Raw genomic sequence first — 46,504 nt, 5'->3', positions numbered from 1 at the left:
ACGCCTATACCGCACAGCAAACTTACGGTGCATCGGGTTGGTTCACTTACGTGGATCCCGTCACAGGATCATCCTCCAGCTACCGTACACTGGCCGCTACCAAAAATGCTAATCCAGACCTGAAATGGGAGCGTACAGGCATGTTCAACGTCGGTATTGACTTCGGATTCTTCAACAACCGACTGACCGGTACCATCGAATACTACGACAAGCGCACAAAAGATCTGATCTTTGATTATACAGTTTCTACCAACCGTTATCCTTACGGCACAATGACTGCGAACGTAGGTGAGATTAGCAACAAAGGTATCGAACTGACTATCAACGCCACCCCTGTAGTAACAAGAAACTTTACCTGGAGCACTACTTTGAACATTTCACACAACAAAAATAACGTGGAATCGCTGTCTAATGATACTTACTCAGTAAATTACAAAGACTATGGCAACCCGGATTTGGGAGGTTATGCCACCACTAACGTGCAACGCCTGATGCCTGGTAGTCCTGTAGGACAGTTCTACCTTTGGGAATGGGCAGGATACAACGAGGCAGGCGGTTCCGTCTTCAACGACTATGACGAAGACGGCAATCTGGTAGGCACCACCGATTCTCCTAACGACGGCGACCGTCGCAAGGCTGGTTCCGCACAACCCAAAGTAACCTTCGGGTGGAACAATACTCTCAACTACAAGAATTGGTCACTGACCGCCTTCTTTCAGGGCATTGCAGGAAACAAGATTTTCAATGCCACACGTGCTTTCTACAATAACGTAACTCTGCTCAATACAGGTAAGAATATCTTAAGCGAAGTGGCTACCATGCAAAAGGCTACCGATACACGTGCACAAGCTCCTTCCGACCGTTATATCGAGAATGGATCTTATCTGCGTCTAGCCTCTTTATCATTGGGCTACGATTTCGGTAAACTGGGCGACTGGGTAAACAGTCTGAAAATTTATGCTACCTGCAACAATGTGTTTACATTGACCGGCTACAAGGGTGTCGATCCTGAAATCAATCTTGGCGGTTTACAGCCGGGTATCGACTGGCGTAATACCACTTACCCCCGTACCCGCACCTTTATGTTTGGTGTAAATATTAACTTCTAATCTCTTAAAAGAAGACATAAATATGAAAACAAGATACATTATTTCCAGTGCCCTGATGGCACTTGCAACCGTCGGTTGCACTGACCTGGACGTGGACATCAAATCGGTCTATACGGAATATCCCACTGATTCGGAAATTGCTATAGAAGCTAGAATCAGTAATGCTTATTTCGCCTTCCGCGATGCCATTGGCCGTCGCTACGATGAAGGTATCTCATGCAACTCTGATGAATATACAGCAGTCAGCTTTGGTGGTGACTACTTAAATGACCGCGACATGGCAAACTTCTCACTTCACAGTGTAGATCAGGATGCCTGCAAAAACCAATTAAACGTTTATAGCGAAATTCAAGGTGGTATAACTAAATGTAACCAAATTCTCATGGATTTGGGAGACGAAAATGTATCGGTTTCCGCCCCTGTACGTGCAGCGCGTGCTTTCTATACTTTTTTGCTGATGGACAATTGGGGTGACACCCCCATCATTGACTATCGATTACTGGGAGCAGATGGAATAGTAGACCGTTCTCCACGTGCCGATGTAGCCCGTTGGATTGAGACCGAACTGCTGGAAGTGCGCGATGACTGCCCTACGGAAGTATCTTCCGAAACCTACGGCACACCCACCCGTTGGATGGTAGACGCTCTTCTTGCCAAGCTATACATCAATTGGAATGTCTATACGCAAGATGTCACCAGTGCCAGTTGGTCATCTACCGCTACCAATGAAAAGCTGAATGATTGTGTTGCAGCGTGTGATGATGTAATTAAATCCGGTTTGTTTGATTTGAGCGACGATTACAAAAAGAAGTTCATGTATGACAACGGCCCACATATCAAAGATTTCATCTATGCAATGCCATTCGATGCTATTACCCAGACAGGCATGACGTACGCCCGTTTCCGCACTTGGCGTCAAGGACAGAAAGATAACGGCTTTTACTCTGTTCCATTGGCTTCTTCCGTAGGTGGCAACATGGCACTAACTCCAGAATATGCAGAATTATTCTGTCTGCCGGGCGACCGCCGCAACGATGTGATTGCCGGTGATGCGAATGCAGAGACATTTGATGTTTATCAGTACGACGCCACAACTGGTGAAAAGACGAATGTACGCAACACTTATCAGGGCACTCCTGTCGTTTTCACCAAAAAGATTACACTGGCTACACAAGATGGAGACCTCAATACAGGTAAAAATCTAACCGGATGGGTTCAAGGGTATAAATCCATCAAATTCTTCCCCAACGTAGAAGAAGTGAATGCCCATAGCCGCAACCAGAGTAACGACATACCTATCTTCCGCTATGCAGATATTTTATTGATGAAGTGCGAAGCCATCGTTCGTGGTGCATCCGCCACCAACGGAGACACCCCTCAAAGCTTATTTAATCAGATTCGTTCGTATGTAAATGCTCCCACGATATCTTCCACCCCATCATTGCAGGATATCCTCGATGAACGTGGACGTGAATTCCTGGATGAACACTGGCGTCGCAACGACCTGATTCGTTTCGGTGACTTCGAACGCGAATGGGGCTTCAAGTATTTGAACCCGAATGCCAATGCTTTGACCAACCGCTTGTTACCGTTAAGTCGTGACATTTTGAATGTCAACACCAATTGGAAACAAAATAACGGATATTAAGTAATTGTTTTCTTTTAGAGTTTCTAAAACCTAAAGCCCCGCATTGCAACTGATACACCCAAATTAGTCAGTTGCAGTGCCTGGCTTTTTCATTCAAACAAAAACTTCTACCAATGAAAACCAAACTAATCACACTATCCTTCCTATTGTTATTCTCAACAAATACTTTTGCACAAGATACCGGACTTACCAATTACGTCGATCCGCGTATCGGTTCCGAGGGACTGGGCCGTGTCTTCATCGGTCCTTCCTGCCCCTACGGAATGGTGAAACCCTCACCGGACTGTACCCCACGTCCCAACAGCGGCTGGTTGCCCATGCCCGAACAGGTGGACGGCTTCTCCCAAGTACACGTTAGCGGAACAGGTGGCGGCCCCAAATACGGAAACATCCTTGTAATGCCTTTCTGCAACGGAATGGACCGCATCAATCACATCGACCATCGCAAGGACGAAACAATAAAATTAGGATATTACTCCACCCAATTCCAGTCTTCCGGCATACAAACAGAAATTACCACCGCCCCCAAAGCATCGTTCTATCGGTTCACCTACCCCAAAGACTCCCTGAAATCACTGGCCATCGATGCCGGATTCTTCTTAGGTGAAAGCCCCGTACCCGATGCCCGCGAAGCTCAGCAATTCGTAGGTTCCGAAATACAAATCGTCTCCGACCATGAAGTCATCGGCTACACCCGTATTCGCGGCGGATGGAACAATGGCCGTGCCTATACAGTCTACTTTTACGCAGAAACCGACAAGCCTTTCGTAAATACAGCTACCTGGAAAAGCGATAAGATCACAGATGAGAAGTTCCAATACGACTCACATCAAAAGACCGGAGCCCTGTTGCGCTTCAACTCTTCTGAAGACGTTATACAACTGAAAGTAGGTATCTCCTTCCTCAGCTCACTGAAAGCACGTCAGAATGCCCATACTGACATTCCTCACTGGTCATTCGAAACTGTACACAAACAGTTACTGGCCCAATGGGAAGATTTACTCCAAAGAATTGAAATCTCTCCCCGCACCCCCGAAGCACAGAAACGTATGTTCTACACCGGCCTCTATCATACCATGATTATGCCTGTAGACCGCAGTGGAGAGAATCCTCTCTGGGCAGATGACGAACCTTATTACGATGACTTCTACGCCATCTGGGACACTTACCGCACTTCTACTCCACTCATCACCCTGATAGACCCGAAACGTGAAACAGACATCGTCCGTTCACTTATCAACATCTACAAACGAGACGGCTACATGCCCGACGCCCGTAGCGGTAACAGCAATGGTCGTACCCAAGGCGGTTCGAATGCTGAAATCGTAATAGCCGATGCTTTCGTAAAAGGTCTGGAAGGAATAGACTATGAACTCGGTCTGCAAGCCATGCTGAAAGATGCAACCGTCTGCCCCGGCGACCGCCATGAAGCGGAAGGGCGTGGCGGACTGATCCCCTATCTGGAACTCGGCTATATCCCCTACGGCATCCCCCGCGCCGGAAACCGCACCGTAGAATATTCTTATTGTGACTATGCCATCGCCCTGGTTGCCAAAGGTCTGGGAAAAGAGGCTCTTTACCAACACTACCTAAAACAATCCGGAAATTGGAAGAATCTCTGGCGTGACGATTATGAACATGCCGGTGCCAAAGGCTTTATCCTGCCCCGTGATGAAAAGGGCAATTGGCTGGATGAAATCACTTTCGGAAAATCCAAGATACAAAAACCGACTTTTACCTATACCCCCGTCACCTTTGAAGGCCCTTGGTACACTCCCTGGTGGGACATGTTCTTCTATGAAGCTTCTTCGTGGGAGTATTCTCTGAGTATTCCGCACGATGTTCCCGGACTGATTGAGAAATGCGGCGGTGCAGAGAAGTTTGAAACACGTCTGGATATTTTCTTCGACAAGGGCTTCTTCAATGTAAACAATGAACCGTCTTTCCTCTCCCCCTGTCTTTATCATTGGTTGGGAAAGCCCTACCGGAGCAGCGACCGTATCCGTGAAATCATCTCCAAGAACTACAACGATGGTCCTGTCGGACTACCGGGAAATGACGACTCGGGTGCCATGTCGTCCTGGCTTGCTTTCCACATGATGGGATTATATCCCAATGCCGGACAAGATTATTATCTTATCAACACTCCTTTATTGGAAGAAACAATCTTCCGGTTGGATAACGGAAGGACTTTCCGGATTTCCACCCAGGGGCTTTCGGACAAGAACAGATACATACAATCCGTCACACTGAACGGAGCGGCTTACCCTTACTCAGCTATACGGCATAAAGACATCATTGCCGGTGGTGAACTAATCCTGAAGATGGGAAAGAAACCAAGTGAATGGGGGCAGCAATTATTGTTGAACGAAGAAAACAAGAAATGATGAAGAAACATATAATTCTATCCGCCTTATTGTGCCTGGGCTTCACCGGAAGCCTGTTGGCACAGAGCATTGTACCCGATACACTGCTATTTGTATTCAAACTGCACGGACAGACACGGAAGTACGAAATGTCTTTCCGCGAAAAGCAGGATTCAATCTGTCTGTATTGGGGAATAGAACGCAACCTGAAATGGCAATCGGGAAGTTATACCATGGGACCTAAGTCCATAGAGCAGGCCGTACAGCTCAGTTTCCTGCAACCGGAAGACGGTAAGCACGTACAGCTCTCTCCGGAGGAAACGGTTTACTTCCTTTCCCGCTCCGCCTATAAACAGCTGAAGGAACAGAATACACTTGTATACAATCAGACAACATACTCCGTTCTGGATAGTAATGAGAGAGCTTTGGGTTATCCACTCATGCATGTGAAAGATACTGTGGAAGGATGCGAAATGTGGATACTGGATAATCCAAAACTTTCGTTAGTATGGAGAATGCGCAACAACCCGTTAGGGATTAACTGGGAAATAAGTACTCCTAAATTACCTTCCCTATAAAAGACTTTATTTATCACATAATCCCCTCATATAGAAGGTGGCATCTTTCGTTACAAAAGATGCCACCTTCTATCAACAAGCTTTCAGAATTCGTCATCCACTCCATCCAGTCAGCTACGTGAAAGGTTCTGTATATAAATATCCAGACTATCTGTAGCAGATAAAGCCAATTTAATCTTAATACGTTGTTTAGCCTTCAACACAGATCGGGGAGTTATATTAAAAAGGATCGAAATTGTTTTATTGCCCAATCGGGCACGAACTAAATAGCACAATTTCAACTCCCGAATATTCAATTGATAAGAAACCAAGTCTTCTGACAAACACCTGCACTCCATTCTCTATATGAAACACCTGTTCTTCCTCTCCTCTAGTCAGACAATGCAGATGAAACAACGCCCCTTTCGGCATATTATTATGTGTAAGCAATCGCTAATCCCCCTTTCTATTTTGTCTTGTCATCTTTTATCTTTGCCCCATAATAAATCCATAACTTATGAAACAAAAGAACTTAACTTTAGATACCTTTAAAAAGATCTATGCGGAATGGCAAGCCAGCGATACCACGATCCGTGAGTTCTGCCGCACCATCTGTTTTGACGAGGACAAGTTTTACTTCTGGAAAAAGAAGCTGCTTGACAGCCGGAATGCCTCTTCTGCCGGTTTCATACCGGTGAGCATGAGCCAGCGCAACGGTAAGATATCCATCTCCTCCCCGTCTGCAGCCCGGACATCTCCTCAGGATTGTAGCCCTCTTTGTGAAATCGTTTATCAGAACGGTGTTGTCATACGTATAAACCGTGAGATGACACTTGACATGCTCCGTTCCCTAATCCTTTTATGCCAGTAGCCTATGTTCAGTCTAAATGATTCCAACAGATTCTATCTGTACCCGTATCCTACCGATATGAGAAAAAGCTTCTATTCGTTGAGTGGTATCGTCACCAGCCAGATGGGAATGCATGTTCAAGATGGCAGCGCCTACATTTTTATAAACAAGGGGCTTACCGGCATGAAAATACTGCATGCCGAGTTTGGCGGGCTGGTCATATACCATATGAAACTTGAGCGTGGCATGCTCGCGCTGCCTCATATTGCCGCTGACGACCCTTCCCCTTCCCGGGAAATCAACTGGTCGGACCTGATCATGATGGTGCGGGGCCTTTCTTCCGGGGATGTAAGGAAACGTTCCAGATGGGAACCGGAAAAAACGCTCCTGAATCCGTATAAATAGCGCCTTTCTCTTGCCCGTTCCCTCTGTTTTTTGTATCTTTATATCCGAAATAAAGAACAGAAAACATGCCGGAAAGCTCCATCGAACCATCCCTTGTCAGCCGGTTGTTGCTTGACCGTGACGCCGAGTACAGACGTGCCAACGCTGCCGAACAGCTTGTGGAGGAGTTGTCGGATGCCCGGGTGCTCAAGGAGAAATACGAGCGCTTGATCTCCGAGAAGAAGAGGGACATCGAAGAGAAAAGACGTATCATCGAGGAAAAGAACGAATATATCCTCCGGCTGGAACAGAAGCTGCTTTACCTGGAGCGCAAAATGTGGGGGGCGATGTCTGAAAAGCGCCGCGTCCCCGATGACCCCAACCAGCTCCGTCTGGATTTTGAAAAGACCGATATGTCCGAAGAGGAGGCAAATACAGTCAGAAAGGCTCTTGAGGAGATAGACAGATACAGGAGCACCCGTACAGCCAAGGCGCGTGAGAAAAGAATCCCCGTGCGCCGGAAGCTGCCGGCAGAACTGCGCCATGTGGAGGAACATGTATATCCGGAAGGCTATATCGGTCATGAGGATGAATGGATACTCTTCAGCGACACGGAGACTTCCGAGCATCTGGAGCTGCAACCGGCCGAACTGTACGTCCGTGTCACCATCCGTCATAAAGGTATAAGAAAAGCGGACAAACTGATACGTACCGCACCCGTACAGGACGAGCCCATAGCCAAAAGCTATGCGAGCGCCTCCCTGCTGACAGACCTGATGGTGGGGAAATATGTCGACCACCTTCCTTTCTACCGCCAGATCCAGATGTTCAAACGTCTGGGCTTCAGCATACCTGCCGCCACAATAGAGGGATGGTTCCATGATGTCGCCGACCTGATGAGACCCGCCTACTTCCGGCTCAAGGAACTGGTACTGGCTTCCGATTATGTACAGTCCGACGAGACGACGGTCCCTATAATCAACAGTGAGAAACACCGGACGGTCAAAGGATATCTCTGGCTGGTCAGGGATGTGATGAACGGCCTGGTGTTCTTCTTTTACAATGAAGGGACACGGAGTGCGAAGGTGGTCCTGCAGCTCTTCAAGGACTTCCACGGGGCCATACAGACTGACGGTTATCCCGGCTACGGTATCCTGGAGAAACTTGAGGGAATCATAACCATATGCTGCTGGGCACATTGTAGGCGGTACTTTGACAGGGCGTTGTACAATGACAAGGCGAGGGCTGAGTACGCCCTGGCCCAGATAGGCATAGTATATGATGTGGAGGACATGGCCGACAGCCAGGAGATGGACCATGAACAGAGATGCGGATTGAGAAAACGTCTTGCGTATCCCGTTATCAGGGCTTTTGAAAAGTGGTGTATCACTGAATATCCGAAAGTGCTTCCCAAAAGTCCCATAGGCAAGGCCATCAACTACTTCCTGACCTACTCACGACAGCTGGCCCGGTATACAATCGACGGGCGGTACAAACCGGACAGTAACCTCATTGAGAATAGTGTAAGACCCGTAGCTTTGGGAAGAAAGAACTATCTCTTCTGCGGCAATCATGATGCGGCAGAGGATGCGGCGGTCATATACTCACTGATGGGATGCTGCAAAGTTGCCGGAGTGGACTTCAAAAAGTGGACGCTCCACTTCCTCAACCACATACATGAATATGACAATGACTACACAAAAGATCTAGCCGAATTGCTGCCTCATAATCTGAAAGAGCTGAAACTTCTTTAAAAGTGTAGGGAGAAATACCGGGATATCATTAAAAATCCGCAAGAATCAACCGGAAAACCGGAACTTTTTGCAGGAACGGCAAAGAAATCATCGTTTTTTTGCCGGATAACCACAGAAACTTCACACGGGATTAGCCAAATGCTTACGTTATTTCAACAGTGCTTTATAAAAGTTTAGAAATTATATGCCAATCCGATACCCAGTATCTCTTTAAATTGCACTTTAGGGCCTTTCTTAACACCCTCATTATCAAACGTTTTCACATCATTATCATATTTCAACGCTGTACTTATGGTAGCTGACAGTACCTTGTTAATCTTCATACTAATGAGCATATCCCAATTAATATCGATATTCCCGAAATCTTTGCTATAGGGTGTAAAAAAATCAGCAGTGGTAATCAGATTCACATTCTCCATCAAAGGCAACTCTGCACGGGCCTTGACAAATGCACCCGCCTCAATCTTGAAATGATCTCCCGGATCAACACCAAATGCTCCCAGATCAGAAAGATAGTCATCACAGACAAAAGTCATTTTTGTGGAAACAGGTGAGAGGAGCAGAGAATAATTGCTCTTCGGACGCCACTCCATACCCAAAGCTATATTGGAATAAGCCGGAGCAAAGAAGTTAGAAATCTGATGTTCCTTGTCCGGATAGTTATACCCTTTGGCAAATTGGGTATTCAAATCTCCCATAAGCGTATAGAACCATACATTATCAGTAGAATAGCCCAACTGGGTTGAAATTCCGATTTTGTCTGAACTTTTCCTAACTCCTTGTGATTTTGTCTTGGACAATCCATAATCCAATACTACATTAGAGACCCACAACCAATTTCCTTTCTTATGGGTCAATGAAGCGTTCAAATAAGCATTTCCGGCAATAGAATTCTCACCTCCCGCCGACCAGTTGGACATGGCCGTCTGCGACATGTTGAGTCCTGTCACACCTTTCAATACCCAAGCACCTTCCTGATACCCTTTATCATCCGCCTGGGCATAAGCTATCGTTGTCAAAATAGTAAACACTACTATAGCATATATACGTTTCATATTTTCGTTCGTTTTAAAAGTTTCACATAAAAAGACGTCTTGCCCTTTTAACAACAATTACTGCTCTTATGTTCAAAAGGAAATAAAAAACTGTTGCGAAATGTGATACAGAAATCCCCCTATTTCACCTCGTCATATCTATCGGGCAAGGTAAAATAAAGGGATTCTTCTCAAGGATATTTCAATCTATAAATATTCTGATCAATATCCCGGATTCTGTTTCAGATTAGGATTCTGATCCAATACAGACTGGGAAATAGGCAACTTATAATAATTCCTATTGAAAAGATTGCCCAACTTCGCACGACCTTCATCACGGTCCGGAAGGGAATTCATCACCTCTTCCACCTTACCCCAACGCACAAGGTCATACCAACGCTGTCCTTCCAGCGCCAACTCAAGCCGACGCTCCTTCATCAATGCTTCAAAAGCCGCTTCTCTGCTGGAAGTTACAGATGAAGGCAAATCTGCCAGTCCTGCACGGTGCCTTATCTGGTTAATGATATCAACCGCATCACCTACACTACCATTCCCCAAGAGTAAAGCCTCCGCCTTCAATAACAAGACATCAGCATAACGGTATTTTATAACTGTGGAATAAGAAGAGCGAATCTTGTACATAAACGGATAATGCTCTCTCGGATAGTGATTATCCCAGTTCGTCTGATAATACACCACAGTTTCGTTCAGGCGTTCCTTGTCTCCTGCTTCCTCAAAGGCTGCCAGCAAGTCTCTGGATGGGGTAATCCACTTGGCATAAGTGAACTGTTTGTCCCAGTCATCCAGAAAACGTCCTAAAATATTAGGCAGCCATGTACCACTTCCGGGAAAATACTGTGCTTCCAAAATGGACTCCACCGTATTTCTATATTTAGCCTCTATTGCCGGATTAGCCGGACCTGGAGGCAATGTTTCATCCTGCATCTTCACACCGAACAGATCGTTAAACTTATCCGCCAGACGGAAACCGTCCGCCGCCACTTCATCGCAATACTTAATGACCTTCGTATAATCCCTCAAAGGTTCCTCAGCATAAACCTTCGCCAACAGAGTACGTGCCACTGACTTACTGAAACGTGTCTTGTCTTCCGGGTTATTATCCGGTGCAGCAGAAATAGCCTCCAACAAATCTTTCTCAATTTGCCGGTAAACTTCCTCTTCCGTATTCTGTGCAGGAAAATATGCCGGATATACCTCCTCTATAGTTTCTGAAGTAATGTCACCCGCTTCTGTAATAACGATAGGTATCCTACCCCAATTACGTACCATATCAAAATAAATCATGGCTCTGAAAATCTTGGCCTGGGCTTTATAGGATTCCCGTTCCTGTACAGTCAAGGAAGCATCGGTCACGGCATCAATATTACAAATCAACTTATTAGCACGTGCAATATCCTCCATAAAACGATTCCACCCACGCTGTAAAGGAGCAATTGTACTTGGAATGGTATTACTTTCAAAATACTGCGGAGCACCCGAGCGTGTGCCTGCATAAGCATTATCAGAATGCGTATCTCCAATCAGGAACATATCCTGATACCAATGTTCCTGCCTGTCACGCATCTGATCATAAAGAGTCTGCAAATGGGCTTCCACGGCAGCCTTATCCTTAAAGACAACACCCTTATCTTCTTCCTTCTGTACCCCCTCCGTCACATCCGAGTACATATCTACCGGATCATAATCCAGTGAGCATGAAGCTGTGGTAAATATCAAACCGCCTGCCAATAATCTGAGAATAGATATATGTTTCATAATACGTTTTATTTAAAATTCAATATTAACACCAAAAACAAACGATTTGCTGTGAGGATAAGAGCCCCAATCAATGCCTTGAACACCACCGTCATTCCCCCATTCATTAACCTCCGGATCCATACCTTTATAACCGGTAATAGTCAACAAATTATTTGCCGTAAAATAAGGTTGTAAGCGGGTTACTCCCCAGCGTTTCAACAGTTTCCCAGTAAAATTATAAGAAAAAGTCAAGTTCTTCAGGCGCAAATAACTGCCATCCTCCACAAAATAGGAAGAGTTCTTGATAGCAAACCCTGCCTTCGGTACATCTGTAATCTGTCCCGGCTCTTTCCATCTTTTCAATACTCGTGTGGCCTGGTTTTTACCATCAAACATAGCTTCCGTTTCGATACGTGAAGCATTATATACGTCATTTCCTTGTGATCCCTGAATAAAAAAGCTCAGATTGAAATTCTTCCAGGAGAGAGTATTCGTCATACCGTATGTAAAATCCGGGTTAGGATCACCTATATAAGTACGGTCCAAAGCAGAAATAATACCGTCATCATTCACATCCCTGTACATCAGTTCACCGGTTTGCGGATCAACGCCATCACTGATATATCCATAAAAACCACCCAACGGACGCCCTGGTTCGTTACGTACAACGTATTCTTTCAAGATATCACTGCTGAGTTGTGCTCCTGAATAAATCTTCTGTAGTTCCAGCTTCTCTAACCGATTTCTGTTAAAGGATATATTGAAGTCTGTATTCCATGTAAAAGCACCTCTGAAGTTCTGTGTACTAATGGAAAATTCAAAGCCCTTGTTAGTCATCTCGCCTTCATTGCGTACTATGTTGTTGGCAGCGGCAGCACCCGCAGGCAATGAAACGTACATCAGCATATCAGTAGTCCGCTTATAATAATAGTCCATCGTAAGATTGACACGATTATTGAACATCGTAAGATCCAGACCGATATCCGTTTGCGAAGTTGTTTCCCAAGTCAGATCCGAAGTACGCAGATTGGCTTGCGTAATGGTAGGAACAGCATTTTCATTACCCTCCTTGAACCACTCCTGACGGGTAACATTGTACTTTTGTAGAAAAGCATAATCACCTACACCGGACTGATTGCCGGTCTGTCCCCAACTGACACGGATTTTCATATCGTCCAGCCAGTCCAGTCCACTCATAAACTTTTCAGAAGATATACGCCACGCAGCCGATATGGAAGGAAACGTCCCCCAACGATGGTCCGGATGCAACTTGGACGAACCATCTCTGCGCACATTGGCAGTCACCATATATTTACCGTCATAATTATAGGACAAACGTCCGAAGTAAGACATGATACCCCATTCAGATGCTCCCGTACCGGTATTGTTCCAAGCTATCTTGTTGGCTACATTCAGAGTGATAATATCCGAGTTACGGAAATGAGAACCATTGATCCAGCTATTCTTATAATTGGAAGCAGTCCATGAAGTACCTGCCATTCCCTCCACATTATGCTTGTCAAATACTTTCTGGTAGGTCAATACATTATCGAAAACAATTACCGTATTCATATTCCGGTTGTCTGATGCATTTCCCCATTCATCAATACCTTCAATATGTACAGGTGGAGTAAAAGTCGTCTTCAAGTAATTTCTGCGGTCTAATGTAAAAGAACTCTTTAGTGAAAGTTCCGGCAAAAAAGTAATGGTAGCATTTCCAGAAGCAATCAGACGTGTCTCCTGTGCCTTGTTGTTCTTTCCATTTTCCATAGCCTCCACCGGATTGACAAGGTTCATGCCATAGAAATCACGGTTATAATAATTGTTTTCCTCATTCCATACCGGTACGCTCGTAGGAAGATTGATGACAGCCAGTACCACACCACCACGATTAGCCCCCATACCGGTAGTAATACCATTCTTGGAATTATCAGAGTAAGAGATGTTTGCTCCTACTTTCAACCAGTCACGTACTTTGTTTTCCAAGTTTGCACGGAAATTGTATCTGCGGAAAAAAGCAGCCTTTAAAACTCCCTGCTCATCCAGATAACCGGCAGACAGGTAATATTTAAATTTTTCGTTTCCATTGGACACTGATACCTGGTAATTCTGGGTCAACCCTGTCTGGTAGACCTCATCATGCCAATCGGTAATATCAGCAGTACCCGGATTAAGAATGGCTCCTATCTCTTCCTGCAATTCTTTATATTGGACTGCATTTAAGGATTCAATCTTATTGGCTACTGAATTGATGCCTATCTGGGCATTCAACGCTACCTTTGCCTTACCTGTCTCTCCTGCCTTGGTGGTAATCATAATCACGCCGTTTGCTGCACGGGAACCGTAGATAGCTGCTGAAGAAGCGTCTTTCAAAATCTGCATGCTGGCAATGTCATTAGGTGAGAGAAAATTAATATTATCCACAGCTACTCCATCCACAACATACAGCGGATCATTACTTCCATTGAAAGAAGTAGTACCACGCACACGGATAGACATATCAGCCCCCGGCGTACCACTGGGCTGCATCACATAAACACCAGCCGCCTTTCCCTGCAAAGCCTGTGCAGCCGACACGATAGGCCGCTCATCAAGATCTTTCGTAGAAACACTTGAAATAGCAGTCGTCACATCCTTACGTTTCTGCGTTCCGTAGCCGATAACAACAACCTCCTCCAACAACTCTCCATCCTCTTTCATACGAATAGTCAAGTCACTTTGCTGTCCCACTTTTACCTCCTCCGTCTGATAACCCATATAACTGAATACCAATACAGCATCAGCGGAAGATACATTTACCTGGAACTTGCCGTCCATATCGGTAATACCTCCAGTAGCCGTCCCCTTCACTTGCACGGAAACACCAATCATGTTTTCATCCGTTGCGTTATCAAGTACTCGCCCCGTAACTATTCTTTGCTGCCCATAAGCATCAAGGGCAAACAGCTGTGCCAACATCATCAGCAACAACATCCATAAATTTACTTTTTTCATGTGTATTAATTTAAGTTCAACAGTTATTGTACGTTTATAAATCCGTCTGTTTCCGTACTTTTATCTTTTAAACCTCCAGCCTTAGCCTGCTCCTTGGCCTCTTGGCGCTGCTTGCGCAAATACTTGGAAGCATCATTACCAGTCATAACCAGGCCGGGAGGAATCTCTCCGAAATTTCTGGTGTACTCCTGCAATTTTTGCAACATTTCTTTGGCTTTACCGGGATATTTACGATACAAGTTGTAACGTTCACCTATATCTTCACGAAGATTGAAAAGTAATGTATCATGCTCCGCAGTCGAAGCTCTCCAGAAATTTCCTTTAATACCAGGGGCAGGAAGAGAGATTTTCCAGTCGCCGGAACGGTAATCGGTTATATCACGATTGTTACGGAAATAGGCATAGTCTTCACTGGCACGTTTACCGGTTCCATTCAGTACAGCAGTCAAATCATAGCCATCCAAACGTACATCGGGCAGAATACCTCCGCTAAGAGCAGTCACAGTAGGAAACCAGTCAAGCAGACTCACCACATCCGTATTTACCACCGGCTTAATCTGCCCTTTCCAATAAGCGATGCAAGGCACACGTACTCCACCTTCAAAGGCAGTGGTCTTACCTTCACGCAAAGGCAAAGCCCTGCCTCCCAATGGCCCTTCCTGTAACCACGGACCGTTATCACTGGTAAACACTACCAGCGTATTGTCATCTAATCCCAACTCCCGAAGTGTTTCCATTATCCTCCCTACACTCCAATCCACTTCCAATACAGCATCACCATAGATACCTGCACCGGATTTACCGGCAAACTCGTCGGAAACGTAGATAGGAACATGCATCATGCTATGTGCCAAGAAGAGAAAAAAAGGCTGATCCGCTTTTCTACGGATATAATCGACTGCTTCCTCCGTATATTTCTTGGTTACATTGTTGATATCAATATGAAACTCCTCCACCTCATTCCCCCGCAGATACACTTGGGCACTCATGTCATTACTGTACGGTATGCCAAAGTATTCGTCGAAACCTTGCTGTAAAGGCAGATATTTTTCACGGCTTCCCAAATGCCACTTCCCAATACAGGCAGTTGCATACCCCTGCACTTTGAGAACTTCTGCCATAGTCACTTCCTCCGGTGCCATACCCGTATAGCTGTCTGGATAGAACACTCCTTGAATACCCATACGTGCCGGATAGCGTCCCGTCAGAAAACCTGCACGGGAAGGACTTGAAATCGGTGACGCGGCATAACAGTCCGTAAACTTGATACCCTCTGCTGCCAATGCATCTATATTCGGAGTAGTCCACCTGGTTTCACCATAGCAGCTGACATCCGAATAGCCCATATCGTCCATATAGATAAAGACGAAGTTAGGTTTTTCACTCTTGGTAGGAGTGGCCTCTGTACAAGAAACTCCGACAGTTCCCAACAAACCTCCCCAAACCAGATTCAGATAGTTTTTCATGTCTCTCATAATGATTATTTTTGGATGAAGCAAAAGTAGAAGGAAAAGGGAACCGTATTCCGGCAATGAGATTAAAATGAGGTAAAATGAAATTTCTATACCACGCAAACGAATGATCAACAGATAATTGCCCATTCTTCACATATAGAAAGAATGAGATTAGAAAGAAAGAAAAAGAAGACAAAAAGGCTGTCTATTCCATAGAAAGCATACCGATTTTCATAATCAACGATTCAAAAGAGTCTTTGGAAACAATTGCCTTATTCTTGACTTTAGAGCGTATATTATAAATCGTGTTTATGGAATAACGGAGCATCCGGGCAATGGTTGCACTATCATTGAACCCCAGTCTTATCAAGGCAAAAACCCGCAATTCGGAGGTCAACATTTTCCGTTCTTTCTGCTTGTCAGTCAGAACCACCCGGTTCTCTTCAGCCATAAGTTTATTATATTCTTCGATGAAATGGGGAAATATGGAAAGAAATGCCTCATCAAAGTTAGCATAAAACTCTTCCAACTCTTCATCATCCGTACCGGCATACAGGGTCATACGCAAAGCATCCTCTACCTTACCTTTTCTCAAGGCCTTGTTTACTTCCAGCCTAAACTTTTGGTTCTTCCCTATGTACTCGGAACTTAATCTGATAAAGTGCGCCACATAATTTTCCTTGATATAGTTATTCTCCACTAACTCGTTATTGACTTCATTCAGATGAGTATTTGCATCCGCCAATTTATGGCTTAATACATTCAGACTATCATTAGACTCCTGCAACTTACGATGCATACGAGAGAGCTTGTTCTTCTGTACCACCACGACAATCAATATGCCCACACAGAAAAACAGCAGCAGAAAGATAACCACTACCTTGGTACGCAAGCTCATTATATAACTCTGGTTTTTCTTTTCATAAGCCTGAGTCACTACAGGCAAAGTCTTGGCTATCTGCAAACTGCGCAAATTGGCATTGTAGAAATACACATCCTCCATACATATCTGTATATAGCTTGCCGCCCTTGACACCTCATCCCAGTCGTACAAGGTACGGGCTATGCGGTGCAGTGAAGCATGATCCTTGATACAATGTTTCATATCTTCTATAGCAGAATTCATCATTGCCTCAAAGAATCCTGTCATATCTCCCATCATATTTTTCACATCACCGATATTATACCAGACAGCGGCATATTCCCGGTCACCGGGCGTCAGCATTGCCAGGCGGTTCTCAGAGAGCTTCAGAGCTTCAGTAAACTTCTTTTCATCCATATATTTCTGAATATGAACATCATAATAGATAGTAGAGCCGCTATCTACCACTGCAAACAAAGAATCCTGATATACTTTTGCCAAAGGAGCAAATACCCGCTCAGCAAGTACCTTGTCTTTAGAGATATACGCCTTCTGACGATAGATGAGATTATAAGCCCGATAGTAAAGATCAAGCAATTCATCGTTAACATCTGCCCTCTTAATAGAATCCATCAATACCAGAGCTTCCAGATACATTCCCGATTTGGCAAGATAGACTGCCAATGACATTTCTGATTCCAATGTCTTCTCATGGTCTTTCAACTGTCTGGAAAGCCGAATGTTTTCGTAAATATAATATATCAGCGAATCACAAATATAGCCCCGGTACAACTGTTGTATCTCTTTATTCAGTTCATATCTTTTGGGAGAAGATGCGGGAAGACTGCCCAATTTCTTCTTAGCGGCTTTGATCTCCTGCTCCTTTTCCGCCTGGAACCGGGGGCGGAGTGCAATAAGACTATCGAGGGTCATCAATGGCTTTCGATAAAAAGAAATGGGAGACTGTTGCCCGGTACATCCTGCCAAGCACATAACAAACAAAACTAAAGAAAACAAACTGCACAAACAGATGGAAGTATAGAAAGTATGCCTCATATCGTAGTATTATTTAAAGATCATATAATAATTCCGCCGCCCAACAACAAGCCGTCCTCCGCATAAAAAGCCGCCGCCTGCCCTGCAGCAATGGATTCCAAAGGCTCTGTCAACTGGACATGCAACAAATCGCCGGCAGCAAGCGTCACTCTGCAATGGTTTGCCTGCTTGCGGTAACGTATTTTCACGATGACCTCCTTTGCCTGCAACACACGACTCTCCTCCACTAAGTTCCATCCTTTCAACCACATCTCCTGTTTATATAAGGATGCTAAAGGAGCAAGCACCACCTCATTTCTCTCTACTGAGATCTCCTTGACAAATACAGCCCTGTTCATCTGGATACCCAGCCCTCTACGCTGCCCTATCGTATAAAAAGGATACCCTTCATGCCACCCTAAAAAACAACCGTTTTCATCGATGAATTTCCCCTTATTGGGCAGTTTTTGGGCACCTGCCTCACGTCGCAGAAAAGAACGATAGTCCCGCGGACAGAAGCATACGCCGATACTGTCTTTCTTTGTTGCCACCCCATGAAATCCACGAGCCGCTGCAAAGGCACGTGCTTCCACCTTTGTAATGTCCCCCATAGGTAGCAGCATACGCTGTATGATATCCTGCTTCAAGCCCCACAGGAAAAAAGTCTGGTCCTTATCCCTGTCTGCCGCAGGAGCCATATAATACTTTCCGCCTTGTAGAATTTTGCGCACATAGTGTCCGGTAGAAATCCAATAAATACCCTTTTCATCGGCAATTTTAGCCAAAAGTGTCCATTTCAGCTCGTTGTTGCAAAGAGTACAAGGCACAGGGGTATGTCCTGCCAGGTATTCATCTATAAAGTAACGGATAATACGCGAACGAAACATCTCACGGGCATCATAGGTAATATGTTCTATTCCCAGCCTCGAAGCCAAGGCACGGGCATCATCCAGATATTCCGTCGCTCCATCCTTCTCGTAGAAACGGAATGTCACACCGGTGACTTCATAACCTGCATCCTGCAATCTCATGGCAGCAACGGAACTGTCCGTACCACCGCTCATCCCCAATAATACACGTTCTTTTGACTTCATGCTACAAAAATAATGTTTCATCCTGAGAAAACTCTATCTTTGTCCCTTTCAAAAATAATATATTTCAAAGCAATGAGACAAGACTATCGCCTGCTCGTCCTCGATTTGGACGGAACCTTGACCAACTCGAAGAAAGAAATTTCACCGCGCAATCTCCGTACCTTGTTGCACCTGCAACAAAGCGGTGTACGATTGGTATTGGCCTCAGGCCGCCCCACCTACGGCATCGCTCCTTTGGCGGAACAGTTAAAGATGAAAGATTACATTACAGTGGAGTGCACGCGGCGACAAGATGCAGGAAGCCATAGGCTCGATGGACAATGCCGTTTCCTCGATAGAGAAGGCCCGGCAGTCCCTCGGCGCCGCCGCCCGGTAAAAAGGCCGGGGCGCCTTCATGGCCGCGACATACCGGTATCAGCAGAAAGGAGGTGAGTATGAAAACGTAGAATAGCAGGAAGAAAATGTTTTTTATGCCGTAAATATCATATATTTGCGTGTGGCAACGCCCGTATATGTTATTCGGGCAAAATACCGGGTATTGAATTACATGGGAGCACGCCCGGTGTTTGGGTGTCATATAAAACCTCGTATATTTATGAAAAAAGAGTCTTTAATCGAACAATGTTACAAGCGGATGAAAGAGAGGCATGGAACGGATGCCCTGGTATTCTTCCATGTAGACGAATCCTACGAGGCGTATTACGACGATGCCCGGACACTTACCCGGACAACCGGCGTGCCGTCATTCAATATCACCGCCGCGCGGATTCCTGCCGTCAGGATTCCCGAGGCGGACATGGAAGCATGTCGTAACCGGCTGCTGGATGCTGGCTACACGGTCTGCGTGTCCGATGTCCGGGGAGCATCCGGCCGCCACATGATGAGAATGGATGAGTAAATTCTGGAGAAAAGCCGATGAACTCGTGTTCGTCGCGGCGGCGATAGGCCCCTGGGCATTTATCGTCGCCGTTGTCATTATCGTGGGTCTGGTAAAGGGCTGCATACCCGACAGTATCGAAACGATGGACAACAGCATAAACAAATCAAGGGAGATAATCGGGCACGTGCAGGTCAGGGACAGCACGGGTAACGGGTTCAGGGTGGTTTACGTGACCCGCGACCCGGTGACGGAGGAACGATACCGGGAGATCCGTTCGCGGCGGCATATCCGCGAGGGGTTCGAACGGTTACCTATAAAATATATACACCTGATTATGTAATGGCTATTCCTGGCAACAACAATCAATTTCTTGGGTGGTATGACAAGAGTGGTAAACTCATATCTACTCGTAATTATCTTGATGATAGGGAAGTTGATGATTATCGTCAACAACATATATATGCTTCATTTAGTGGAGAAGCAAATCCTGATGGTGCTCCTTCACAAGTAACCATCAGATTATCTTCCAGTACCGGTGGTGCTACGGGAGGAAAAGGGAAAATAGGATTCAGCTCCGGAAGTTTGTCGTACACATCGCAAACGAAGACTGTAAAATATGGTGAAGAGGTAACTATCTATGCTGAAGGAGATGAAATCGTAGGTGATTATAGTGTAACCCATTATTATTGTATAGGGTTCTATCTAGATTCTGGAGCGGCCATCAAAACTTTCTCTGATACAAATCGCCTGCATAGTTATACTTTTACAGCAACGAAAGATATGGATATATCGGCGGACTGGAAAAAGTATGATTATTAAATAAGTATATTTCCCTATACGTAATTCATAAGAAACAAGGCTGTTCCATAAATGAGTTCAGCCTTGTTCCCTTTTGAAATTAATTATTAATTTGCAGTGACCAAAACCTCTGTTGTTGTACTGCTAACCGTACTTGGATATGAGGAACCTGACAGTCCAGACGGATATGAGTCTGAAACATTTATAAATGTCATAGGGAGTTTACTACTTGAAATCAAGATACTGGCTTCATGTTTTTGCCCTGGAGCAATACCTCCTCCATGATTAACCTTATATACAGAACCATCAGCACAAGAATAGGCATGATTTATTGATTGTATCGATACCGAGCTATTGTTTTGTATAGTGAATTTTATCGTAACTTTAGTGTCAATTACAGTGAATTTAGCTGTTAAAGTTCTGTTAGAATAGCAAGATGTAGTTGAGCAGTCGCTTACTATTATGTTACATCCATTATTCTCCAACTTAGTAATGACTAAAAAATAACTTGGTACAGATTATACTGGTTTTATTAGGTAACACTTAAAAAACAACTTGGGACGGATGAACTCGGGACTATAAAGTTATTCAAGAGTTTCGCAAGCAGCCTGAAAGGTTACATGCAAAACTTGAGTAAAGTTACTTTCTTACTTTGTCAGGACATACTTTTATTTTCATTTTTATCTTTCAGTTCTTCAGCCTATTCCCGAATCGCCTCATTTATAAGCTTTACGGCTGAAACCTCCGCTGAATGAGCTGAACCATCCCGGAATCACTCAGTGATGCGACCGATATGTCAATATGTCAAATTGATAATTCTAACGTGCGAGAATGCTTTCTTTCAGCACTGTCGGAGGGGAAGAAGTGAAAAGCGCAAGGAGAACGTTTAGTAAAAACGTACAGTGATTGCTGTCTGCAAGAAAAAGAATCACTATGATCTTTTTATCTACCGATCCGCTTTAAATAGTCTTTATGATTAACAGTATTACTGCAAAATGAAACTTGCCGGATGGTTGGGGCTCGTGTTCAGATAGAACAGAATAAACCGGTTTTGGAGAAGGCTACACCCTTTCATCCGGATGGTGTCACCCTTTTTGCAGGATAGCTACACCCTTTTGGGCAAAAGGTGTAGCCATTTTGCAAATTACATAGTTAGTTGTGCGCAATTACATTATTAGTTATACCTTATTACATGGTTAGTTATGCTCAATTACATGGTTAGTTCGAGGCAAACAGATGGTCTGTTTCAAGGAAAATGAGGATTCATTGAGCCAGAAGAGCCTGTTTGCATCAAACACATGTTAGCGGAATGCACATAATAATATCTTTATGCTTGCAGAATGAAAATATTAGCATCATTATTATTATTCTATTAAGTCCGTTCGTTACACACTTACGAAACTCTTAAGTCGTTCATCAACAATAGGCGTGACCCACCTATATATCGGACCTGTTGGGTCTATAGATCGGACGTGTCGCATCTATAGATCCAACGTGCCGCATCTATAGATCCAATGGCACCCATATATAGATACTAGAAGAACCGGCTGAAAGACTGAAACTAAAAATCCTGTAATTATAGTTTGCCAGTATATGCATTTGACGGAATTCAGCCATTTGATGTTGACACAAATCTAAAAACTTATGACAAACAAAGACCCATTGATGAATCTCTATCATCAAAACAAATTTCCCATTCAACCGGATCAGAATCCGGGTTGAATGGGAAATATATTCTTTAGATTTCGTTTCCTATTCTATCACAAGAAGAGTAGCAGAATTACTGATTACTCCCACCAATTGATATTGCCGTTTTCCACTGCTGCCTGGAAATTCGGATACTTGATTTCAATGTTCTGCCGTTCATCAGTCCACTCACAGGTAGTCGGACAGCACAGTTTCCCTGGAGCTTTCCCCACTTCTGCCGGCAATATCACATCATTCACGCGAACGGGTATATCTTTTATATCGTTATATCTGTTCTTTAGTCGGAATATTACCGGAGCTTTTGCCTGCTTGTCATAAGTATTCACCATTGTGGATTGAGAAACGCCAAACAGTTCGTGTACTTCATTGTCTTCAATATACAAAGGCATTGTACCACCGGCTGCCTGTAAGGTCACCACAGTTGCACCATTCACGGTTACGGCATCAAATACAACATCATTGAAATCGAAATCTCCACCAGATATTGTAAGATCTTCCGCCATGATTCTTTGGGCTTTTATATATTTAGCCGGAACAATTCGTACGATCCAATCGCTATAATCTCCATCCGGTGGAGTGTTTTGATTCATATAGCACTCAAAATCAAGTCCAACATAATAATCTCCTTCATAGAATATTATTATATGTTCATCATATCTGGTGCCTCCTTCGCCCTTATAGCTGAATGAACTTGTACCGCTGTCATACATAAACATGATACTTCCGGCTGATTTATTGAAATTGTAAACCTCATCCGGAGTCCCATTCTTCTCCTTATGTACAGCCAATTGATTCATATTGTCCTTATTTCCATAGTAGACATGCTGAACAAAGAAATCCGACCAATTCACACTCTCTATAACAGTGGCCTTTGAAGGATCTTTGAAAAGCTCTACAATTTTGTTTATTTTCTCAGAAGTAAGATCATCACTTGAGGGAACTTCCACGAAGTCCTTCCATTGATTGCTATTAGGATTGGAACTACGTGTTGTTGTCCCTCCAAATCCCCAATTCTGATTAGAAGCAATTGCTCCATACTTTCCTACAAAAGCTGCTTCATACTGAGCAAGCTTTACATCTCCTGCTTTGTCCGGATCGTATAGACTATCGGAACTACAAGAATACAAGGCGCCTACAATGACACTTAAAAGTCCCAACTTAAGAATTCTATTCATACGCTTCCTGTTTTTTATGTTAAACGATTCTTTTATTGCCTGTTACTTTAAAGTAAAAGCATATTCTCTGATACAAAGATATATATATTTTGCACAAGTTGTATTTATTTTAGGATAAAAAATACAACTTTTAGTCAAAACAGGAGTTGATTGCTCTATAAACGCCGAGATTGGGTGGTAATCCTTTATATATTCTTACTTTACGGCTATTCTTTTCCTATTATCTCCGCCAGGAAAGTTTCAACCTCTTTCCATGAATAATAAGGAACCATTTTGCTCTTCAACGGCAGTGTCACTTCACACTCGTTCAACAGGAATTTCACCAGTATATCATTCTTCTTATCGCGATAGAAAATCAGTTGAAGATTAGCTCCCATAGGAGAAACCCGGTAATCTTGCCAGGCAAGATGAAACTTCTCCATATCCACCTCCTGATTACTACATCCTTCTATCTGCATCAAAGCAAGCAGACGAATGAGATGAGTATCATGTCCGAAACGGAGATCGGCCGCAGGGGTTCCTTTCTCTATGGCGGCATCCGCACTTTCCAGGATATTACGCAGCAAAGGTACGGCACAACGAGGCATCAGGCCGCCATTGAGCGGAGCAGCAGCATTGCAAACATACATGCGGGCATTCACTGTCTTCCAGACTCCTACTAATTCCTCATATTCAAAGATATCATAGAAAGACAAATCCAACTCAACATTCTGCATATCAGCGGCAATCCAATAAAGGCTGCGCATCATGGCGTCTTGATCCGTTATCGCTTCAGGCTTCACAAACAGGGAGGCCATCAGACGTTCGGGACGGACGTTCTTTTTTTCAAACTCTCTGAAGCTACGCCTCCACGGAGCCTTCTCAGAAGCAAATTTCTCACCTTCGGGGGATGTATAGGCGATATAATCCATATACCGATGGTAAGCTCTACGGTTTACTTGCAGGCCAGGATTCAGTTCTTTCAGGCGTTCGGTGAAATAACTCATACTCACGGCACAACGCAGGGAAGTGGATGAGCGGGCGTCAATGAAAGCGTCCCCCCGAAATACTTGCGGAAAGTTATGATACATCCGTTCGGCTATCTCACGGTGCTGGCGCTCGCCAAGTGGGGTGATACTTCCACTACATCCGCGGGCATCTTCCCAAACCTTATGCAGACGTTCGCGGACATCCACGCCAAGGGGGGTCAGTTCGGAACATTGATAAAGGGAATCAAAGACGCAGATAACTTCCGTATAACGCTCATCCGCCGTCATCCAGCGGGAACCGTGACGACCGTAGTGACTGATGTAGAAAGGCTCATAACCAGCAGGGGCAGGAGTATAGGTGGATGAAGGAACAGGATAAGCATAATAAATACTTCCTGTCTGCTCCGGAGTTAATGCAGACTGGGAACGAGCTGTGAAAGTACACAGCAAATACAAGATAAAAATTATGCTTTGTCTCATCTTCGTGACGAATTTAAGTTATTAATATGAATCAGTAGCTTGTAGCTTATCACTTTTATTTCTTTATTTTCAGATTACGAACATCCCTCTGCCCAATGCCTTCTGTTGCCTGATCGGGACGGATATCTCCCCAAGTAACGGTGCAATCATCTATCAGAATATCAGATGCCGTATCGATATAAAAACCATACGTCTTATCATGGATAAACCCTTCGCCCACACACGGACGTTTATCATAGATACCACCCTCATAAGCCGTACGCTTTTGCAATAGCAGGTCTACGTCTTCAAAGTAGATATGATTCACTTTGTCTTGTGTATCCCCACCTACAAAGATGCCGTTCTCGCTGGTGCATTTGATATTTGTGAAGTAAATACGGCTCACCTCTCCGCAACGTCCTTCGGTAGCTCCCTTCGGGAAACGCCAGCCGGCATCTTTATGATTGCCTACGGCACGCGGATAGGAAGTCACGTAAATAGGTTCCGCCTTTCCCCACCAGACATCGGAGAAGAACATGCAATCCACAATCATATTAGAGAAAATCACATTGGTAACCGTTCCTTCATCCCGGTTCTGAATACCGATGCCACGGTTACTGTTCTTGATGATACAGTTATTGAACAGTACATTATTAATCTTATCCATATTTTCCGAACCGATCTTGATGGCACAGGAACGGGAAACCATAGTACAGTTGGTTACAACTATGTCTTCGCACGAACCGTATTCTTCAAACTCACGACGATTCTTCAGACAGATGCAGTCATCACCCGATTCGATATGGCAATTGGCTATACGTACATTCTTGGAATGGTCTACATCGATGCCGTCACCGTTGCGTATCTTCAAGTTATTCAGGATAGAGATGCCATCGATGGAGACATCGTTGCAACCGATGAGATGAACCGTCCAATAGGCACTGTTGCGGATTGTCACATCACGGATCACTGTTTTCTCTATATTGATAAGCGTCAGTACATGCGGACGGGGATCAAAGTCGGTCACCGGTTTCAGTTCATAAGAGTCTTCCAGTTCCTTACCCATAAAGGAGACACCGTTTCCATCTATGGCTCCTGTTCCGGTGATAGATACCTCTTTCAGATCTTGACCATGAATCCACATCATGCCTTCACCACGATTATCACGGAAAGCGCTCAGTGTATAGGCAGCCTCATCAGGATTGGCAAGCAGACAGGAATTAGGTTCCAGATGCAATTCCACAAATGAAGCCAGATGGAAAGGGCTGCACATGAAAGTACGCCCTGCCGGAACCAGTACCATTCCGCCACCCGACTTGGAACACTGATCGATAGCAGCTTGTATGGCCGCGGCATCATCGGTGACACCATCACCTTTGGCTCCGTAGTCCATAATGTTATAAATAGTCCCTCCGGTCTTCGGAGTGCCGCATGCCCCTAACAGCAAGATGCTGCACAGGACAAACAAAAATGCTTTTGCTCTCATATAAGTTATCTTTCTTAAAATTAGTAAGCTACGGGCTACAAGCTGCAAGTTACGAGCTACAAGCTACGAGTGCTGCGCTATATAGTCCTATAAGCTATCAACTATTATTTTACACTAACATACCGGAAGGCACTTGTAGCTCGTAGCATGTAGCTCATCACTCAATCACCGTCGGCGGACAGTCTTCCGCTGCCGTTCCCCACTCCTTATTCGGTTTATCCCCCATCACAAACTCCATCACACCACCGTTCACTATATCTTGATGGGTAATGTAGTTTCGCGTATAAGGTTTTCCGTTCAGCGTTGCCGACTGAATATAGATATTCCTCTGCGATGCGTTACGGGCTTTCACTGTGAACTTCTTTCCACTCTCAAGATTCAGCGTGAAGCTGGGGAATGAGGGGCTGGCAAGTATATAATACGGAGTACCGGGACACACCGGATAGAATCCCATAGCGGCAAACATGTACCAGGCCGACATCTGTCCGGCATCGTCATTGCCGGAAAGTCCACCCGGTTCATTCAGATATTCCGTTTCCATAACGTGGCGGACAGCACTCTGAGTCTTCCAGGGTTCACCTGCATAATTGAACATATAAGCAACCTGATGACAAGGCTCGTTTCCATGCCAGTAACGTTGTTCACTGAACATGGAATCCAACTTGGCTACATACTTATCTTTCCCTCCCATACTTGCCATCAGCCCGTATGGATCTTGCGGCACGTACCAGGTATAGTGACAGGGAGCACCTTCAGTAATAAAACGGGCAAAATTAAAAGCATTGGCATCATTCAGAAAAGTACCATCGGCATGGCGCCCCTGGGCATATCCCGTACGGGGATCTATCACATTGCGATAATTGGCAGCACGCCGTATCAATGCCTGGTAATCATCCGTCTTACCCAAAGCTTTTGCCATCTGTGCAAGGGCAAAGTCATCATAAGCATATTCCAAGGTACGTGATACCTGTTCCTTTGTATGAAAAGCATCAGGTACACCGTCTTCAAGAGGAATATATCCGTACTCCAGATAAGAGGTCAGAGCTCGACGCCCCATACCATTTTTATATTCATCAAGGTTAGAAGGAGTTTCAAAGGCATTCTTACGCATTCCTTCATAAGCCTTGTCCACATCGAAATTACGAATCCCCTTACAGTATGCATCGCTGATGGCGGAGATACAATGATCGCCTATCATAGCGGCAGTATAGCTATTCCAACAAGGAAAGATGGGCAACCAACCACCTTGTTCATATTTATGCACCAAAGATTGCATCATATCTCCCCCCTTTGTCGGAAAAAGCAGATTGATCATCGGATGCAGGGCACGGTAGGTATCCCACATACTATAATCCTCATAATACGTTTCTCCTTCAGGAAGTTGGCATATCGGAGTGCCATTCGCAAAAGAGGGATAACGGCCATCTATATCATTGAATGTATGCGGCAGAAAAGAAGCACGATAGAAAGCACCGTAAAACATTTCCTTGTCTGCAAGTCGTTCGGTCTCTACATCAATAGCAGAGAGATGTTTCTCCCACATCTGTCTTAGCTCTGTGCAAGTCTGTCCAAAGTCCCAATGAGGGATTTCAGCTTTCAGGTTCTTCAAAGCACCATCCCGGTCGGTAAAAGAGGAGGCAGCTTTCACCAATACCTCTTCACCTTCGGTCACATCAAACTCCACATAGGCACCTATCTGCGCCGCATCTCCTATCTGAATGACGCCGGGAGACAAAGAATCTCCCCTGAACACACCGTAATCCGTCAGCTTCTTTTGGAACTGAATGATAAAATATCCGCTATACCCTGCCGATTTTCCCCAACCCTGATAAATGCGGTGAACAGGATTATATCCGTAAATCTGATTGTTAAGGGTGTCGATGCAGATATATCCCTGACCTTCATCACTGTTAGGGTTTACCACCAGATAACCTTTTCCCGCTTTGCTGTATGTGAAACGGAAAATTGCGGAACGCGAACGCCCCGTCATTTCGGCATAGATATTCTCATCCGGCAGGGAAACCGTATAATAAGCCGGTGTTGCCGTTTCTTTCTCATGGGAGAAACGGGTGGAACGTGCTTCCGGCTGGCAACGCAATTTACCGAAGAGCGGCATCAACGTCATAGAACCGTAGTCCTGCGTACATCCGCCCACAATCCAGTGGGAGTTACGAAAGCCTTGCAACAGAGTATCTGCGTAATAATAGGGTGCTATGCATTTCTCCTCCGTGTCCCGCGTCTGCGCAGTCCAGAAGTTCATTCCGTTGGGTTCGAGTACCGCCGGGAGGGTTTGCCCGTATTCTTCCGTATCCCTGCCAAACAACCCCGCTGTATGGGTCGCACTGGGGGCGGTACCTACACGAGTATCGATATAAGATAATCGCGACTCGTCAACAGTCCCACAACGACTGGTACACGAAGTAGTACCCGGCAGCAACACAGTTGCCAGTAACAGAGAATAGCATGTATAGATTGTTCGTCTCATCATTATTATATTTTTATATAGATTTTCTTTTTATACAATGGATAGCCGCACGCTCCCATCAGCAATGTAAAGGCAAGGGCGTAAACGGCAGATGCCAGATAAGGATCGGTTATCAGAAAATGTACCCCTTCGTAAATCACCGGCTTACTTCCGGTGGCACCAATGACAATAGCCGCTACCTCGCTGAGTACGTAGAGAAACAAAGGGTTAACACCGAATATTTCAAAGAAACGACACCAGTTCTTCTTTTCCTTCATATCAATGAAATAAATCAGCACAGACTGAAGCATGGCTGCCAATCCACATGTTACTAACACAAATGTAGGCGACCAGATACGCTTATTCAACGGTAGGGCTTCTGTCAGCACAAAACCGCATGCCATCAGAATAAAACCTGCAACAAACAATTTCAGTGTTTTCTGTTCCAAAGCTTCCTTAGCCAGAATGATTTTCCCACAACAGAAGCCGATCAATGTATGAGCGATAGCAGAAAGGGTACTAGTAAGTCCTTCCGGATCTATCGGGCTTTTATGATAAAGGTGGTCTGCACCTAATATATTCCGGTCTATGATAGCCAGAAGGTTTGTATCATCCGGTGCATATCCGTTGCCTATACAAAGCAATACGGCATATCCAGCGATAAGGCAACCAATGATCCAGCCAATATATTTATGATTGACATACAAGGCTACAAAGGAAACTACACAATAGCACAAGGCTATACGCGGCAGCACTCCCGTAAGCCGAAGATGGGCAAAAGGAAAGAAATCTCCATCACAAATAAAGTGAAACCAGTGAATAGCCCAGCCAATGCATAAAATGACAAGAGTACGTTTCAGTATCTTACGGACCACTGAACCAGATGCTTGAAAATGGAACTTGCCCAAAGCAATATAAGTGGAAATTCCCATGATGAACAAAAAGAACGGAAAGACCAGATCACAAAGAGTCAGCCCATTCCATGCAGAATGTTGCAAAGAATCATAAGATAACTTCCCACCGGAATTATTGACGAGGATCATACCGACGACAGTAATTCCGCGCAGCACATCAAGAGACAAAAGTCGCTTCTTCTGTGGGGAAGTGGAAATTGGGGGGTGAGAGTTTTCCATATACTTTCTAAATATCAATATGCACAGTTGGTTGTATCTCAGTTATACTATCTCATTGCCTTCTCAAACACTTCTTTCGCCACATCCACACAGCTTCCTTCAGGAACCGAACTATACGGATTCTTTGCCAGTGTCCAGGGTTCTTCCATCGCATAATAATCCAGCTTAACTTCGGGTTTACCATCCAGTTGATCCTGAAGAGTTTGCCAATAGGCTGCCCAACGTTTATAATAGAAATCGCGCAGAATACCGTTCCATTCTTTATGTGCATAGTCACGCAGACCACCGTCATCAGCGCAAACACGATTGCCCCAAGTGGTTATCTGCACGCGGGCATTCCATTCGTACAGGTCTTTTTCTTCGGGAGTAGTCCCCAAATTGCGTGCCTGCTCTATCCAACGGCCTACACGGAATTCACTACGTGTACCCAGCAATTTATCCTGCAACAGCAATATATCCAGGAATTTCCGGGAGTCACGGGCAAAACTGCGTTTATCAAAGCTTTTGAAGTCAGCAATGGTCCGGTTATAAACAATACGTCCTTTATCGGAAAGAGACTGTCGTACGATGTCTACCAGGTCATATTCAAAGTTATTATTACCACGATATTTATCGGCTACTTCCACCATCAGCCGTGCTGCTTCTTCCGTAACGGTAGGATCATAATAGTTCTTCATCTTCGACCAGCTCGATGCCTGGAAGTTATTCAGCGAAGGACGTCCGCAGAAAATAGACTCATGAGGGCCTTGTTGGTTATTTCCGAAAGGACAGTTATAAATGGTATTGGCAAGCAAAGTCCATGCCTTTTCTATCTTCTCGTCTCTTACACCATAACGGGCAAAGAGATAATCTTTCAGCCATTCTTCTTTCGTGAATTTCTCCGGTCGCCAGGGAAGTTCGCACATCAGTTCAAACATCATGGGGTTATTCTCTGCACCTTCCATGGTCAGACCTATTCCTTTCAGGTGAACAGCTAACGGATTATTCTTAGTCAGGTAGAAATTATCGAGTAACTGGTCCATACGACCGTGAAGTCCCACATTGCCACCGAAATTGAGCAACATACAGAACAGCCAATTGTGCTGTTCATACCCCTTGTCACGCTTCCAGATGGAAGGGATTCCCCACATAGGACGACATTCACTGAACAGGTCCAGTATCAGCAGATCTCCATTCTGCATATTCTTTATCATCTCGGGACGAGGATTCTCTGTCCAGCCCTGCACTACCCAGGTGGCTTTCGGATTCACTTTTTTCATAGCCGCCATAATAGCTTTCCCGGCCGCATCGAAATCTACTGAAGCGGCATTCTCAGCTTCATGAAAAGGGTCCATAGAATAATAATCGACCTTGCCGAAAAGCTTCTCCTGTTCCTGATAATATAAATCGGCAATCTCGGCAAAGCGGACATCGGTAGGTTGCAGGAAAGCAGGACGGGTAAAGCCGTTCCATAAATCAGACTTGGTCAGGTTCAGTCCCAACTTCTCATCAGCATCGTGGGGAACCATACCTGAATATCCCGGAAATACAGGTTTAATGCCATATTCGCGCATACGCTTCAAAATTTTCTTCTGCAAAGCTTCCTGCTGTACATACCAGGAATCCGGATTAGGTCCGCCCCATCCTTCCAGATTATTCATTGCCCACCAAGCAAGAAAAGCAGGGCCGGCAATGAATCGGTTAATTTCATCTTTAGAATATCCCAGTTTTTGAAGCATATTGAACCAGATACATTCCTGGCCTACGGCTGCCAAAGGGAGATTGATACCATGTAGAGCCATCCAGTCTATTTCTTTCTCCCAGCGTTCCCAATCCCAAAAGGCCATGGTGTAGGAATAGGTACAATAGTTGAAATCGTAACGGAGTGAGAGGGATGTTTCGTGACGCTCTTTTCGGGGGACAGGAGGAAGTACCTGCGGCAATTTCGCCTGCATACCATTCCATGACAGTTGGATACCGGCATAATATTTCAGATACCAGTTGATACCTGTCGCTATATTCACATAGTTATTACCCCGGACTACGACTTTAGTTCCTTTCTGGTCCAGTTCGAAAAAATCATCCGCACCTTTCTTGAATTCGATAACAAATTTCTTCGATGCTCCCTTATCAATTCTTTCGAGCAAACCGTTTATAGGGTTGGCTGATAACTGAACGGATAAGCCTACTATTAACAAAATGAGTAAACAGAGTTTGGTTTTCATGGTATTCATTCTTCTGGGTGATGTGCAAAAGTAAGCGTTTATTTTTTTATGTAAGGAGAAAATAGAAAAGTTTGGGACGAATATAGTAAAGAATGACACACCTTCTTACCCCTTCTTCCCCAACTTCGAGCTCGGCAAATATCCGAAGAACTCTTTGAAACACTTCGTAAAATATTTAGGATCGTTGAATCCTACAGCATAGGCTATTTCGGAAACATTCACATCTCCCGATCCTTCCTGTATCATCCGTTGCGCCACGTTCAGACGGTAGTTCTTCATAAACTGTCCGATGGGCTGTCCCGTCAGGTCCTGCATTTTCTTGTTGACCAATGTCTTGCTGTAGCCCATGTCGCGTACAAAGCGTTCCAGGTTATATTCCGCATCGGCATAGTGTTCCTTCATCAGGTTGACCGCATTCGTAATGAATGTCTTGTCTCGCGATTCTTCCTTTACATGCAGCTCTTCCACATTACTGCTGGATGAGAACATCTTCTTATATTTCCTTCGCAGACTCAGTATATTACGGATACGAAGCCGGAGCACTTCTTCATCAAAAGGTTTGCAAAGATACTCGTCCACACCTATTTCAAAGCTTCTTTTCTCTTGTACGTCCGAGCGAAGCGCCGTAAGCATTAGGAAAGGAATGTGCGAAGTCGCCAGATTCTCCTTGATACGGCGGGACAACTCCATACCATCCATCACAGGCATCATCAAATCACTGACTATTAAGTCGACGGTATGTTTCTGAACGATTTCAAGGGCCTCCTGCCCGTCACCTGCCTCAAACAAACGATAATCCCCCACAAGCAGTGTGCGGATATACGAACGCATATCTTTATTATCTTCCACAATCAGGATAGTCTCTTTCTTCTGGGTATCCTCCGGTTGCAAAGTATCCGGTAGATATACACTATCAGGCTGTACCCACTCCCCATTCGTCTCTACCCGTTCTCCGGGAATCAGCGGCATCAACATACGGAATGAAGCCCCCTGCCTGTGATTATTGCGGGCAAAGATTTCTCCGCCATGCAAATATACAATCCGCTTGCACAGGAAAAGACCGATGCCTGTGCCGCTCTGCCCGTAAACCGGATATTTGGTACTCTTCTTAGACTGGTAAAAGCGGTCGAAAATCTTTTCCAGATCTTCTACCACAAGGCCATGTCCCGTATCGCATACATTCATATAGAATAGTTTCTCCCCGTTCTTTCCTTTAACAGATGCCACAAATATGTCAATACGACCGCTATCCGGTGTAAACTTAATAGCATTCGAAACCAGATTCACCAACACCTTGCGCATATATCCTGTATCGATCATCAGAAAGGGATTCTCCAAACGGAAATAAGTACATATGTCGATATGCCTTTCCTTGGCAAAGACTCTGAAAGGTATCAGCAACTCAGACAAAAACTCGATAAAATTCGAGGAATGCTTATCCAGCACCACCTTGTCTATGTCCAGTTTCCGGAAGTCCATCAGTTCATTGACCAAGGAAAGCAAATACCGTGAATTTCGCTCGGCTATCTGCAACTGTGCCTTTACAGCCTCATCCTGCGTCTCCTTTAAAGCATGTTCAATGGGGCCATGAATCAGTGTAACCGGAGTACGGAATTCATGAGTGATGTTCGTAAAGAAAGCAATCTTCTCTTCCGTAATCTCTTTTACGTGTTGAGCCATGGTTTCCAACTGTTTGTTCTGGACAGCCAGTTCCTGCGTGCGCAGTTCCACTTCTTTTTCCAATCGCGCTTTCTGTTCACGATAACTCCGCATCTTCCGCTTATAGAATAAATAAATAGCAAGGCAAATAACTACGACAAGAAGCAGATAGAATCCAATGGATTTATAAAAATAAGGAGTGATCCCCACTTCTATGTCAATTATTTCATCCGACCAACGCCCCAACTCATCCGTCGCACGCACTTGCAGGGTGTAGTTCCCCGGCGGGACAGCTGCATATCTTGCCATACAATCACCCGGTTGAGTTTCATTCCACTCTTCCTCGTATCCCTCCAGACGATAGGCAAAACGAATACGGCTGCTGTTTCCATAATTCTGTGTGGTAAATCCTACGGAGAAACGATTCTCCCTTTCATGTAGGAAAATACCGGAGGCAAGGGTGATATCCTTTTGCAGATAATCACCACTGGAAGGATAGATAATATTTCCTCCAATCGCCAGTGAAGAGAGTTTCACATGCGAATCCGCAGACGGCGAAGTTTCATTATCAGAATGAATAATGACCAGTCCGTCTATAGTAGCCATATAGATAAAGTCGTGCTTTGACGAATAATGGATGCCATTCCAGTAGAACTGAGTAGCAGGCAGGCCATCAGCCTGCGTGTAGTTACTGAATGTCATCGACTGGATATTCAGACGGGACACTCCATCATTCGTAGTCAACCACAAGTTTCCCTTCCCGTCTTCAGCCATACCGATAATTGTATTATTAGGCAACCCGTGACGTGTGGTATAGTTTTTAAAGACAAAATGATTATTCTTGTCACTCGTCAACTGATACAGTCCGCTTCCATTGCCACCCAGCCAGATAGTACCATTCTTGTCTTCCAAAATGCTATTAATCTTTTCCAGTTGTGTTGACTGTGGATTATCCAGTTTATACCGAAGATATTTATAATCAAAGCGCTTGTTCGACTTAGCAAAAGAAGCAAGGTCTACAATGAAGACACCTTGCGTGGTTCCTACCCACAAACGTTTATTTCTATCAATCAACAGGGCGTGAACCGCTTCGAACTCATTATCCGACTGATCGAATAACACACGGATGAAAGTATCTTTCCGCTTATCGTAGAAATGCACTCCACGTGTAGAGCCGAACCATATTCCGTGATTGATCACATCTTCACAGGCACTATTAATAAAGTCACCTTCCAATTCGGGAATATTCTCACGGGTATAGCGCTTAAAGGTACGGTTATTGGGAATATTCAGGTTCAGTTCGTTAATGCCCACACCCCAGGTATATGCCCACAAACGATTATCGGAGTCAATCAGCAGTCCGGTAATAGTGTTATTACTGATGGAAGTAATATCGTTAGGAGAAAAAAGATGATGGGCACAAGTCTTTTCTTCCTGATTCCATTTCATCAGTCCACGTTCTACTAATCCAATCCAAAGATTGCCGTCTTTATCTTCACCTACAGCATTAACAGGTGTAGGAGTATCTGTTTCTGTGACAGAAATGTCGCATGTCCATAATTCTGTTTGCAAACGCTTCGGGGAAAGCAGGTTAATGCCTCCGGTTTCAGTACCCAGCCAGATGGTCTCTCCATCGGTGAACAGGCAGTTGATGGCATTACAGTTAATGGTTACTCCACCCCGGTCACTGGTCTGACGGATGAATGAAAAAGTATCCGTATCTTTGTTATACACATTCAGTCCATTCAGGGTAGATACGATCAGGTGTCCCCGTTCCGTCTGTTTGATATCCGTTATATAGGCTTGGCTCAACATTCCGGGACGATGAGTGGAATAGCGATACCTCTTCAGACTTCGTTCGGCATGATTATATCTGAATAGACCACGGTTAGAGCCAATCCACAAAGCATCCCCATCCGCCTGCATACAGGAAATCCGCCAATCTTCACTGAAAGAAACCAAACTATCGGACAAGATATCTGCCTTTAAGAGATGATCCGGTCGCTTCTCAACACGATATACCTGGTTGTCAATACCTGCACAAACTGTCCAGCCTATATCAAGAATGGCATGTACGGGAGATTCGCATTCGCTCTTCAGACGATACCAGGTCTTTATATCTCCCTGATCGTCCAAATCAATACACCACAGTTCTTTATTGCCGGAAATCCATAAATCTCCCTGTCTGTCTTTATAAATGGTACTAACGTTTTCATTCAATAACTTTTGCAGCGGACTATCCGGTGGAACAGGGAGTTTTACCAAAGCATAAGTATCCAGGTCGAGGATATCTATCCCACCTTCGGATGCAATCCACAATCGCCGGAAGTTATCTTCACAAATCTTATGGACAAAGTCATTCTTTAAGCGTATCGGTTCCGTTTGTGTACCATAATTCAGGAACTGATAACCATCATATCTGCCTATACCATAATGTGTGGCAACCCAGACGTACCCTCCGGAATCTTTAAAGATATCACTTACAAAGCTATAAGGCAGCCCTGCATTTTCAGTGATAAACTTAAAGTTGTACTGGCTGAAAAAACGATCCGCACTTTTCGGAAAAAGCGCCAAAACATGTATCAGACAGATGAGAAAAAGGAAAATACGTTGTTTCATTTCTTTTCGATTCGGATACGCGCGTCTACTGCAATCACATATTTTTCCGTTGCCAGTAGTGGGTTGATATCCATTTCCTTGATCTCCGTTGCAAAACGCAACAAAGTAGAAAGGCGTACGATAATCTCGGCGAATTTATCTTCATTCACCCCCTTTTGTCCGCGTGTTCCCTTGATAATTTTGTAAGCACGAAGGGAATGAATCATGGAGTAAGCCTCTTCATACGAAAGCGGTGCCAGACCGGAAGAAACGTCCTTAAGCACTTCCACAAAGATACCACCCAAACCACACAGCACTACATGCCCGAATTTCTCTTCATACTTGGCGCCTACGAAAAGTTCCGTACCCGTCAGCATCGGTTGTATCAGGATACCTGTCACTTCGGGAATCTGCATCATACGTTCAAATTCAAACGCCAGATGCTCTTCTCCCTTGATGTTAAGCACCACACCGCCTACGTCGGATTTATGAACAGGTCCCACCACCTTTGCCACTACAGGGAAACCTGTGCGACGAACAAAAGCCAGCACCTCGTCTTTATTGGCCGACACAAATTCCTCAACTATGGGAATGCCGGCAGCATGCAGCAATGCCTGTACATAATGGGGCTGAATATATCCATCTTCGGGGATAGAGTCTATAATACGACGAATACGCGGCACATCCACACCAAAGAGTTCGATCTCATTGGCGGCAGGCCGGGAAGCATTCATAATGCGAGACAATGCGGTACCCAATGTCACTTCGTCAGCAAAATTCACATGGCCTTTAGCAAGGAAAGCGGCAACTTCCGCTCCGGCAGTATTGATGGAGGGAAGAATGGGAAAGATCGGTTTACTGCATGTCTGCATCTTCTCGTGCAACACGTCATACATCTCGAACATGGTAACCAGTCCCGGTGTCCCGAAGATAGCCAGAACAGCATCAATATTATCGAATTTCTCTTCACAATATTCCAGGCAAAGACGCAAATGGTCGGGAGTTCCCGTAGCCAGGATATCAATCGGATTTCCTACAGCTACACCGGGGAAGAGTTTACTTTTCAATTCGTCCACAACCGGGCCTTCCAGCTTGGGCACATTCAGTCCGCCTTTACTCAGCGCATCAGTCAGCATAACGCCCGGACCTCCGGCATGGGTAATGATGGCAAAATTCTTTCCTTTTAGTTCCGGCAGGGTGAAAATACAACCTACTGTCGTCAGTTCCTCGCGCGAATAGCAACGTACAATACCTGCCTTACGGAACAAAGCTTCCACTGCCGAGTCCGAACTGGCAATGGCACCTGTATGCGAAGATGCCGCACGACTACCACTTTCACTGCTACCTGCCTTGATAGCAGCAATCTTACAGCCTTTCTTTATCAGAGAGGATGCATGGAACAACAGACGGTCCGGGTCACCGATACTTTCAATATAGAGCAGTTTTATTTTAGAATCTTTATCTGCCTGGAAATTCTCGTCCATATATTGCAGCACATCTTCCACACCTATCTGCTTGGCATTCCCCACAGACCAGACAGAATTGAACTGCAAACCTTTTGTTACGGCACTTTCCAAAATGAAAACGGCAGTCGCACCGGAGCTGGATATCAAATCGACTCCTTGAGGATGCAATTGCGGAATGGGTTGACTGAACACACTATGATGCCAGGTATTCATCAGTCCGATGCAGTTCGGCCCTATCAGGGAAGCACCGTACTTATTTACCGTTTCCAAAATACGGTCTTCCAGCAGAGCGCCCTCATGTGTCTCTTCACCGAATCCGGCGGAGAGAATGATAAACGCCCGTACCTGCTTCTCAGCTGCAAGCACTTCCACGGCATCAGGACACATCTGTGCGGGAATAGCGAGTATCGCAAGTTCCGTATCGGGAATGTCCTTCACATCAGCATAAGCTGTTACACCTTGTACTTCTGTCTCTTTCGGATTCACGGCACGAAGTTCACCGGTATAACCACCATTAATAAGGTTACGCAGGATAGCGCCTCCCGGCTTGTGCACATTATTGGATGCTCCCACCACTACAATACTGGCAGGACGAAGCAATTGGTTTGTTATCATAGTCTGTTCACTTTAAGTTCAGGATACAATGTGACAAATATACGTCTTTTATGCAATCCTGCAATCGGAAAAGAAAAGAAAAATAGAAGTGTAATCGGGAAAGGGGGGGCAAGTAAGCAGTCTTTTTGAATGGCAGAACAAGAGATATTGCAACAATTCAAAATAATTGTCAGTATTCCGTATAAAGATTTCATATATTTGAAGCCTCATTCTAAAAATGGAGACATAACGAAACAGAATTATGGACATCAGAGACAGAATACAACAACTATTAACCGCCATCAACCAAGGGGTTTATGAAAAGGATACGGAATTAGGCTTATCATTATTGGCTGCACTGGCAGGCGAAAGTGTTCTTTTGCTGGGGCCTCCGGGGGTTGCCAAATCCATGGTGGCACGCCGACTGAAGGCTGCCTTCAAGGGAGCAAAGGCTTTCGAATATCTGATGTCACGTTTTTCTACTCCCGACGAGATATTCGGCCCTATCAGTATCAACCGGCTCAAGGAATTCGATAAATACGAACGTGCCATTGAAGGATATCTCCCTACGGCAAGTGTAGTATTCCTGGATGAGATATGGAAAGCAGGGCCTGCCATACAGAATTCATTACTCACCGCCATCAATGAGAAAATTTACCGGAACGGAGACAGAGAAATCAAACTACCGCTTAAACTTCTGATTGCCGCCAGTAACGAGTTGCCCGCGCACGGCGAAGGACTCGAAGCATTGTGGGACCGATTTCTGTTACGCATCATCTGCACCTGTGTGAAAGATGAAGCAACCTTCTACAACATGCTGCTCGATGATAATGATAAAGAAATAAGCATACCCGCAGATCTGCAAATCAGTGAAGAAGAATATGCAGACTGGCGCAAAAAGATAAACCAAGTTTCACTATCTACCGAAATACTACATTATATTACGAATATCCGCCATCAATTGAAACGTCTTCCGCTGGATGATGAAGACACAGTTCGAAACGTATACATAAGTGACCGACGCTGGAAGAACATCGTGCAACTATTGAAAGCCTCAGCCTTCATCAACGGACGCACAGCCGTGAATTCGGCAGATTTGCCGCCTCTATACCATTGCCTATGGAACGAGATAGACGAGTGCGAGCCCATTCATCAATTAGTTCTCCGTGAACTGTTCACTTCCTGCCTTGAAAAAATGGAAGAAATCACCGAAGCGATTAAGAGTGATATACGAATCAGCCGGGTGCGCCAGGCGCTGGAAGATTTTAAAAACAATTGCTCGCCCAAGAATGACCTTGAAATTACGGATTACTTCTACTATCATGTAGCAGAACATGGCACAGGTCATACCTATATCTTCGCCGTAGACTATCTGGCACTGAAAGAGCAGAAGAGAGAGAATGCTCCGAGACAAGCCGTCATCTATCCCGATCCGTTGAATCCGGGACGCTCAATTATCCGTTGTTATCCGGGTGGAGCACCCTCAGGCGCAGTTCAACAACGGGTGAACCTGTACAGAGAGGGAACAGAATACCTGTTAATAGATGGTGTGCGATATCCGATGACGCAAAGGAAGAAAGGAGAAAAAATGACTAAAGCATCTCACCAGTCCGAACAAACTTCCCAAAACCTGTTCGACAAACTGCCCCAGATCACCTCCCGCAATTACCGGGATGAACTGAACCGGCTCTTTCAGCATCTTCTCACCCTTACCAACTCCTTATGCACGGACAATCTGTTCGTCAGCCCCGCTGACAAAGAGTTAATCACCCGTTACTCGGACGAAGTGCTGAAAAAACTGCGGAACGTAGAAATCGAAGAGGAAAAGTTACAATTCAACTTGCGGCAATATGGCAGGGCTGAGCAAAAGGAAGTATGATATCCAGTTCTATGTAAAGGTAGTCGAGAAGTTCGTACAAACGGGAGAATGTGCCAAGACGCTATACGGTGAAACGGAAGATTCCCTGCTTCTCTATCTGCTGGCCATCATGAACGATCCGTCCATCAGGGTTCTGGTGCTGGGCGATGAGGTCCGTGCACGCATATTCTACGATATCACCACGCAATTTGTCTGGCAGTTTCTGGAACAAGAGAAATTTCAGATGCAAAGAGCACAATCCGAACTTGGAGAAATGGAAAGTGCCCTGAACTGGATTAAAGAAAAACGGGATGGATGGCAGGCCCTACTGAGAAAAATCAAAGATGACTATAAAGAGAATGCTTTCGATGAACCATTCTACGAACATATGTTCGGGGACAAAGACAAGCAACATGATTCCACCGTTTGGGAGAAGATGCTGAAAGACTGGGAAGATTCTTTTCAGCAGAAGCAGCAGGAACAGAAAGAGAAAAATCTGGATGCCAAGAAAGACTTTCTGGAAAAGAAACTGAAAACCAGCCTAAACAAGATACCGGAATACCTGGAAGAACACCAAGTGGACAAGGAGGAATTCTATCAGGCATGGAGCATGATGAACGGATTGTGGAATACCATCGATTTTGAGAATATCCGGAAGATTGTAAAACTGCAAAAGGAATACCCCGAACTGCTGAAGGTAGCCAACCGTATGGGAAGAATAGCCGACGATGAAGGCAGCAAACAGGTATATGTAACGGAAGGCAGTGTCTACAAACTGGCTCATTCCCAAAAGAGCGATATTTTGGGTGTCACCATCGGTAACGACCTGAACACCCTGCTTCCTTCGGAATTGCTATATTATGCAGACAGCGAACTGCAAGATGTCTTCATGCTGAAATACTTCACGCAGAAGCTACAAACCTTCCGTTATAAATCGGAAATCATGCAGCCTTCCAGACGTCTGGAAGCAAAACCGGCAGTTCTGAAAGGGCCTATGATCGTATGCCTCGACACGTCGGGCAGCATGACGGGGAAACCGGAGCGAATGGCCAATTCCTTGCTGATAAAACTGATTGAAATAGCTGAACTTCAAAGCAGAGAATGTTTCCTCATCACATTCTCCGTATCCACCAAAACCATTGACATACGCCGCGACCGGCTGAAACTGATGGAATTCTTCAGCCACCCCTTCACCGGTGATACGGATGCCACCCAAATGTTGAAAGACACTTTCAGAATGCTCGACGAGAACCGCTATATGAATGCGGATGTCTTACTTATCAGCGATTACCGCATCCCCAAATGCAAACCTGAGCTATTAAAACAAATGAGCGTACACCGGGAAAAGGGTACTCTCTTCTATGGTCTACAGATTGGCATTGCTCCGAATGAATGGACAGAGCATTTCGATCACATCTACAGGATAGAGTATCATGTAGATCGCAAATATTAAAGCCAATCTATCAGTTCCGCAATAGCCATATTCCCATAAAACGGTCATAAACCATATATCCGCCGGTCGATTTATAGACGAGTTCTTTCTCTACCAACGACTTCAAAGCGGCATTGACACTGCTCGGAGTTTTCAGCCCATGCCCCAAAATGAACTCTCCACTGTTGGGTGCCGTCACTTTTCCTTCATGCGCAATGGCTTTCATCAGTGCCAACTGATTGTCCGTCAACATAATAATCAGGTTCTGATAGACAGGTGTATTCTCTTCAAGAAGCCCCATCAGCACTTGCTCTGCCTGAGTGATATCTACAACTGACTCATTTCGCTCATACAACCGATTCAACATTGCCTGCATATACCAGGTATGTCCCTCAAAACGGGTATATATCCAATGAAATACAGATTTGTCCAACTCTTGCCCCCGCAACTCAAAAAAGTTCCTTGCAAACCGATAATAAGATTCTTCACCAATCTCACGCAGCACCATCAATTGCGTACTCTGATAGAAAGGACGCTTGGCGGAAACAAACATTTCCTGCATCAAATGCTGACTGCTACCTGCAAAGATGAAACGGACATTCGGGATAAACTGGATATAAGAGCGAAGCAAAGCCTCTGTACCTTCTTCAGGATAAGAAGTGATCTGCTGAAACTCATCAATAGCCAGATAGCAATTCCTGCCGGAAGCAGCCATATAGTCAAAGATTTCCTTCAATGTCTGTTCAGACTTGTCGACAACAAAGTCTAAGGTTACTGTAGGAACTCCCGTCAACTCATCTGCACTAATCACCGGTCGGCAAGAGCGAAAAAAAGAAGTCAGCTTATGCAAAGCACTTTCGCTGAGCGTATCAAGCTGCCCTAGTACGGTTTTTGCCAGCAGGCGAACGAAAGAAGCTAAATCGCGCGTTGCAAAAATATCCATATAGAAACTGACAACTTCCGGTTTCTCCTCTTGCAGGGTATAGAAGACATTTTTTATCAATCCCGTCTTACCCATACGCCGAGGCGCTATCAATGTCAGATTCCGTTCATTCTCCAAAGCCGACAACATCTGTTGTGTTTCAGCTTCACGGTCACAAAAATAACGAGGGTTCGCATAACCATACACTAAAAAAGGATTCCGGGGTTGCATCTTCTGAGGTTTCATAAGCGACATTACATATTTTACGTTACACTTTTTATGTAACACAAAATACGGAATAAATATCGGATAAAGCAAATAGATGCGAATATTTAACCTGCATCATTAAAGCCAGTCCATCAGTTCCACCAGACTTTTCATCTGTTTCAATCTGGGATGAGCGAATGTATCCACCACCTCATGCTGCCACATCACCTCAAAAGGAATGTGTACCCCATATCCTCCAATAGCCAGTACCGGTTGAATATCGGATTTCAAGGAATTACCAATCATCATGAATTCTTCCGGAACGACCTGAAGGATTTGTAGCAGGCGGGTATATTCTTTCTCCGTCTTATCAGACATTATTTCAATATGATCAAAATAAGAGGTCAACCCGGAGCGGTGCAATTTACGTTCCTGATCCAACAAGTCACCTTTCGTAGCCACTACCAGACGATAACGGCCTTGTTCCTTCAGAGCTTTCAAGGTCTCTTCCACACCGGACAGCAACTCAATCGGCATCTGAAGTAGAGATTTACCTAAAAGAATAATCTGTTGTATCTTATCTGCTGACACCTTCCGTTCACTCACCCGCAAAGCAGTCTCAACCATTGAAATAGTGAACGCTTTGGCACCATAGCCCAAACATCCCAGATTTTCCATTTCTGTTTTAAACAGTTCTACCGAAATCTCCTTTGCGTTACCATATTCACTTAATAGCTCCGTATACTTTTGTTCCACCTCCTGAAAAAAAGGTTCATTGCTCCAAAGAGTATCGTCTGCATCGAAAGCAATGACTTTAATAGTATGTTTCATTTCCTGAGTCTCCATCCGGTTCATTACATATTTTACATTACATCATTTATGCAATGCAAAGTTCCAAAGAAATTACAGATAAAGCAAAGGAGTACGGACTTTTAACGTCTTTATACTCTGAAATAAGAACAGATCAAAAGACTATCCAGCATAACCTGAGCCGTACTTGCTCCGTACCAACTCCGTAGTTTCTCCATATAGAGGTACCTCTGACCGAAGAAGGTACGGAGCAGGTACGGCCCAGATACGGTTCGAGTACGATTCGGATATGACTCACATCGAGTTTACACAAGACTTATATATATTTTAAAATATAGTTACATTATCATAAAGAAGTTTTATTATCCTGTTTTTTATAAAAAGCTACCTATTTTTGTATGTATTAAAGCATTAACAACAAAAACAAACGAATACATGAAACTAATCAAGCAATCACTTATCATTACCTTTTCACTATCGCGACTCCACTCATGTGAGCGTATATAAAACTCAAACTATGGAACACAGAATTAAAGAACTGGACTATCTGAAAAGCATCTTTATCCTCCTAATGATCGTTTTCCATCTGGTATACATTGGCGATAAGTATCCTTATATAAAGCAAATCGTATATACATTCCATATGTCCGCTTTCTTAATCATATCCGGTTATCTAGATAATGTTCAGAAAGACATCAGAAGTTTTGTAAGGAAACTATTCTGGATTTTTGTTCCATACATGTGCATGGAGGCAGGCTACGTAATTATGTCACATATCTTACCGGTCAGGGAAAGTATACCAGAAGTTACTCCAATTATATTATTACACAAGATATTTATAAAACCATTAGGTCCCTACTGGTATCTTCACACCTTGATTATTTGCAGTCTCCTACATTATCTGGCCTTCCGTTATACTCACATGAAAACAATATCACAGTTGATATTGCTTGGCCTTGGTTTATTTGCTACCGCATACTGGGGTGGACTCATAGTATTTGCCAATGCCATTTATTTCCTTGCAGGAATCATTATCAAACAAAGTAAATTACCATTCACTCAAATCTTTCAGCCCTCTTTTTTAGCCCTTATTCCTATTATGTTACTATGCTACTTCCCTAACAATCTGGACAGAGGTACATTAGCAGGCATTGCAATTACTTATCTGGTCATCATTATATCATTATATGCGCACAACTATCTGCCTAAAGATATCAAAGAATACTCTTATTTTATAGGCAGGAACACTCTTGTCATATTCCTGTTCTCCCCCATTTTTACAATTTTATGCAAGCTTTTCCTACCCTTCCTATTCTTTGATTCCACCGGAATGCTTTTCATGGTGATATCTGTCATTGTTACCATAAATGGATGCATAGCGATAGCATGGAGCATGGATAAACTGCACTTTTCCCGTTTCTTTTTTGGACAAGACAACATATTAAATTAACAGTCGCATAAACCCAATAGAATCTAAAAAACAAACTTAATATAAATATCATGCAAGAACGACAGAAAAACAGAAGATTGTATTTTGAGGAACTTTCCATAACAAGCAGGAAATATTACATCCCATATATATCAAAATACAAAAAGATTAAAAAGGGAATGAATATTTTAGAAATAGGGTGCGGAGATGGAGGTAATTTATTACCTTTCACCGAACTGGGATGCAACACGACAGGAGTCGACTTATCAGCAGGAAGAATAAAAGATGCCATCCTGTTTTTTGAAGAAAGACAAATAAAAGGGAATTTCATTGCCTCGGATATTTTCAAATTGAAAGGACTTGAACATAAATTCGACTTAATCATTTGTCACGATGTTATAGAACATATAAAGGACAAAGCGACATTCTTATCAAATCTTCCCAAATACATTAATCCTGAAGGGATTATCTTTATGTCATTTCCCGCGTGGCAAATGCCTTTTGGAGGACATCAGCAGATATGCAAAAGCAAAATAATTTCCCACTTCCCTTTCATTCATTTACTGCCAGCACCTATATATAAAGGCATTTTGAAGTTTGGCGGTGAGAGCACCGGTTGTATTGAAGAACTTCTCTCTATAAAGGAAACTAAAACCTCAATAGAGTTATTTGAAAAATTAGTGCATGAGAAACACATTACAATTATAGATAGGCAACTGTTCTTCATAAATCCTCATTATGAAATAAAATTCCGATTAAAACCCCGGAAACTGTATGCCATAATTGCCGGCATTCCATATCTGAGAAACTTCTTTACTACCTCATGCTTCTATACTCTAAAATGAAATTCTCCGTATTACTCATTCAAAGTAAACTGCCAGGCGCAACAGCAGCTATTATCGGTAATATCCGGATAGCAGCTAAGACATTCGCAAGTAATGCGTTCATCTATTGTTTTAGCAAAACCGCTATATTCAATTATACCTACCGATTTACAAGGATGATACTCCATCTGTTTTCGTTTGCGGGCTGTTTGCACATGACATTCAAGCGTGCGATACACCAAAGTTTTATTGTCTTTCCCCAGAATAATCTCATCATTATTTATATTCGCATAAAAACGTAGCTGCAAGGCTTTTGCCAAGCCCTCCAGTCCTGCATGTTCCGGCAATCCGAGGAATTGTTTTATTCTTCTCGCCTCTGTTATCGTGAAAGACTTCCATGCTTCCCTATCGTGATGCATGGCTTCATCCATTCCAAATTTCCGTTCTATTGATTGAAACCACACGCCATCCATAGCCAACCAATTTTTGGAATAGGCTTCGATGAGTTTTATCAGTTCTTCTTTAGTGAGGG

General features: G+C 44.2%; 31 protein-coding genes and 2 pseudogenes. 15 read left to right on the top strand and 18 right to left on the bottom strand.

The annotated features are described in order from the left end of the window. From BACCELL_RS10500 to BACCELL_RS10485, 4 genes are all read left to right on the top strand, one after another. Positions 1-1,109 (top strand): TonB-dependent receptor domain-containing protein (locus BACCELL_RS10500; protein WP_007211742.1); only part of this gene is annotated, 1,109 nt, incomplete at its 5' end. Positions 1,110-1,131: 22 nt separating this feature from the next. After that, complete coding sequence (locus BACCELL_RS10495; protein WP_007211741.1) at positions 1,132-2,757, top strand: RagB/SusD family nutrient uptake outer membrane protein; 1,626 nt, start codon at positions 1,132-1,134, stop codon at positions 2,755-2,757. A gap of 113 nt (positions 2,758-2,870) precedes the next feature. After that, positions 2,871-5,144, top strand: coding sequence for a GH92 family glycosyl hydrolase (locus BACCELL_RS10490; RefSeq protein ID WP_007211740.1), 2,274 nt, complete (start codon positions 2,871-2,873; stop codon positions 5,142-5,144). After that, positions 5,141-5,701, top strand: coding sequence for a hypothetical protein (locus BACCELL_RS10485; RefSeq protein WP_149949374.1), 561 nt, complete (start codon positions 5,141-5,143; stop codon positions 5,699-5,701). Before BACCELL_RS10490 ends, BACCELL_RS10485 begins: the two co-directional genes overlap by 4 nt. A 110-nt stretch (positions 5,702-5,811) precedes the next feature. Here the strand turns inward: BACCELL_RS10485 and BACCELL_RS27360 are convergent. Next, positions 5,812-6,027 (bottom strand): annotated as a pseudogene (locus tag BACCELL_RS27360) (helix-turn-helix transcriptional regulator); the annotation flags it as partial. Positions 6,028-6,197: 170 nt separating this feature from the next. Here BACCELL_RS27360 and tnpA point away from each other — a divergent pair. The 3 genes from tnpA to tnpC all read left to right on the top strand — a co-directional run bounded on the left by tnpA (position 6,198) and on the right by tnpC (position 8,668). Next, the gene (gene tnpA, locus BACCELL_RS10475) at positions 6,198-6,551 is read left to right on the top strand and encodes an IS66 family insertion sequence element accessory protein TnpA (RefSeq protein WP_007211738.1); all 354 of its coding nucleotides are present in this window, start codon (positions 6,198-6,200) and stop codon (positions 6,549-6,551) included. Positions 6,552-6,554: 3 nt separating this feature from the next. Beyond that, positions 6,555-6,935: an IS66 family insertion sequence element accessory protein TnpB gene (gene tnpB, locus BACCELL_RS10470; RefSeq protein WP_007211737.1), complete on the top strand. Its 381-nt coding sequence runs from the start codon at positions 6,555-6,557 to the stop codon at positions 6,933-6,935. Positions 6,936-7,000: 65 nt separating this feature from the next. After that, a complete protein-coding gene (gene tnpC / locus BACCELL_RS10465) occupies positions 7,001-8,668 on the top strand; it encodes an IS66 family transposase (RefSeq protein ID WP_044153588.1) in 1,668 nt (555 codons plus the stop codon). A gap of 173 nt (positions 8,669-8,841) precedes the next feature. Here tnpC and BACCELL_RS10460 read toward each other — a convergent pair whose 3' ends face one another. The 6 genes from BACCELL_RS10460 to mnmA all read right to left on the bottom strand — a co-directional run bounded on the left by BACCELL_RS10460 (position 8,842) and on the right by mnmA (position 18,899). Next, the gene (locus BACCELL_RS10460) at positions 8,842-9,723 is read right to left on the bottom strand and encodes a DUF3078 domain-containing protein (protein ID WP_007211735.1); all 882 of its coding nucleotides are present in this window, start codon (positions 9,721-9,723) and stop codon (positions 8,842-8,844) included. Between the two features lie 201 nt (positions 9,724-9,924). Further along, entirely contained in the window at positions 9,925-11,478 is a 1,554-nt protein-coding gene (locus BACCELL_RS10455; RefSeq protein WP_007211734.1) for a RagB/SusD family nutrient uptake outer membrane protein, read from the bottom strand. A 12-nt stretch (positions 11,479-11,490) separates the two neighbouring features. Beyond that, the gene (locus BACCELL_RS10450) at positions 11,491-14,454 is read right to left on the bottom strand and encodes a SusC/RagA family TonB-linked outer membrane protein (RefSeq protein WP_007211733.1); all 2,964 of its coding nucleotides are present in this window, start codon (positions 14,452-14,454) and stop codon (positions 11,491-11,493) included. Between the two features lie 23 nt (positions 14,455-14,477). Continuing rightward, entirely contained in the window at positions 14,478-15,929 is a 1,452-nt protein-coding gene (locus BACCELL_RS10445; RefSeq protein WP_007218752.1) for a sulfatase family protein, read from the bottom strand. 184 nt (positions 15,930-16,113) lie between these two features. Continuing rightward, a complete protein-coding gene (locus BACCELL_RS10440; RefSeq protein WP_007218753.1) occupies positions 16,114-17,826 on the bottom strand; it encodes a DUF6377 domain-containing protein in 1,713 nt (570 codons plus the stop codon). A 20-nt stretch (positions 17,827-17,846) separates the two neighbouring features. Beyond that, positions 17,847-18,899 (bottom strand): tRNA 2-thiouridine(34) synthase MnmA, encoded by a 1,053-nt coding sequence (gene mnmA, locus BACCELL_RS10435; protein ID WP_007211730.1) that lies wholly within the window; start codon positions 18,897-18,899, stop codon positions 17,847-17,849. Positions 18,900-18,971: 72 nt separating this feature from the next. Here mnmA and BACCELL_RS26495 point away from each other — a divergent pair. From BACCELL_RS26495 to BACCELL_RS10415, 4 genes and pseudogenes are all read left to right on the top strand, one after another. After that, positions 18,972-19,163 (top strand): annotated as a pseudogene (locus BACCELL_RS26495) (HAD family hydrolase); the annotation flags it as partial. A gap of 331 nt (positions 19,164-19,494) precedes the next feature. Next, complete coding sequence (locus BACCELL_RS10425) at positions 19,495-19,797, top strand: MutS N-terminal domain-containing protein (protein ID WP_007218755.1); 303 nt, start codon at positions 19,495-19,497, stop codon at positions 19,795-19,797. After that, a complete protein-coding gene (locus BACCELL_RS10420; protein ID WP_007211727.1) occupies positions 19,790-20,119 on the top strand; it encodes a hypothetical protein in 330 nt (109 codons plus the stop codon). The genes BACCELL_RS10425 and BACCELL_RS10420 overlap by 8 nt, the downstream gene beginning before the upstream one ends. Then, positions 20,119-20,598 (top strand): hypothetical protein, encoded by a 480-nt coding sequence (locus BACCELL_RS10415; protein ID WP_007211726.1) that lies wholly within the window; start codon positions 20,119-20,121, stop codon positions 20,596-20,598. Before BACCELL_RS10420 ends, BACCELL_RS10415 begins: the two co-directional genes overlap by 1 nt. A 1,766-nt stretch (positions 20,599-22,364) precedes the next feature. On the opposite strand, the gene BACCELL_RS10410 is transcribed toward BACCELL_RS10415, so the two are convergent. From BACCELL_RS10410 to BACCELL_RS10375, 8 genes are all read right to left on the bottom strand, one after another. Next, the gene (locus tag BACCELL_RS10410; RefSeq protein ID WP_007211724.1) at positions 22,365-23,459 is read right to left on the bottom strand and encodes a hypothetical protein; all 1,095 of its coding nucleotides are present in this window, start codon (positions 23,457-23,459) and stop codon (positions 22,365-22,367) included. Positions 23,460-23,665: 206 nt separating this feature from the next. Next, a complete protein-coding gene (locus BACCELL_RS10405; RefSeq protein ID WP_044153585.1) occupies positions 23,666-24,907 on the bottom strand; it encodes a histidine-type phosphatase in 1,242 nt (413 codons plus the stop codon). Between the two features lie 55 nt (positions 24,908-24,962). Further along, positions 24,963-26,372: a glycoside hydrolase family 28 protein gene (locus tag BACCELL_RS10400; protein WP_007211720.1), complete on the bottom strand. Its 1,410-nt coding sequence runs from the start codon at positions 26,370-26,372 to the stop codon at positions 24,963-24,965. A 157-nt stretch (positions 26,373-26,529) separates the two neighbouring features. Continuing rightward, the gene (locus BACCELL_RS10395; protein ID WP_044153782.1) at positions 26,530-28,857 is read right to left on the bottom strand and encodes a GH92 family glycosyl hydrolase; all 2,328 of its coding nucleotides are present in this window, start codon (positions 28,855-28,857) and stop codon (positions 26,530-26,532) included. 5 nt (positions 28,858-28,862) lie between these two features. Then, positions 28,863-29,969, bottom strand: a complete 1,107-nt coding sequence (locus tag BACCELL_RS10390) for an acyltransferase family protein (protein WP_007211718.1) — start codon at positions 29,967-29,969, stop codon at positions 28,863-28,865. Positions 29,970-30,016: 47 nt separating this feature from the next. Further along, positions 30,017-32,173, bottom strand: a complete 2,157-nt coding sequence (locus BACCELL_RS10385) for an alpha-N-acetylglucosaminidase (protein WP_044153780.1) — start codon at positions 32,171-32,173, stop codon at positions 30,017-30,019. A gap of 105 nt (positions 32,174-32,278) precedes the next feature. After that, a complete protein-coding gene (locus BACCELL_RS10380) occupies positions 32,279-36,451 on the bottom strand; it encodes a hybrid sensor histidine kinase/response regulator transcription factor (RefSeq protein WP_007211716.1) in 4,173 nt (1,390 codons plus the stop codon). Next, positions 36,448-38,511: an acetate--CoA ligase family protein gene (locus BACCELL_RS10375; RefSeq protein WP_007211715.1), complete on the bottom strand. Its 2,064-nt coding sequence runs from the start codon at positions 38,509-38,511 to the stop codon at positions 36,448-36,450. Before BACCELL_RS10375 ends, BACCELL_RS10380 begins: the two co-directional genes overlap by 4 nt. 241 nt (positions 38,512-38,752) lie before the next feature. Here BACCELL_RS10375 and BACCELL_RS10370 point away from each other — a divergent pair, with 241 nt between their 5' ends. Both BACCELL_RS10370 and BACCELL_RS10365 read left to right on the top strand, forming a co-directional pair. Further along, positions 38,753-40,369 (top strand): AAA family ATPase, encoded by a 1,617-nt coding sequence (locus BACCELL_RS10370; protein WP_007211713.1) that lies wholly within the window; start codon positions 38,753-38,755, stop codon positions 40,367-40,369. After that, positions 40,341-41,801 carry a vWA domain-containing protein gene (locus tag BACCELL_RS10365; protein ID WP_007211712.1) on the top strand — a complete coding sequence of 487 codons (1,461 nt, stop codon included), beginning with the start codon at positions 40,341-40,343 and terminating at the stop codon, positions 41,799-41,801. The genes BACCELL_RS10370 and BACCELL_RS10365 overlap by 29 nt, the downstream gene beginning before the upstream one ends. Positions 41,802-41,811: 10 nt before the next feature. On the opposite strand, the gene BACCELL_RS10360 is transcribed toward BACCELL_RS10365, so the two are convergent. Both BACCELL_RS10360 and BACCELL_RS10355 read right to left on the bottom strand, forming a co-directional pair. Beyond that, positions 41,812-42,948 (bottom strand): AAA family ATPase, encoded by a 1,137-nt coding sequence (locus BACCELL_RS10360; protein ID WP_081450801.1) that lies wholly within the window; start codon positions 42,946-42,948, stop codon positions 41,812-41,814. A 99-nt stretch (positions 42,949-43,047) separates the two neighbouring features. Next, entirely contained in the window at positions 43,048-43,740 is a 693-nt protein-coding gene (locus BACCELL_RS10355) for an HAD family hydrolase (RefSeq protein WP_044153776.1), read from the bottom strand. Between the two features lie 496 nt (positions 43,741-44,236). Here BACCELL_RS10355 and BACCELL_RS10350 point away from each other — a divergent pair, with 496 nt between their 5' ends. Both BACCELL_RS10350 and BACCELL_RS10345 read left to right on the top strand, forming a co-directional pair. Then, a complete protein-coding gene (locus BACCELL_RS10350) occupies positions 44,237-45,169 on the top strand; it encodes an acyltransferase family protein (protein ID WP_007211707.1) in 933 nt (310 codons plus the stop codon). A 50-nt stretch (positions 45,170-45,219) separates the two neighbouring features. Then, positions 45,220-45,993 (top strand): class I SAM-dependent methyltransferase, encoded by a 774-nt coding sequence (locus BACCELL_RS10345; protein WP_007211706.1) that lies wholly within the window; start codon positions 45,220-45,222, stop codon positions 45,991-45,993. A gap of 11 nt (positions 45,994-46,004) precedes the next feature. Here the strand turns inward: BACCELL_RS10345 and BACCELL_RS10340 are convergent. Beyond that, the coding region (locus BACCELL_RS10340) for a DUF6125 family protein (RefSeq protein WP_007211705.1) at positions 46,005-46,504 on the bottom strand (500 nt) is incomplete at its 5' end.

The organism is Bacteroides cellulosilyticus DSM 14838 (assembly GCF_000158035.1).
Classification (GTDB): Bacteria; Bacteroidota; Bacteroidia; order Bacteroidales; family Bacteroidaceae; genus Bacteroides; species Bacteroides cellulosilyticus.
The sequence above is the reverse complement of the archived record's forward strand: the minus strand, read 5'-3'. Positions and strand labels throughout refer to the sequence as shown.

Coding starts and splice junctions, on each gene's coding strand:
- BACCELL_RS10495 (WP_007211741.1), top strand. CDS start 1,132: ATGAAAACAAGATACATTATTTCCAGTGCCCTGATGGCACTTGCAACC.
- BACCELL_RS10490 (WP_007211740.1), top strand. CDS start 2,871: ATGAAAACCAAACTAATCACACTATCCTTCCTATTGTTATTCTCAACA.
- BACCELL_RS10485 (WP_149949374.1), top strand. CDS start 5,141: ATGATGAAGAAACATATAATTCTATCCGCCTTATTGTGCCTGGGCTTC.
- tnpA (WP_007211738.1), top strand. CDS start 6,198: ATGAAACAAAAGAACTTAACTTTAGATACCTTTAAAAAGATCTATGCG.
- tnpB (WP_007211737.1), top strand. CDS start 6,555: ATGTTCAGTCTAAATGATTCCAACAGATTCTATCTGTACCCGTATCCT.
- tnpC (WP_044153588.1), top strand. CDS start 7,001: ATGCCGGAAAGCTCCATCGAACCATCCCTTGTCAGCCGGTTGTTGCTT.
- BACCELL_RS10460 (WP_007211735.1), bottom strand. CDS start 9,723: ATGAAACGTATATATGCTATAGTAGTGTTTACTATTTTGACAACGATA.
- BACCELL_RS10455 (WP_007211734.1), bottom strand. CDS start 11,478: ATGAAACATATATCTATTCTCAGATTATTGGCAGGCGGTTTGATATTT.
- BACCELL_RS10450 (WP_007211733.1), bottom strand. CDS start 14,454: ATGAAAAAAGTAAATTTATGGATGTTGTTGCTGATGATGTTGGCACAG.
- BACCELL_RS10445 (WP_007218752.1), bottom strand. CDS start 15,929: ATGAGAGACATGAAAAACTATCTGAATCTGGTTTGGGGAGGTTTGTTG.
- BACCELL_RS10440 (WP_007218753.1), bottom strand. CDS start 17,826: ATGAGGCATACTTTCTATACTTCCATCTGTTTGTGCAGTTTGTTTTCT.
- mnmA (WP_007211730.1), bottom strand. CDS start 18,899: ATGAAGTCAAAAGAACGTGTATTATTGGGGATGAGCGGTGGTACGGAC.
- BACCELL_RS10425 (WP_007218755.1), top strand. CDS start 19,495: ATGAAAAAAGAGTCTTTAATCGAACAATGTTACAAGCGGATGAAAGAG.
- BACCELL_RS10420 (WP_007211727.1), top strand. CDS start 19,790: ATGAGTAAATTCTGGAGAAAAGCCGATGAACTCGTGTTCGTCGCGGCG.
- BACCELL_RS10415 (WP_007211726.1), top strand. CDS start 20,119: ATGGCTATTCCTGGCAACAACAATCAATTTCTTGGGTGGTATGACAAG.
- BACCELL_RS10410 (WP_007211724.1), bottom strand. CDS start 23,459: ATGAATAGAATTCTTAAGTTGGGACTTTTAAGTGTCATTGTAGGCGCC.
- BACCELL_RS10405 (WP_044153585.1), bottom strand. CDS start 24,907: ATGAGACAAAGCATAATTTTTATCTTGTATTTGCTGTGTACTTTCACA.
- BACCELL_RS10400 (WP_007211720.1), bottom strand. CDS start 26,372: ATGAGAGCAAAAGCATTTTTGTTTGTCCTGTGCAGCATCTTGCTGTTA.
- BACCELL_RS10395 (WP_044153782.1), bottom strand. CDS start 28,857: ATGAGACGAACAATCTATACATGCTATTCTCTGTTACTGGCAACTGTG.
- BACCELL_RS10390 (WP_007211718.1), bottom strand. CDS start 29,969: ATGGAAAACTCTCACCCCCCAATTTCCACTTCCCCACAGAAGAAGCGA.
- BACCELL_RS10385 (WP_044153780.1), bottom strand. CDS start 32,173: ATGAAAACCAAACTCTGTTTACTCATTTTGTTAATAGTAGGCTTATCC.
- BACCELL_RS10380 (WP_007211716.1), bottom strand. CDS start 36,451: ATGAAACAACGTATTTTCCTTTTTCTCATCTGTCTGATACATGTTTTG.
- BACCELL_RS10375 (WP_007211715.1), bottom strand. CDS start 38,511: ATGATAACAAACCAATTGCTTCGTCCTGCCAGTATTGTAGTGGTGGGA.
- BACCELL_RS10370 (WP_007211713.1), top strand. CDS start 38,753: ATGGACATCAGAGACAGAATACAACAACTATTAACCGCCATCAACCAA.
- BACCELL_RS10365 (WP_007211712.1), top strand. CDS start 40,341: ATGGCAGGGCTGAGCAAAAGGAAGTATGATATCCAGTTCTATGTAAAG.
- BACCELL_RS10360 (WP_081450801.1), bottom strand. CDS start 42,948: ATGAAACCTCAGAAGATGCAACCCCGGAATCCTTTTTTAGTGTATGGT.
- BACCELL_RS10355 (WP_044153776.1), bottom strand. CDS start 43,740: ATGAAACATACTATTAAAGTCATTGCTTTCGATGCAGACGATACTCTT.
- BACCELL_RS10350 (WP_007211707.1), top strand. CDS start 44,237: ATGGAACACAGAATTAAAGAACTGGACTATCTGAAAAGCATCTTTATC.
- BACCELL_RS10345 (WP_007211706.1), top strand. CDS start 45,220: ATGCAAGAACGACAGAAAAACAGAAGATTGTATTTTGAGGAACTTTCC.